This window comes from Microbacterium sp. C7(2022), assembly GCF_028823665.1.
Lineage (GTDB): Bacteria > Actinomycetota > Actinomycetes > Actinomycetales > Microbacteriaceae > Microbacterium.
The window spans coordinates 1-55397 of sequence record NZ_JAPEHV010000008.1; the positions used below are offsets into that span (position 1 = coordinate 1).

Consider the following 55397-nt stretch of genomic DNA (forward strand, 5'->3'; position numbering starts at 1 on the left):
CCTCGGAGGCAACCCCCCGATCAGCCGACTGCAACCAACGTCCTGACCCCGTACATCTAGGCGCGCCCCATCCTCCTCACGCTCCCAGCTGACCGCCCCAAATGCCTAACCGTGACGGAACTCCACCGGATTGCGTCAGACCTCAGTCGCGAACAGCCAGCCGGTGAACGGTCCTTCGAACATGCACCGACCAGCTTCGACGAGCGTGCCCAGAAGACTGCGGAGATCGGAGTCGCTCACAAGGGTTCCTTCGAACTCACCCGCGATCCAAGACTGTTCGCTGTCGCCTCTACCGACCAATCCGGGATAGTCCCGCTCGATCCTGCTGATTTGAGTTGAGTTAGGGACGACCTTAATGTGCATGGGACGCGGCTGATTCAGCGGCGCAACGGAGGCATGAATCTGAACCTTCAGACCGCCCTGACGAGGCATGAGGTAAACGGTCACGACCTTTTGTGCCACTGCGGTTGCCTTGTGCGCGAGGCCGTCTGCTACCTCCCAATTCGTCTTGCCATTGCCTTGTGGCACTGCTCGTGCGTTTAGGAAGTATCCACGCATGGAGAAGTCTTGCCTAGCCGAATCAAACTCGTAGAAGACAACATCCGTCCATGGCGAGTCGCCTCTGCGGAACCGAACCCGCACGTCGCCATCTTTGTCGAAGTTCCAGCTAAGTCCCATGCGGTCGAGCGCCGAGCCGATCTCATCGGCGGTGGCGCTATTCAGATCCATGGCACTATTTTCATACGATTTCCCCAGTTGGGTTGCCTGTGACGCGCAGTGTCGTCGCGCGGGATTGATTCACTGTCGTGATACCTAGGCCGTGCTCTCATCTGTGCGCTGCCGGTGACGGGCAGCTGCTCGATACACGCCGCTCCGAGAGGTACGGAATGTCTCCGCGATCTGCGCGACGGACTTGTCGCCGGCTTCGAGCTGCGCGACTATCTCTGCGTCGGTCGCGGGCTTCAACGATGGTTGGCGTCCACGCAGCTTCGCGCGTACCGCCGGGCGTGCCATCGCTTCCTTAGTTCGGTGGCTGATCCAGCCACCCTCTGCCTCGGCGACTGCCGCGAGAATCGTCATCACCATCTTCGACATCGGGTCGTGAGGGTCGTACACCTGGGAACCGTTCTGGAAGACCACGCCACGATCGGTGAGCTGCCTCATCACGTCAAGGGCACCCTCGACGTTGCGTGCGAGACGATCCAGACGAGGCACGATGAACCGGTCACCCTCGCGAACTGCGGCGAGTGCCTGGTCGAGCCCGTGCCTCGTCATGGTCTTCCCACTGAACCCCCGGTCACTGTAGATCCGGTCTTCGGGCACACCGAGTTCGAGCAGCGCGCGGCGCTGCGTCTCGACATCCTGTTCGGCTGTCGAGACCCGCGCGTACCCGACGATCACGTGCCGGCACTCCGCCGCGCTGCGGAGTTTGCGTCCAGCTGACGCTCGATGTCATCGATGATGGCGCGGAGCCGGGAGGCGAGGCCTCTCATCCGCTCCCCCTCCTCAGAGGGCGTCGGGCGACCCTCGAACCGTTCCGCGGCGTCTTCGTTATCCGCATCGTGGTCAAGCTCACCGGCGTAATTGTGGAGAGCTGCCAGAACCAACCCGTAGTCCTCGTGGTCTGCGAGATCCAGGAGCACCGGATCGAAACCCGCGCTCACGTCGCAGGCCATTCGTAGAGCGCGTCGACGTCGTGCTCAGTCATGTCATGATCTCCGATCGGTGTTCCGCATAGGCATCCCCTAACGGGATTCCTCGTGAACACCCTAAACGGAACATCCGACATCGCGAGATTGTGAATTTGATCGCTCCGCGGCGGTGAATCTTCATCGCTATCTGGCGCCGTGGGGTGCCCGGTAGGGATCCTTCAGCGGGACTGCTCATGGAAAGATGAACGCTCCGATGGCGAAAGCGGCGAGTTGATCGGTGTGTTCGGGTTCGCCGCGCTGCCCGCGATCATCATGAACAAGGCGATGAGCCTGATCGTCGTGATCACCGCCATCCCCGCACGGCTGATCAGCGTGCCACTGGCCGAGCTCTCCCCGTACTTGTACATCGTCCTGAACCTGCTGGCCGGAAGCCTGATCGGCGCGTGGGTCGGCGCGCACTGGGCGACGAGACTTGGCTGGAAGGCCCTGTACCGGGTGATCGCGGTCCTACTGGTGCTGATCGCGATCCTGCTCTTCGTCACCCACTTCTTCGCCGTCGAACCCCTGAACCTGCCCCTGGTCCCCGGACGATCCTCGGCGTGATCGCCGGTAGCCTTATCGGCGTTTTCGCGGCACTGATGGGCGTTGCCGGTGGGGAATTGCTGATCCCCACGATCGTGCTTTTCTACGGCACCGACATCAAGATCGCCGGAAGCCTCTCTCTGCTGGTCTCGCTGCCGACCATGCTGGTCGCTTTCGCCCGCTACAGGTGCTCGGTCAGAACAAGCGGTTCCTGATCGCGATGACGGCGGGATCGATCGCCGGCACAATCGCCGGCGGCTTCCTCCTCGATGTGATCCCCAGCCTGATCCTCATCCCACTGCTCGTCCTGCTCCTGTTGCTGTCCTCGATCAAGGTCTGGAACCACCAGTAGGCACGCCTTCCACCGACCTCAGGAGACCTATCCCCGGTACGACCCGCGGAGGATCCCTTACCGGGCGGCCGTCACGCGAGCGTGGTCAGGTGATTGTAGTTATCCGCTTCCGGCGTGTTTCGCCGCGGCCCGGGGCCAGCATGCGTAGGCCGTTGAGGATGATCAGTGCGGCGCTGCCTTCGTTCAGCAGGAGACCGGTGGTCAGCGACATCCAGCCTGCGAGGGCTGCGACGATCAGAACCGCCACAATAGCAAGGCTGAGCGCGATGTTGATCTTGATGTTGTTCCGGGCGCGGCGCGAGAGGCGGATCGCGGCGGGGAGCCGGTCGAGCTCGTCGGCCATGAGGGCGACGTCGGCGGTCTCCAGTGCGACGTCGGTGGCGGCGGCGCCCATTGCGATGGCCAGATCGGCGTTGGCCAGTGCGGGGGCGTCGTTGACGCCGTCACCGACCATGGCGATCACGCCGTACGTTTCGCGCAGCTCGAGCACGGCGGCGGACTTGTCCTCGGGTAACAGTTCGGCGCGATAATCGTCGAGTCCCAGGTCTGTGGCGGTGGACTTGGCCACGGTGGTGTTGTCGCCGGTGAGCATCAGGATCCGTTTGATCCCCAGCGCACGCAGCTCGTCGATGGTGCTCTGCGCGTCGGGGCGCAGCTGGTCGGCCACTGCCACCACGGCCAACGGTCGACTGGCGTCGCGGAGCACGACTGCGGTACGGCCTTCCGCCTCGGCTTGAGAGACCGCACGCCCAACGTCGGGGTCGGTGCGGTCGGCGGCCGTGGGACGGCCGATGTGCAGGGCGCGGCCGTTGACCGTGGCCTCCATGCCGGCACCGGGCAGCGCGCGGGCGTTCCAGGCGGCGGGAATCGTGAGGTTGTGGGCGCGGGCGCCGGTGACGATCGCGCTGGCGATGGGGTGCTCGCTGCCGCCCTCGACCGCGGCCGCCAGGGCCAGGGCATCGTGCTCTGTCACGTCGCCGACGGGGGTGACGCCTGCCAGGGCAGGCCGGCCGCGGGTCAGGGTGCCGGTCTTGTCGAAAGCGACGACCTTGATGTCGGCCAGTCGTTCGAGGTAGATCCCGCCCTTGATGAGGATGCCATCGCGCGCGCCGCGGGCGATCGCGGTGACGACGCTGACCGGCACGGAGATGACCAGCGCGCACGAGCAGGAGACGACCAGGACGACGAGTGCCCGATAGATCGCCTCGCGCCACTCGAACCCGAGCAGCGGCAGCACCAGGGCCACGACGATGGCCAGGACGAACATCGCGGGCGTGTAGACGGCACTGAACCTGTCGGCGAACCGCTCGGCTCCGCCCCGCTTGGCTTGGGCTTCCTCGACTTGCTCGATCACTCGGGCGAGCACGGTGTCGTAGTGCTCTTTGGTGACCTGCACACGCAGCACCCCGTTGCCGTTCAGGCTCCCGCCGAAGACCTCGGTGCTGACAGTGGCCTCGACCGGCACCGACTCTCCAGTCACCGGGCTGGCGTCCACCCAGGAGACACCCTCGGCGACGACGCCATCAGTGGGCAGGCGTTCACCGGGGCGCACGAGCACCACGTCACCGGGATGCAGTTCCTCCACCGCAACGGTCTCGGTCTGGCTACCGTCGGTGACTCGGTTGGCGGTCGGGGGTGCCAGCTCCATGAGTGCGCTGATGGACCCGCGCGCACGGTCGGTGGCGTAGGCCTCCATCGCTTCACCCAGGCTGAAGATGACGACGAGCATCGCGGCCTCCTCGATGACGCCCAGCGCGATCGCCCCGATCGCGGCCACGACCAGCAACACGGATATCGTCAGGCGCTTGATGCGCACCGCCCGCACTGCGCTGCGGAGCGGATAGACACCGCCGACGATGATCGACGCCCAGAACAGCGCCAGCGCGACCGGCTCGGAGTGGATCGTCCACTCCACGATCAAGCCCACGGCCAGCAGCACTGCCGCCACCGCGAGGGTCACCGTTTCGGGTTTCCGCCACCATGTGCGGCGAACCAGCCGCGGGGCTGCTGGTTCGGCCACCTGTGACGGCGTGCTCGCGTCAGTACTCATCCTGGTCTTTCCTCTTTCAGCTCGTGGGGAGGTAGCAGCAGGTCAGGCGCGAACCGGGCGAGCCGGCCCCGTCGCCGATAGGGCCAAGCCGGCCTTCCTTGCTGCTTCGATCACGGCGGCTTCAGTGACGGTGCCGTCGTGGGTGACCAGGACGACACCGGAAACCAGGGCATCGACCTTCTGCACGCCGGGGAGTGCCTCAACTGCGACGAGGTCACCGGAGCAACTCACGCATCCGCCCCCGAGGGCGCGGTACTTGGAACGGACGAGGTCGGCGGGTGCATTCAAGGGATCTCTCCTTCGATCGACATGACTTCGATCATCTTCGAAGTCCGATTCCATGCTACTCAGACTTCGATACTTGTCAAAGTGTCGAAGTCTGAGAGGATGGAGACATGTCGACGTCCCTCTTGGTGCTTCCCGTGGATAGTGCATTGGGTTACTGCACGCCGCTGTCCCGCGAGCCGATCACACCCGCGCAGGCGGAACCGCTCTCCCGGATGCTCAAGGCTCTGGCAGACCCCGTTCGGTTGCGCCTGATGTCCATGGTGCTCTCGCACGGGAACGGCGAGGCGTGCGCGATGTGCGACCTCACCGAGGGCTTTGACCTCTCACAATCGACCCTCAGCCACCACCTGAAGATGCTGCACGACGCCGGACTCGTCGACAGGGAAAAGCGCGGCGTCTGGGTCTACTACAAGGCACGCCCCGAGGCGATGGACGCACTGCGCACCGTCTTCAGCGTCGACTTCTGAGCGAAGCAACCTTGTTCGCCGCCCGTGAGGAGGTACGGCCTGTCGAAGAAAAAACGCGACGCAATGCTCCCGTCGTCTGACGAAAGGCGAGCAAGATTGCGTTACCTGCATCATGAGGCGTCGTCTTGGTTAAGAACAGTTTTTCGAGACACGGCCCAGGCCCGAAGAGTCGCGGTTGATTCGGGCGCAATCTCGTGGGTCCTTCTGTCTTGATAATTCGTCTCGTCGCGTTTTGTCTCGCATGCGTTTGCAGAGGGGTTTTCTGAGTCATACTGAGCGTATGAGGCTTCTGGGGTACACGCGAGTGAGTACGACGAGCCAGGATGCGCAGCTTCAACTCGACGCGCTCGTGGCGGCGGGAGTGCAGAAGCGGGATGTCTTCAGGGACGTGACCTCCGGGAGTCGGAAGGCGAGCGAGCGCCCCGGCATGAGGAAGCTGTTCGAGCACGCGGCCGAGGGCGACACCGTCGTCGTCTGGCGGGTCGACCGCCTCGGGCGATCGCTCATCGATGTGCTGAACACGGTCAACCTGCTGCGCGAGCGAGGCGTGCACGTTCGGTCCATCTCGGATGGCATCGACCCGACGACCTCAACGGGCAGGCTGATGCTGAACATGCTGGCCACTTTGGCGGAGTACGAACGCGAACTGATAGTCGAGCGGGTCAACGCCGGCATCGCGGCCGCACGTCAAAACGGAACCCGGTTCGGTCGACCCCTGTCCGACCCGGTCGTGATCGCGGAGAAGTTGCAGCTTGTGGCTGAGGCTCGGTCTAGGGGCCGCACCGCGGAAGAGGCGGCTCGTCTCGTGGGGTGGAGCCGCGCGACGCTGTACCGGCATCAGCAAGCGCACGCGTCACGTACCTCGACGATGTAGCGATCTTGGATGGGGATGAGCGGTGGCGGATCCTTCGGCTGCATGTCGAAGACCAGATCCCGCTCGCCGTCCTCGCCCGGGATTGCGGGATCAGCGCAAGAACGCTTCAACGCTGGCACCAGCTGTACCGCGACGGCGGCCCCGCCGCGCTCGACTCTCATCCCCGCAGTGACCAGGGGGTGCGACGCACACGGCCCGAGACCGTGGCGTTCATCGAACGCCTGGCTCTAACCAAACCTCGCCCCGCCCTCGCTACCCTCCATCGCCTCGCCGCCGCCGATGCGACGCAACGAGAGCTCCCCGCGCCGAGCTACTCGACGGTCAGAGAGATCGTGATGGAACTTGACCCGGCCCTGGTCACGCTTGCGTTGGAGGGGCCGGCGTCGTACCGGAACAAGCACGAACTCGTGTTTCGTCGCCGCGCCGAGCACCCGAACCAGACGTGGCAGTCCGATCACACCGAACTCGATATCCTCATCGTCGATGCCGACGGGAAACCCGATCGGCCCTGGTTGACGACCGTGCTGGATGATCACTCCCGCGCGATCTGCGGCTACATGGTGTTCACGGGTGCACCCTCCGCGATGAACACCGCCCTCGCACTCCGGCAGGCGATCTGGCGCAAGACCGACCCTGCCTGGGCGATGTGCGGGATTCCCGACGTTCTCCATGTCGATCACGGCTCCGACTTCACCAGCCGCCACCTGGAACGCACCGCCATCGCGCTGCACGTGCGGATCATCCATTCCACGGTCGGCCGGCCACAGGGGCGCGGGAAGGTCGAGCGATTCTTCCGCACCGTCAACTCCGAGCTTCTAGCAACTTTGCCCGGGCATATGAGCCGCGGGAACAGGAACCCGAAGCCAGTCATCGATCTCACAGAGCTTGATCGTGCCATCAGCGCCTTCATCGCGACCTACAACGACCGCACCCATAGCGAACTCGGAATTTCTCCGAAAGAAGCATGGATCGCGGACGGTTGGCTTCCCCGCATGCCTGACAGCCTCGAGGAACTCGACGGGCTCCTTCTCACGGTCCCGAAGAATCGTGTCGTCCAACGAGACGGTATCCACTTCCAAGGCCAGCGGTACCTCGCCCCAACCCTGGCACCCTTCGTCGGACACACGATCACCATCCGCTACGACCCCCGCGACATCTCCGAGATTCGCGTCTACGACCGAGACACGTTCATCTGCACCGCCATCGATGAAGCCCACCCGAACCTCCGCCTCAGCCTCCGCGACATCGAAACCGCACGCCGAGCACGGCGCCGGGAACTACGTCGCACGATCAATGACCGCATCCCCAGGGTCGCTCACCGCGAGGAAACCCGCACACCTGACTCCGCACCGAGGCGGCCCCGGTTGCGCACCTACGAGGAGGACGAATGATGAGCCACGCGTTTATCGTCACAAAGGAGCACCGACGCTTCACCGAGTTCGCCAACGCCGTCCGAAAGGACAAAACGATCGGGATCTGCCACGGTCCAGCTGGCGTCGGGAAAACCAACTCCGCGCGCCGGTACGCGAATTGGGACATCCTCGAGCCCTATATCGACGAGTGGGGCCCCCGCGGAGACCACGACGCCAAACACTATGCACTCGCGAACCGATCTCGCACCGTCTTCTACACACCCGAAGTCCTCTGCCGCCCGAAAGACCTCATGAGCGACATCGACCACTGGCAGATGAAAGTCGGCATCTGCGCCGACGAGCACCTCAGGTCGCTCAGCACAGACGCCGCCTCGTCCAGGCAGAACGACGTCAAGCGCCTCATTGAGCTGCTTATCATCGACGAAGCCGAACGACTCACGCCGAGCGCCCTCGAGCTGCTTCGTGACCAACACGACCGCACCCACCTCGCGATCATCCTGATCGGAATGCCGGGCATCGACGAGCGCTTCCGTCACTACCCGCAACTCTTCAGCAGACTTGGATTCTCACACCAGTACCGGACCCTGGGCCGCGAGGAACTGCTCTTCGTCTTGGACCGCCACTGGAAACGGTTAGGTAAGGTCCTTGACCTTGACGACTTCACCGACGCGCAGGCCGTCGCCGCGATCGAACGAATCACCCGCGGCAACTTCCGCCTCCTCGAACGACTTTTCCCCCAGATCACCCGGGTACTAAAGATCAACCAGCTCGACACGATCACCGACGACGTCGTTGAAGCCGCGGCCAGCATCCTCGTCATCGGAAACTAGCGACGCAAAGCCATCACAGAACGCCGCCAAAGAGCGACGAACTCCACATCGCGAGATCTCGCGTGCCAGGTCGGAGCCTGACCCGGTTTCCCGGACACCTGAGTTGAGGCGATGATCGTCTCGGAAGGAGTCCGTGAGATGCCTGCTGCACACCCGCCGGAGTTCCGGCGTCGAGCCCTGGATCTTGTCGCCCAGGGAAACCCTGTCGGTCAGACTGCGCGTGATCTTGGGATCAGTGAGTCGTGTTTGCGGAACTGGATGAACCGTGACGCGGTCGACTCCGGCCGCAAGGCCGGTGTCACGACCGATGAGCACAAGGAGCTCGTCGAGTTGCGCCGCCGGAACCGGGTGCTGGAGATGGAGATCGAGATCCTCAAGCGCGCCAGCGCTTACTTCGCCAGGGAGAACGTGCTCCCAAAATAGGGTTCCGGCTGGTCCAGGAGCTCGCCGCCGACGGTATTCCCGTCGCGGTGGCCTGCCGGTTCCTGAACGTCTCAAAGTCCGGCTTCTACGAGTGGCTCGGCCGGCCACCATCGCGGCGTGCGGTCTCGGATGCGGAGCTGACGACCACGATCCGACGGATCCACGCCGATTCCCGTGAGACCTACGGGGCACCGCGGGTGCTCGCGGAGCTGCGCCTCGGTCTCGGCGTTCACGTTGGACGCAAACGTGTCGCTCGGTTGATGCGGATCGACGGGCTCGTGGGCGTCTCGCATCGCCGCAAGCGACGCGGGTGGAAGCCTGCCACCGCAACCCACGAGGATCTCGTGAAGCGGCAGTTCCGGGCGGACGCGCCGAACCGGCTGTGGTTCTGCGACATCACGCAGCACCGCGCGAGAGACGGCTGGGTCTACTGCGCCGCTGTGATCGACGCGTACTCGCGGCGGATCGTGGGCTGGTCGATTAGCGACCGGATCACTGCGGAGATCGTCGTCGACGCGCTCGAGATGGCCCGCTGGCGACGCCGACCCGAGCCCGGGGCCGTGGTTCACGCGGACCGAGGAGCGCAATACACCTCATGGCTCTTCGGCCACCGGCTCCGGCAAGCCGGACTGCTCGGATCGATGGGCAGAGTCGCTTCCAGCGTCGATAACGCGCTCATCGAGAGCTTCTGGTCAACGATGCAACGCGAGCTCCTCGACCGCACCAACTGGACCTCGAAGACGCAGCTCGCGTCCGCGATGTTCGAGTGGATCGAAGCGTTCTACAACCCCACCCGCCGGCACACCGCGCTCGGCAACCTCAGCCCCGTGGAGTTCGAACGACTTCACATCCCCGCCGCAACCGCGGCATGATCAACAAAGAGAAACCGTCCGGGAAACCGGGTCAGGCTCCGTCCGGCACTGTGCAGTGTCCGTTTGTCGATCCCCTTGCGGTCACATATGGCAGCCCTTCCCGAACTCACGTTCGACTCACCGAAAACGTCCGATGAGGGCTTCGGCCAGTGGCCGTTACGGCGGGGGGTTTCGGCGGTTCCATCGCCGGCGTGTTGAGTGCTGATCCACGTCGGCGGCGGCCGTGCCGTAAACCATCGTTTTCGGCGGTCTCGCAACTAAGGGTTAGTACCTGGCAGGTTGCGAGACATAGTTGTGAGACTCGCACGCCCGGGGACTCAGTCGGCCGGCTGTTAGTCCGATGAGACGCCTCGTATCCGTAGGGTTTTGAGACAGTTTGCGGCGTCGGGTTGAGTATCGGTGGCGTCGAACTTGCCGCGAGGGAGATTAGCGGGTGGATTAGTGGGTGGATACCGTCGAACGCCTCAAGGCGGTGCGCCTCGCGCCACGTCGCGACGGGGACGCCCGCAATCGCATCCGCGTCGTTGGCTGTCGCATCGCGAATCCGCACCGGGATGACCATGGCACAGTACCCAGCAAATAGCTTGGCTTCGTCTATCGCCATGAGCCCGCCAGAATAATGGTTATGACGCGAGTGATCTTGGTGGCTGCGTTTGGTCGGAATCGGGTGATCGGCAACGGGCAGGACATTCCATGGCGACTGCGAGGTGAGCAGCAGCGCTTCAAGCGACTCACGATGGGTCAGACTTTGGTCATGGGCCGCAAGACCTATGAATCGATTGGCCTCACTCTTCCCGGACGAACCACGGTGGTGATAACCCGACAACGGGGGTGGACCGCCGATGGTGTCGTCGTGGTGCATTCCTTCGAGGAAGCGTTGGCCGTATGCCGGACCGATGAAGTATTCATTGCCGGAGGGGAGCAGGTGTACCGTCAAGCTCTCGAGATTGCTGACCAGCTCGAGTTGACCGAAGTCCATCAGGAACCCGCCGGCGATGTCTTCTTTCCTGAGGTTGACCCGACGGTGTGGCGTGAGACGGCAAGAACCCCACACGAGGGCTATACCTTCGTCTCCTACGACCGGAAGCAACCAATCCGTTGACGTCGTAGAGCGCCGCGAAGGCAGCGCTGTTGTACATCTGGTCTTTGTCGAAGGCCGGCAATCCATATTCGGTGAGATTTACAAACAGTCGACTGGCGCCCCAGCTCAGCCAGCAACTCGCTGCTCGCGTAGTGGGATCGGGGCCCGCTTCCTCTGGCGATATGCCTAGCGGCAGGCTGTCTCGTAACCTCACCTGTCTCGAAACCCATGCGTTTCGAGACGTTCAGTTCTCAGCAGGTTCGGTCGAACGAGTCGTTCGCGAGGATCTCGGACACGACAGATGATTTCGCTCTGGTGTACTCGCCCCATCCATCCGCCAACGCTGCCGCCGCACGTTTGACGGCGAGGTATTTCTCCCGGCTTCTCTTATTCGTCAGCAGGATGTCGCGGAAGCGCAGCCGCTTGTTCCACTCCTCACCTTGAAACTCGAAGATGTGGATGACGAACACCCGAGCGGAGCGATCCGGATAGCTGAGCCACGCGTGGTCGGCTCGCTTGCCCTCAAGGTCGAACCCGAGCCGCGCTAGCTCGCGACCAGCAAGCACGATCTCACCCGCAGCCATGCCGACCGCTAGATCGACGACCGGCTTCGCCGGTAGCCCTGGAACAGACGTGGATCCAATGTGTTCGATCTTGGCGTTAGGTAGGTGCTCTAAGATTTCGACCGCCATCTCAGCGGCCTTTCGCGCCCACGCTTCGTGCTCACTGGCGACGAGAGTTACGCGCTCGTCGGATGCCATCCGACGAGTTTCGCAGAAATCAACTGACTGTCTCGTAACCTCGGTGTCTCCTAACCCATGGGTTGCGCGACACGACCTCTCAATCTGCCGGAAACCCTTGCCGTTTGATGGTTGTGACGACCGTTTGCGGCAGGCGTTCCGAGCCTTCGCGTTGGCTCGCGCCGTAAACGATCGTTTGCGGCGGGCAAGTGCGGCACCGTACGATGGATACGTGCATTTGTTTTTCCTTTGAAGGCTGAGTAAGGCCCACCGCGCTCGTTGATTTTGTCCGAGCTTGTGGCGGCCGCTCGTTCCTGACCCTCGTGGGTCGCCGTCATCTGCGTACCTTTGCGCTCCGGTATGGAGTGCTCGGTGCGTCGTCTCGAAGGATTCGAATGCTCACCCTGACCAAACATCTACCGGCGCGCCAGCGCGCCCAACTCATCGCCTCCGACGTCTCAGTGATGCGCGGAGCGACCACCGTCCTGAACCACGTCGACCTCACCGTCACTCCTGCGTCGCGGATAGCGATCGTCGGCGAGAACGGCCGCGGAAAGTCAACCCTGCTTCACGTCCTCGAAGGCACCCTGCTCCCTGATTTCGGAACCGTGCAGCGCACCGGAACTCTGGGCGTCGCCGAACAGGAAATGTCTGCGGACGACGACCGAACCGTGGGCCAGGCCGTCGCCGACGCGATCGCCGACGCGATCGCCGCTATGGCTTCCCTCGATGAGGCGGCCCGTGCCATGTCGGCCGGGGATGTCGGCGCGGATGAGCGATACGCGGCCGCGTTGGAGCACGCCGAATTGCTCGATGCGTGGGATGCCGAACGTCGGGTGCAGATCGCACTCGAAGCGCTCGTCGCGGAGACCGACCCGACCCGGCTGCTCAGTGACCTCTCCGTAGGACAGCGGTATCGAGTGCGCCTGGCGTGCTTGCTCGGTGCTGACGACGATTTCCTGCTGCTCGACGAGCCGACAAACCACCTCGACCGGTCCGGTCTCGAGTTCTTGAGCGCGCAGCTCCGCTCCCGTGCCGGCGGCGTTGTCGTCGTCACGCACGATCGGGCGCTGCTCTCGGACGTCGCCGACACCATCGTCGACCTGGACCCGACGCCGGATGATCGAGTGCGGGTATATGGCAACGGGTACGCCGGGTATCGCGAGGGCCGGCAGGCCGAACGGGAACGCTGGGAACAGGAGTATGACCGGCAGCAAGCGGAGCATGCCCGTCTGCAGGACAGCCTGAGCTCCGCGCAGAATCGGTTGGTCTCGGGGTGGCGGCCTGAGAAAGGGACCAACAAGCACGGCCGTGCGACCCGTGCCGGCGGGCTGGTCCAGAGCGTGCATCGACGTCAGGACCAACTCGAAGCGCACGCGGTGACGGTCCCTGAGCCACCACTGCAGTTCCGATTCCCGGAGCTGTCCACGAGGACCGGCGCAGTACTGCTGAGCGCGGAGCAGGTGAGCGTGGCCGGACGCCTGGCGGCCCCCGTATCGTTCTCGCTGTCGCATCGCGGACGCCTGGTGGTGACGGGCCCGAACGGTGCGGGCAAGTCGACCCTGCTGGGAGTGGTCGCGGGCGAGCTGCACCCTGACACCGGTTCGGTCCGGATGCCGCAGAACGCCCGTCTCGGGTTCCTTCGTCAGGAGACCAATTTGCCATTGGACCGCCGGGCGAGCGAGGTCTACGCCGCGCATGTTGACGCACTGGTATCTGCCGGGACCCTCGTCGCATCGGAAACGGTCGGGCTGTCGCAGCTCGGTCTCCTGCGAGCTCGGCAATCGAGCAAGCGCATCGGTGAGCTGTCGATGGGCCAACAACGCCGACTCGACCTGGCACTGGTGCTCGCGGCCAAGCCTCACGTGCTTCTGCTCGACGAGCCGACCAACCACCTCTCCATCGCGCTCGTCGACGAACTCACCGACGCGCTCGACGCCACACAAGCCGCCGTGGTTCTCTCCAGCCACGATCGTCAACTCCTGCGCGACGTCGCCGACTGGCCACAGCTGCATCTGAACTCGACGACGGAAAGTGAGGCGCTGGCATGAGCAAGAAGAACCCCAACGCGCTGCGCGCTCTGCTCCCGCTCGCCACTCGCGACTACCGGCTGCTGTTCGCGGCGGTCGGGATCGAGGTCTTCGGCACCGGCATGTGGACGATCGTCATGGTGTTCCAGGTGCTGGCACTCAACGACAGCCCCCTGGCTCTCTCCGCCGTCGCAACAGGCATGAGCCTCGGACTCTTCGCCTTCGCGATCCTCGGAGGGGTCGTCGCCGACCGGTTTTCCAAACGTCGCATCATCATCACGGTCCAGGGCTGCACCGCACTAGTCATGGCAGCTGTCGCCACGTTGTCACTCACCGGCACGATCGAGCTATGGCATGTCGGCGTCGCCTCGTTCGCCATGGGCGCCGGCAGCGCGTTCTTCTACCCCGCGTACAGCGCGTATCTGCCTCAGGTACTTCCGCCTGAACAGCTGCTTGCCGCCAACGGCCTCGAGGGCGCGCTGCGCCCCTCGATGGGCCAGGGGCTCGGTCCTGCTCTCGGCGGGATCATCGTGGGTGCTTTCTTCCCCGCGATCGGTGCCGTGATCGTTGCCGCGTCCTACGGGATCGCTTTCCTCATCGTTCTGTTCCTCAGCCGGCAGGAGGAGACGAACGAGGCAGCGGCAACCGACCAGGCGAACGTGTGGGATGACCTCAAAGCGGGCATCCGATATGTCGCGGGCACCCGCTGGTTGCTCTGGACATTGATCTTCGGCTCCTCGCTCGCGCTCATCATCCAGGGGCCGATCGAAGTCCTGCTGCCGTTCCTGACGCGCGACCGTTTCGAGGATGCGGAAGCTACCTTCGGGATTCTTCTGGCGGCGTTCGGGATCGGTGGAGCTGTCGGGTCACTCGTGGTGTCGTCGTTGAAGCTGCCGCGCCGGTATCTGACGTTCATGATCCTCTGCTGGGGCGGCGGAACGTTACCCCTCGTTCTGCTTGGCACGGCCGATAGCCTCCCGCTCATGCTGGCGTCGCTGTTCGTCGTCGGCGCCGCAACCGGCGCGGGGGTCGTGATTTGGGGAACTCTCCTGCAGCGACTCGTCCCGCTCGACATGATCGGTCGAGTCGCAAGCCTCGACTTCTTCGTCTCAATCGCGTTCATGCCCGTCTCGATCGCAATCGCCGGCCCGCTCTCGCTGCTCGTGCCCGTGGAAAGCATCTTCATCGTCGCTGGGATCATTCCGCCCGCTCTCGCTCTCCTCGCCCTCGCGGCAGGACGCATGCGGATCGTCGAGCTTCAGCACCCGCTCGATACGTAGAACAGTGGCTGAGCCTGGCATCCTGCCGACCAGGCTCAGCCACTATCACCCGCCACACCGCCGCAATCGTCTGCCGGAACTCTCTTCCGGCAGATGTTTCTGGCACACCTCGCAGACAGAGGAAGACGGTCCCGCCAGAAACGATCGTTATCGGCCGCCAAGACACCCGATGACTGCACCCTGGCACTGTCCGTCGTTCTTGCTCGATTCAGCTTCTGTCCGGGGTGCGGCGCATAATGGATTCTCGAATAAAGTTTCGAATGATTGGGGTTTGGCGCATGCGTGCTCTGCTGCCGCGAGCGATCGCGGCCGACCTCTCCCCCGCTGTGCTCGCGGCCGCGCCTGTGGCGGTGGCCTGTGGCTTCCCGTCACCGGCTCAGGACTACTACGACGGGCCGCTGGATCTTACGGACATGCTCATCGCCGATGCCGCGGCAACGTTCGTTGTGCGGGCATCTGGCGACTCGATGACGGCCGCCGGCATCAGTGACGGCGACGAGCTGCTAGTAGATCGCTCGCTGCGGCCACGCAGCGGCGATGTGGTCGTGGCCGTGCTCGATGGCGAGCTGACCTTGAAGCGGCTCGAAGTCACGCCGCACGGCGTGATCCTGCGCGCGGAGAACGCCGAGCACCCGGACATTGCGGTGGCCGAGCTGTCAGAGCTGGCGATCTGGGGCGTGGCCACGTACTGCCTGCACCATCTGAGGTGATCGCTGATGCTTGCGCACGTCGACGTGAACAGCGCCTATGCGAGCTTCGAGCGCGTGTTCAATCCCGCTTTGGAGGGCCGGCCTCTCGTGGTGCTCAGCAACAACGACGGCATGGTGGTGGCTGCGAGCAAGGAGGCGAAGGCGCTGGGGCTCGACCTCGGCAAGCCTTGGTTCGAGCTGCGCCCGCACGCGGCCCGTTATTGGTAGTGCGCGTTATTTGATTTGGCGCTATTTGGCGGACGGGGGATTCTGCACGACTTTCCGTTCTCGTCGCTTGGGAGAGCCGAGAGGATTTTCCCTGAGCTACAGGTACCGGCAGACCTGGTCCGCGCTGCACGAGTCGGGGTCGGGCTGCGCGGCGTCGTGCCTGAGCTCGGCGATGGTGTCTCGGAGCGCTGTGAGCTGGGCGATCTGCTGCTCGATCTCGGCGAGGCGCGCGTCGAGGAGATCGCGCACGTGCTCGCAGGGAGCAGCGCCGCCGTCGCGGATGTCGAGGATCTGGCGGATCTGGGCGAGGGTGAGGCCCGCGGCCTGGCCGCGGTGGACGAAGTCGATCCGGGCGGCCGTCTCGGGCGCGTAGTCGCGGTATCCGGACGGCGTGCGCTCGGCCGGGGGCAGCAGGCCCTGCTCCTCGTAGAACCGCAGCGTCTTCGCCGTCGTTCCCGCCCGCTCGGCGAGTTCCCCGATGCGCATCGCAGGCCCCCTTTTCTTTCGGCAGAAGCCTTCTTGACCTTCCCCTGCACTGGAAGGTCCAGTATGGCCGAGAAAGAAGAGAAACCCAAGTGACGGGAGCTGCGATGCCCACGAAGTACGACCTCGCCATCATCGGATCGGGCGGTGGTGCGTTCGCCGCCGCGATCCGCGCGACCACGCTCGGCAAGTCGGTGGTGATGATCGAGCGCGGGACGCTCGGTGGCACCTGCGTGAACACCGGCTGCGTGCCGTCGAAGGCCCTGATCGCCGCGGCCGACGCACGGCACTCCGCGGCCGACGCCGCCGACCGGTTCCCGGGGATCGCGACGACGGCGGGGCCAGTGGACATGCCCGCCCTGATCGCCGGGAAGCAGGCGCTGGTCGAGTCGCTGCGGGGCGAGAAGTACGCCGACGTCGCCGACTCCTACGGTTGGGCCGTCCGCCGCGGCGACGCCGCGTTCGCCGGCACCCCCGACGCACCGGTCCTCCAGGTCGCCGGGGACGACGGGAGCACCGAGACGATCGAGGCCGGGCACTACCTGGTCGCGACCGGCTCTCGGCCGTGGGCCCCGCCGATCGACGGCCTGGACCAGACCGGGTACCTGACCTCGACCACGGCGATGGAGCTGACCGAACTCCCTGAGTCCCTGCTCGTGCTCGGCGGCGGCTACGTCGCCCTGGAGCAGGCGCAGCTGTTCGCCCGGCTCGGCTCCCAGGTCACCGTGCTGGTCCGGTCCCGGCTCGCGTCGAAGGAGGAGCCGGAGGTGTCCAGGACGCTGCAGGAGGTGTTCGCCGACGAGGGCATCCGGGTGGTCCGCCGCGCGCTGCCGACGCGGGTGTCCCGCGACGCCGCGACCGGGCAGGCCGTCGTCACCGCGGACGTCGCCGGCGGCCGGGAGGAGTTCCGCGCCGACCAGGTGCTCGTCGCCCTCGGACGACGACCGGCCACCGATGGGCTCGGCCTCGACAGGGTCGGGGTCAAGACCGGGGACCTCGGCGAGGTGGTCGTCTCCGACCGGATGCAGTCCTCCCACCCGCGGATCTGGGCCGCGGGCGACGTGACCGGCCACCCCGAGTTCGTCTACGTCGCCGCCCACCACGGCACCCTCGTCGCCGAGAACGCGTTCGCCGACGCCGATCGGGCCGTGGACTACGCCCGACTGCCGAGGGTGACGTTCACCGGCCCGGCGATCGGCGCGGTCGGGATGACCGAGAAGGACGTCGTCGCCGCCGGGATCCGCTGCGACTGCCGCGTCCTGCCCCTGCACCACGTGCCCCGCGCACTGGTCAACCGCGACACCCGCGGCTTCGTCAAGATCGTCGTGGACGCCGACACCGGGAAGATCCTCGGCATCACCGCCGTCGCCAAGGACGCCGGCGAGCTCGCCGCCGCCGGGGTCCACGTGCTCGGCAAGACGGTCGCCGAGGTCGCCGACGCCTGGGCCCCCTACCTGACCATGGCCGAGGGCATCCGGATCGCCGCCAAGGCCTTCACCACCGACCCGTCGCTCCTGTCGTGCTGCGCGTGAACGAACTGGAGGAACCCACGATGTCTGACCTCAGCATGCAACTGCCCGAGCGGCTCAGCCGACTGGGAGAGACCGGCCTGCTCATCCCGCTGCTGCGGCTGCTCGCCGACGGTGACCCCGTCACCGTCCAACAGCTGTCCGTGGCTGCGGGCCGCACGATCGACGAGGTACGGCTCGGACTGGCCGCGATGCAGGACACCGAGTACGACGACCCGGGCCGAATCGTCGGCCAGGGCCTCACGCTGCGCCCTACACCGCACCGGTTCACCGTCGACGGTGAGGAGCTCTACACCTGGTGCGCCCTGGACACCCTCATCTTCCCGGCCCTCCTCGATCGCCCAGCGCGCGTGGAGTCCGTCTCCCCGGCCAGCGGAGAGACGATCCGCGTCACCATCGATCCGGTTGCCGGTGTCACCGGCGTCACACCCCCGAGCGCCGTGGTGTCGCTGGTGAACCTGGAGCAGATCACCTCGATCCGCTCGGCCTTCTGCAACCAGGTGCACTATTTCGCCTCCGTCGACGACGCCACCGGGTGGCTCTCTGAGCATCCCGGTGCCGAGGTGGTGTCGGTGGCCGAGGCCTACCGGATCGGCAACGAGCTCACAACGAGCCTGCTCGACCTGCTTCAGGACGACACCCCGGTGGCCGACGACTGTCCCCGCTGCTGTTGACCCGCGACACAGAAGGATTCGAGAACGCTATGACCTCCAAACACGACGACCGAACGCGAGGCGGTGGCCTACTCCTGGGAGCCGGTGCCGTGCTCCTCATGACGATCTGCTGCGCGCTGCCCGTGCTCATCGCCGGCGGAATGCTTACTGGCATCGGCGGGCTCCTTCTCGGCAACCCGCGGGTGATCGGCGTGGGCATTGCGCTCCTCGCGATCGTGCTGCTCGTCGTCGTCCGCCGCCGAACCCGCCGCGGCCGTGTCGAACCTGACTGCTGCCCGCCCACCGAATCCGCTCACCGCACCGACCCGAAGGGCGAACAGAACCAATGATCAGCTCCCGCGCCCGTCGTTCGCTCGCCACCCTCCTGCTCGCAGGCTCGCTCATCCTGACCGCCTGCGGCACCGTTGATAAGGATCCCGTCTCTGCCGAGACTGCCACCGCCGCGACGGTGACCAGCATCGACGCTCAGCGGATCAGCCTGCCCGCCGCCGGGAAGCCCACCGCGGTGTTCTTCTTCTCCGTCGGCTGCGGCGAATGCGTCGGCGGAGTCCGATCCCTCGGTCAGGCGGCAGCCGCGGCCGAGGAGGCCGGCATCGATGCCCAGTTCCTCGCCGTCGACATGGATCCGCGCGAACCTACCGAGACCATTCAGAGGTTCATGGAGTACGTCGACGCCGTGCATGTCCCCGCCGCCATCGACGAGGGCGCGGCGCTGTCCCAGCGCTTCGGGGTCGCCGCGCTGTCTACACTGATCATCGTCGACAGTGACGGACAGGTGACCTTCCGCGCCACCGACCCCGACGCCGATACGATCGTCTCCGCGCTCCACAAGGCCGGGGCCTGAGCGATGGGCGGACTCCTCGCCCTTGCCTTCGCCGCCGGGATGATCGCCCCCGTCAATCCCTGCGGCTTCGCGCTGCTCCCGGCCTGGATCACCCATGCGCTGGGCGACGCCGCCTCTTCCTCAGCCCCGGTGCGCCTGCTGCGCGCCCTACGGGCTGGCCTCGCGCTGACGATCGGGTTTGCGGGCACGCTCGCCTTGGCTGGCGTCGCGGTAAGCGCCGGCGCACGGGGCCTGATCCAGGCCGCCCCAGCCCTCGGCCTCGCCGTCGGGATCCTGTTGGTGCTGCTCGGCGGGGCGATGCTAGCCGGACGCTCTATGTCCCTCCGGCTTCCCGGCATACCCGGCCGCGCAATCGAACGGCTGCCCAGCGCCGTGCGCATGGTCGTCTTCGGCGTCGGCTACGCCGCGGCCTCGCTGTCGTGCACCTTCGGCGTACTCCTCGCGGTCATCGCCCAGGCCCAGGCGACAGCCAGTTTCGTCGGGCTGCTCCTCGTCTTCGCCATCTATGCCGCCGGCTCCGCCACCGTCCTGCTGCTTGTCGCCGTGGTCGCCGCCGTAGCCGGTTCTGTGCTGTCCAGGCGGATCGCCGCACTGACACGATTCGTTCCCAAGGTCACCGCCGCCGTCCTGATCCTCACCGGCGTCTACCTGGCTTGGTACTGGTTTCCAGTTGTCGTCGGCGATGCCCCTTCCGCAGGGCGCACCGACGTCGCCGCTGTCTCGGCGACGATATCGAACTGGCTCCAAAGCAACACCGGCGTCATCGCCGGCCTGTCTACCACCGTGGTGCTCATCGTGCTACTAAGCGGATTCCTTCATCAACGCCGTCGGAACTCCGGACGGAGGACCGAGGAGGACTGCTGCGACCCTCAGTCGACGCACTCTCCCGGGGACCGGCCGAGCGTGCCGACCGAGCGGCATTGAGCGGCTCCTGCACGTCAAGGTCATACGACGTGGTTGACCGGAACGACGAACTCGGACACCAGACGCCCTCCCACCCGACGCCGATCATCGGACACGGCGTGGGTGTTGTTCGTGGCCTATGTCGAAGGAGAGCGCGGCCACGATCAGGACGAGTTGACCGCCGAGCAGAATCGGTGCCGCCCGATTCTCACGACGTGACATCCCTGGAAACGTCATCGTCAGATTTCAGTGCAGGACGACTGGGAGGGGCATGCCGACGCGCTCGACGACCGCGGCGGCGTAGGCGGTGCTGTTCGCGCCGATCGCGTTGGACCAGGCGATCGCGGAGGAGATGTCCAGGCCAGTCAGCCGGCTGAGAACGACGGGTGGGAGTTCCTGCGCGAGCGCTATCAGCGCGCCGGTGCGGGCAAGTCGCGGCGGGATGCCGGCAGCGCGGAGCCGGGTATTCAGCGTGTCGGGGGCCATGTGATGCCCGGCCCGGGTTCCGGGATAGACCCACTCCTGTTCGATGCTCTCCACGAACATGCGAGGCGCGGTGCGGTTGCTGGCGGCTCCCGCGGCCGCCGGCGCGAGCTCGGCGGGGAGCACGAGAGGTTCCTGGCCGAGGCGGACGACCACGGCCTGGTCCGTGACGGTGACGTCTTCCGCGCGCAACTGGACGATCTTCGCCGCCCGGACGCCGAACATGAGCATCAGCCCCGCGGCGAGCTTCGTGTGCGGGTTGATGGACGGGTCGGAGGTGACATCGGCGAGCAGCCGCCAGCGTTCCTCGTCGCTCATGGCTTGCGGGCTCAAGGCTCCTGATGGCGGGCGTGGAGCGGTGAGCGGTCGGGATGCGCCGGCCCGTGCGGTCCAGGTCAGGAAGTGGTGCAGGAACGGGCGTCGGCCGCCGGTGAGCCATTCATCGACATCCGCCTGGGTGAGGGACACGAGAGAACCTCCGCGGGTATGGATCCATTCCAGCAGTTCGATGATCCCCGCGATCTCGAGCCGCCGCCAGGACAGCTGGCCTGATCGGGACGGCATCGTGTTGCGGCGCAGTGCGCGCAGGTGTCGCCATCGCGCGTATTGGGTGACGGTGCGCTGTTCACCCGGGTCGGGGATCTCGGCAAGTGCGCTGTCGAGCCAGAGCTCGAACCGGGCGAGCAGCTCGTCCCGCGGTGGGAGCAGCCCGTGGTCGATGAGCACGGACCGAACCGCTCGGGTCTGATACTCCGAGCCGGCCTGGTCGAGGTAGGCGTGAGTGCGCAGGGATGGGGCGGTGAGCACTCGGGTGATCAGCGTGCAGGCGACGGTGCCGCGTTCGAAGGCGTAGACGATCTTCGACGGAGCACCCTGGAACCACCGCTCTCGCAGATGCGCGATGCGTGCATCGGAGGCGGCGAGCTCGTCGGGCACCATCTCCCGGATCATCTGATCGGCTCGGCAACGGGGGCAGAGCTTCGCGATCAGCCGTGTGATGGTCCCGCAGCTGGTGCAGGGGCGGAACGACTCCGGTTGGCGGGGATAGCAGAGCGGGCAGAACGGCCGGCCCTCGATCCGGCCGTTCACTATCCGAGCGTCTCCGCAGCTTGTGCAGGTCTCGATGATCGGCGGAACGCAGGCCCAGCAGAGATAGCCGGAGCCGTCTTCGGTGCGCTTGTGGCGCAGCCGGACCTCCCCGCAGCTCACGCAGGGCTGGCGAGGGTTGGAGCACTGCTCGCAGGCGGCGCGCGCGGTTCCCGGCCAGCGGCATTGCCGCTCGTTCCCGCAGATCGTGCAGGTGTCGACGCTGGCCTTGTCGGAGCAGGGTTTGCAGATCGCTTTCTCGCTGCCGTGGAACAAACAGGGCGCAAGCTCCCCGCAGTCCGTGCAGGTGTCCAGCCGGGAGGAGCTCCGACACGTTGAACACAGCGGGCCCTCCGGGCTGCGGTAGGCGATCAGTCGATGGTTGCCGCAGCTCACGCAGACGGCGTTCTCGTCGGGGAGCTTGTTCGTGCAGCGTTGGCAGAGTCGCCGCCCGTCGGAGAGCACCCGCTCCAGGTTGGTGACGTCGTCGCAGCCATCGCAGGGGGCATGGCGCGCGATCCGGTAGCAGCGTCGGCAGCTCACTCGTCCCTCGACGCGTTCGGTGAGCGTGCGCGTGGTGCCGCAGCCTCCGCAGCGTCGTTCGGGCAGACGCGCGCCGTCCGCGTGGAGAAGGTCGTAGAACGTGCCGAACAGCACAGAGCCCGCGGCCGGGTCGGAGAACCACTCCGCGCCGTGGGCCTGCAGCTCGAGCATCAGCCGCACTCGGCGGTCCCTCCCGTCCGCCGCCATCTGCTCCACCGCTCGAAGGATGGTCGCGGTCGCGACACGGCGATGGCGGCGGACTTGCTCGACGATGCGCTCGGCCGCTTCGGGTTTCATGTCGACCCAGCATCGTTTGCAGTACGCGCTCTCACCGGGCCCTGTCTGCACGCGGCGGGTGTGCCCGCAACGATCACAGAGTCCGCTCCTGGAAGCGAGACGGCGACCGCATGGAGCGCAGATCCGCCCGGTCGGCGTGCGCTGCAGCAGCTTCCGCAGCCCGCCGCAGTGTGCGCAACGCGGCGGTCGGACAGTCCGCGCTCCAGCCTCGTGGAGGCGAAGCAACAGACTTGCCAGAGCCGGCGTGGTCTGCGGATCCGCCGCGGTGAGCAGCCCGGGTGCCTGCGTGACCAGGTCGAGCGTCCGGCGGGCAACCGGCAGCTGCCGGAACGAGCCGTTCACGATCTCGGCGATCCGCTCACGCGGAAGAGCCTGCTCGACGGCGGCGATCTGCGTGGTCAGCGCGGCGAAGACCGGGTCAAGCATCCGGCGGGAGAATCTGCGCCCTACGCGGCTTCAGGCCCGACTCCCGGAGTCGGTTCGTCGCCGAATCGCCCCGCTCCGGCCCAGGATCGGTCGTCCCGGTCGCTGCGACCGCGCTGCCGAGGACCACCCGCGGCGCGAGCTCCTCGAACGTGCAATCGAAGATGTCCAGCAGCGCGACCAGCGCCTGCATGTTCATCCGCTCCGGCTTCTCCGCGGCGAGCCGATATACCTGGCTCGTCGACAAGTAGACGCCCCGCTCTTCCAGCAGCGGGACCAGCTTCGTCGTGGAGAACATTCCCGCCGCCGCCATCACCTCCCGAAGCCGCCACTCAAACCCGATCAGTCTCATCGCCCGCTCTCTTCCTCATCGCGCGGCCTGTGCCGCGTCTTCTCGATCGCCTGACTCATCATCGTGTTGGCTCTGTTGCAAAAATCGTGAAGCTTGAGCATGCTTGGCGGAGATTGGACGGACGGAACGATGACGGATTTCAAGTGGCGCCATTTCCAGGGTGATGTGATCCTGTGGGCGGTGCGCTGGTATTGTCGCTATCCGATCAGCTATCGCGACCTTGAGGAAATGCTGGCGGAACGCGGCATTTCGGTCGACCATACGACGATCTATCGCTGGGTCCAGTGCTACGCCCCGGAGATGGAGAAGCGGCTGCGCTGGTTCTGGCGGCGTGGCTTTGATCCGAGCTGGCGCCTGGATGAAACCTACGTCAAGGTGCGGGGCAAGTGGACCTACCTGTACCGGGCAGTCGACAAGCGGGGCGACACGATCGATTTCTACCTGTCGCCGACCCGCAGCGCCAAGGCAGCGAAGCGGTTCCTGGGCAAGGCCCTGCGAGGCCTGAAGCACTGGGAAAAGCCTGCCACGCTCAATACCGACAAAGCGCCGAGCTATGGTGCAGCGATCACCGAATTGAAGCGCGAAGGAAAGCTGGACCGGGAGACGGCCCACCGGCAGGTGAAGTATCTCAATAACGTGATCGAGGCCGATCACGGAAAGCTCAAGATACTGATCAAGCCGGTGCGCGGTTTCAAATCGATCCCCACGGCCTATGCCACGATCAAGGGATTCGAAGTCATGCGAGCCCTGCGCAAAGGACAGGCTCGCCCCTGGTGCCTGCAGCCCGGCATCAGGGGCGAGGTGCGCCTTGTGGAGAGAGCTTTTGGCATTGGGCCCTCGGCGCTGACGGAGGCCATGGGCATGCTCAACCACCATTTCGCAGCAGCCGCCTGATCGGCGCAGAGCGACAGCCTACCTCTGACTGCCGCCAATCTTTGCAACAGAGCCGCCAGGAATGCCCGGCGCGCGGATACTTCCGCTCAAGGGCGTCGGGAAGCGCAACGCCGCTGCGGCCCTCGGCCTGGTCCTTCAGCCACCATGCCCGTGCACGCGACAGCTGCTCGCGCAGGCTGGGTGCCAAGCTCTCGGGTAACATCAAGGCCCGATCCTTGGAGCCCTTGCCCTCCCGCACGATGATCGTGCCGTGATCGAAATCCAGATCCTTGACCCGCAGTTGCAAACCCTCACTGATCCGCATGCCCGTTCCATACAGAAGCTGGGCGAACAAACGATGCTCGCCTTCCAGAAAACCGAGGATGCGAACCACTTCATCCGGGGTCAGCACCACCGGCAAGCGCCGCGACGGCCGAGGTCTTCCGATCTCCTGAAGCCAGGGCAGATCCGTGCACAGCACCTTGCCGTAGAAGAACAGCAAGGCCGCCAATGCCTGACGATGCGTGGAGACCGAAACCTTGCGCTCGTTCGCCAGCCAGGACAGAAATGCCTCGACTTCGCTGCTGCCCAAGGTTGCCGGGTGACGCACACCGTGGAAACGGATGAAGGCACGAACCCAGTGGACATAAGCCTGTTCGGTTCGTAAGCTGTAATGCAAGTAGCGTATGCGCTCACGCAACTGGTCCAGAACCTTGACCGAACGCAGCGGTGGTAACGGCGCAGTGGCGGTTTTCATGGCTTGTTATGACTGTTTTTTTGTACAGTCTATGCCTCGGGCATCCAAGCAGCAAGCGCGTTACGCCGTGGGTCGATGTTTGATGTTATGGAGCAGCAACGATGTTACGCAGCAGGGCAGTCGCCCTAAAACAAAGTTAGGCCGCATGGACACAACGCAGGTCACATTGATACACAAAATTCTAGCTGCGGCAGATGAGCGAAATCTGCCGCTCTGGATCGGTGGGGGCTGGGCGATCGATGCACGGCTAGGGCGTGTAACACGCAAGCACGATGATATTGATCTGACGTTTCCCGGCGAGAGGCGCGGCGAGCTCGAGGCAATAGTTGAAATGCTCGGCGGGCGCGTCATGGAGGAGTTGGACTATGGATTCTTAGCGGAGATCGGGGATGAGTTACTTGACTGCGAACCTGCTTGGTGGGCAGACGAAGCGTATGAAATCGCGGAGGCTCCGCAGGGCTCGTGCCCAGAGGCGGCTGAGGGCGTCATCGCCGGGCGGCCAGTCCGTTGTAACAGCTGGGAGGCGATCATCTGGGATTACTTTTACTATGCCGATGAAGTACCACCAGTGGACTGGCCTACAAAGCACAAAGAGTCCTACAGGCTCGCATGCACCTCACTCGGGGCGGAAAAGGTTGAGGTCTTGCGTGCCGCTTTCAGGTCGCGATATGCGGCCTAACAATTCGTCCAAGCCGACGCCGCTTCGCGGCGCGGCTTAACTCAGGTGTTAGGCATCATGGGTGAATTTTTCCCTGCACAAGTTTTCAAGCAGCTGTCCCACGCTCGCGCGGTGATCGAGCGCCATCTGGCTGCGACACTGGACACAATCCACCTGTTCGGATCTGCGATCGATGGAGGGCTGAAGCCGGACAGCGACATAGACTTGCTCGTGACCGTCAGCGCCGCACCTAACGATTCGCTCCGGCAGGCGCTAATGCTCGATTTGCTGAAAGTCTCATCACCGCCAGGCGATGGCGGAACATGGCGACCGCTGGAGCTAACTGTTGTCGCTCGAAGCGAAGTAGTGCCTTGGCGCTATCCGGCGCGGCGTGAGCTTCAGTTCGGTGAGTGGCTCCGCCACGACATCCTTTCCGGAACGTTCGAGCCTGCCGTTCTGGATCACGATCTTGCGATTTTGCTGACCAAGGCGAGGCAACACAGCCTTGCGCTTCTAGGCCCATCCGCAGCCACGTTTTTCGAGCCGGTGCCGAAGGAGCATTTCTCCAAGGCGCTTTTCGACACTATTGCCCAGTGGAATGCAGAGTCGGATTGGAAGGGTGACGAGCGGAACGTCGTTCTTGCTCTTGCTCGCATTTGGTACAGCGCTTCAACTGGTCTCATTGCTCCTAAGGACGTTGCTGCCGCATGGGTATCGGAGCGTTTGCCTGCCGAGCATCGGCCCCTCATCTGCAAGGCACGCGCGGCGTACCTGGGTAGCGAGGACGACGACCTAGCAATGCGCGTCGAAGAGACGGCCGCGTTCGTTCGATATGCCAAAGCAACGATTGAGAGAATCTTGCGTTGAGCGGCATGTGCGAAAAGTGCATCGACCCGCGCCGAGGGCATCTGATGCCTAACTCGGCGTTCAAGCGGACGGGCTGCGCCCGCCGCTCAACTATGCGTTAGATGCACTAAGCACATAATTGCTCACAGCCAAACTATCAGGTCAAGTCTGCTTTTATTATTTTTAAGCGTGCATAATAAGCCCTACACAAATTGGGAGATATATCATGAAAGGCTGGCTTTTTCTTGTTATCGCAATAGTTGGCGAAGTAATCGCAACATCCGCATTAAAATCTAGCGAGGGCTTTACTAAGCTTGCCCCTTCCGCCGTTGTCATAATCGGTTATGGCATCGCATTTTATTTTCTTTCTCTGGTTCTGAAATCCATCCCTGTCGGTGTTGCTTATGCAGTCTGGTCGGGACTCGGCGTCGTCATAATTACAGCCATTGCCTGGTTGCTTCATGGGCAAAAGCTTGATGCGTGGGGCTTTGTAGGTATGGGGCTCATAATTGCTGCCTTTTTGCTCGCCCGATCCCCATCGTGGAAGTCGCTGCGGAGGCCGACGCCATGGTGACGGTGTTCGGCATTCTGAATCTCACCGAGGACTCCTTCTTCGATGAGAGCCGGCGGCTAGACCCCGCCGGCGCTGTCACCGCGGCGATCGAAATGCTGCGAGTCGGATCAGACGTCGTGGATGTCGGACCGGCCGCCAGCCATCCGGACGCGAGGCCTGTATCGCCGGCCGATGAGATCAGACGTATTGCGCCGCTCTTAGACGCCCTGTCCGATCAGATGCACCGTGTTTCAATCGACAGCTTCCAACCGGAAACCCAGCGCTATGCGCTCAAGCGCGGCGTGGGCTACCTGAACGATATCCAAGGATTTCCTGACCCTGCGCTCTATCCCGATATTGCTGAGGCGGACTGCAGGCTGGTGGTTATGCACTCAGCGCAGCGGGATGGCATCGCCACCCGCACCGGTCACCTTCGACCCGAAGACGCGCTCGACGAGATTGTGCGGTTCTTCGAGGCGCGGGTTTCCGCCTTGCGACGGAGCGGGGTCGCTGCCGACCGGCTCATCCTCGATCCGGGGATGGGATTTTTCTTGAGCCCCGCACCGGAAACATCGCTGCACGTGCTGTCGAACCTTCAAAAGCTGAAGTCGGCGTTGGGGCTTCCGCTATTGGTCTCGGTGTCGCGGAAATCCTTCTTGGGCGCCACCGTTGGCCTTCCTGTAAAGGATCTGGGTCCAGCGAGCCTTGCGGCGGAACTTCACGCGATCGGCAATGGCGCTGACTACGTCCGCACCCACGCGCCTGGAGATCTGCGAAGCGCAATCACCTTCTCGGAAACCCTCGCGAAATTTCGCAGTCGCGACGCCAGAGACCGAGGGTTAGATCATGCCTAGCTGTATGAGGCCAGGACGTTGTTGACGCGTAATGGTGTCGCGGATGCGGGCGGCTTCCCGTCATGCACACCGTGGGGCCGGTGGTAGTTGTAGTGCAGGTTCCAGGTTTCCAGCGCTTTCTCGCGCTGGTCTTCTGAGTTCCAGGTCCTTGCGTACAGGAACTCTTCAGCGAGGATGCGGTTGTAGCGTTCGACTTTCCCGTTGTGCTTGGGCGTGTAGGGCTTCGTACGGCGGTGCTCCGCGCCATTCAGAGCGGCGGCGAATGCCGCGGAGCGGTAGCAAGCGCCATTGTCGGTGATGATTCGCTCGATCCGGGTGATGCCGTGAGCGGCGAACCACACCCGGGCGCGGTTCAGGAACGAGACGGCGGTGGTGGCCCGTTCGTTCTCGAGCGATTCAGTGTATGCCAGGCGGGTGTGCCCGTCGATTGCGGAATGGAGGTAGGCGTACCCGGCGCGTGCCCCGCGGGTTCTCGCTCGGGCGGCGGCACGAGCCTCAGGGCTGCCTTTGCCATGAGCCCGCCAACCACCGCCGTTGGGGATGCGTCCGACTTTCTTGACGTCGAGATGCACCATGTGCCCGGGATGCTTTGCCGTGATCGTCTGCACTTGCCGGTTCGTCTCGCCGTTTGGGTCGATGAATCGACGGCGGTTCAGGCCGAGCTCGGCTAGGTGCCGAGTGACGGTGCGCCGACTGATCGCAACGCCATCTCCATGCAGTTCGAAGGTGATGCGGGATGCTGACCACTTGTGCTCGCGCCGTAGTTCCTCGATTCGCGCTAGCGTCTCGCCAGGTGTCGCGCTTGGCTGCCGGATTGGAGCAGATGAGCGGTCAAGCAGGCCGAGTTGACCGAACTTGCGGTACCGGGTTACCCACTTCGATGCGGTTGCGCGGGAGATGCCCATCTCTGCGGCGACATGCGCGAGGGGTCGAGAGCGGCAGCGCTCAATGAGTCGGCGACGGCCTTCGACTGTCAAGGGCGAGTTAGCGTGCGTCACTTGACCACTTCGCTCTCGGCGGGCGCGATCAGCCGGAGAAGGGGAATGGTGAGCAGCAATGCCGCTGCGGTCGTGGTGACGGCCACCCAAACGGGCCCGAGCGCACCGGGTATCACGCCGAGCGCGGCAGCGGCAAGTATGGGACCGACTGCTGCGCCGACGTTGAGTGCCGCGGTCGCGTACGAACCCGCCATGGTGGGTGCACCCGCCGCCGCATAGAGCACTCGCGTAATCAGCGTGCTGCCGACAGCGAACCCCAACACACCCTGAGCGAAAACGAGCCCGAGCAGGGCAACGGGGTTCGTCGCGAAGAGCGCCAAGGCGACCCAGCCGAGTACAAGGACGCTTCCACCGCCCATGATGACGACGCGAGGTCGGGCGTCAGCGAGCCGTCCCGCAACGGTGACGCCGATGAAGGAACCGACGCCGAAGAGCACAAGCGCCACCGACACCCACCACTGGCTCAGGTCGGCGGTTCCCGTAACGATCGGCGCAAGGAAGGTCAGCGTTGCGAAGGTGCCGGCATTCACCAGGGCAGCCAGCATCATCGTCAGAACGAGGCGCGGAGAGGCAAGCTGCGCCAACTCCATCCGCAGCGAGGACGAATCCTTCTCGGACGTGTCGCCAGCTTGAGTGGTGAAGCCCGCGGCAATGCCGATCGCAGCGGGGACGCAGAGGAGAGCGATCGCCCAGAACGTCGACTGCCAGCCAAGGGCCGTACCAAGTACGGCACCCGCGGGGACGCCGGCGACGGTTGCGACGGTGGTGCCCGCCAGCAGAATCGATACGGCCCGACCTTTGGCGTTGGGTGCCACGAGTTTCGTCGCCGCGCCCAGTGCGACCGCCAAGAAGCCTGCGTTGACAATCGCGGCGATCACGCGCGTGATGAACAGAACAGTGAAGTCGGGCGTCAGCGCCCCGACGACATGAGCCGCCGCGAATACAGTCACGCAACCCAAGAGTGTCGATTTCACGGGGAGGCGACGAGTGAGGGCGGCCATCGCAGGTGCGCCGATCACCATGCCCGCGGCGAATGCCGATGTCAGGAGACCAGCTGTCCCCACGGGAACGCCGAAGTATGTGGAAATGTCGGGCACGAGGCCGGCGAGCATGAACTCGGAAGTACCCATGGCGAAGACCACCAGGGCAAGAAGATAGAGAGCGAAAGGCATCGAGGTAGCTCCGAAGCGAGAGTGCGAACAAGAGAACGTCTCGTCACTACGGTCAGCGCCCAGAGGACACCCGAATGTCGTGCTGCACACAGCACAGGGCAGCAGAGAGCTGAGGGCTCAGCGAAGGTGAGGGGCTGACGGCGTGACCGAAAGCCCCTGAGTGTCCGATTCAGGGCTCGACATGCGTCCCAATCTACCCGTCTGTGCCGCTACCCCCAAGAAACGTCAACAACCTCATGGCCAGCAACAGCTAGTATTCCTCGCATGAGTTGGCAGCAGCGATTTCTACACCCCCGGCCGGGTAACGGCCGCGGGGTTCTCGACGTGCGTCACTAGCTCACCGGGTCTCCGCAGGCGCGGCCGGGGGATGTTCTCATCTTTCACCAGCCCGCAACCCTATTGGAGACTCTCCTATGGCTCATGCCGCATATCTGACACCTGATCAACTCTGCCGCGCTCTCGCTCTGCGCGATCTCACTGACCCTGCCCAGGGTGAGCACGCGATGCAAGCGCTCTTGAGCGCCGTGGTCGCTCCGCTCGAACGCACGTGGGGTAGCACGGTTCGTTATGTGCGCAGCTCTCCTATCGTCTCGGTCGCCGCGAACTACGATCGCCTCGGTTACGACCCAGATGACGTGACCCGCGCCCGCCGGTACACCCGATACATCAGCCCGACGGTCATGCTGCGCAGCCACATGAGCGCGGAGCTGCCGACCGCGCTGGAGGCGTATGGCGGGCGCGCCGGCATCGACGAGCTGATCGTGGCACCAGGGCTGGTGTACCGGCGCGACGTCGTCGATCGCAGCCACGTTGGAGAACCGCACCAGGTTGACCTGTGGCGCATCCGCAGTACGGCCGACACCCGCGACGAGGACATGCTCAACATGATCGAGGAACTAGTCGAGGCAGTCCTCCCGTGTGCGGAGTGGAGGATCACCGAGGCCGAACACCCCTACACCGTCGGAGGAAGGCAGATCGACGTTCGACACGAAGGTGAGTGGCTCGAGCTCGCCGAGTGCGGGCGCATCCATCCCGAGGTACTACGCGGCTGCGGTCTCGATCCCGAGCAGTGGTCGGGACTGGCGCTCGGCATGGGCCTCGAACGCGCGCTCATGCTGCGCAAGGCGATTCCGGACATCCGCTACCTGCGCGCCCGCGACCCGAGGATCGCCGCTCAGATGCTCACCCTGGAACCCTGGCGGCACGTGTCTCCGCTCCCACCGGCCAGACGCGACATCTCCGTGGTCGTCGCGACCGAAGAGGACGAGGAGACCCTCGGCGACCGTGTTCGCACGGTTCTCGGCGACGACGCAGAGATGATCGAAACGGTCGAGGTGCTGGGTCGCACCGCGCATGAGGAGCTGCCCGAGGCCGCGCGATCACGCCTGAGGACTCGGCCGGGCCAGGTCAATCTGCTGCTGCGGATCATCCTCCGTCCGATCGACCAGACGCTCACCGCAGACCAGGCGAACGCGATACGAAACACAATCTATCGGGCTCTTCATGACGGTCCGGTGATGGAACTGATCTGAATACGATAAGCCCATGCTGTGGTGGCTCTGCGTCGCCGTAGCAGGGGCTTATCAGATGTGCTTGGCGTGTCACTGGATGCTTCGAGGTGCCCGTCAGCGAATCTTGATCTATTGCATCCTTCAGGGGGCTGTACCGTGCGCCAGCCGCGCGCCAAGGCACGCGTGAGCGTATGGCTGGAGCTGCATCGCGGAAGTTGCCCGAGGGAAGGAGCAGTTCGCCTGGCCCGACCTACCCAGAGGATCTTGCGTTCCTTGTGACGAGGATCGCACAAGGAATGTAGAGCGCAGCGGCGCAGAACCATAGAGTGCCATCGGCGTCTATCTGACTCAGGGCGAAGATCGTCGTGAAGGCAATAGGCCCGAGGATTGATGTGAGGCTGTTGAGGCTAGCGAGGTGGCCTTGCAGCCGGCCTTGGTGCTGCTCGGGAGTACGTTGGGAGAGCAGTGTCTGCAGGGCCGGGACCGTGATACTTCCGACTCCGAGTGCTGCGAGGATGGGCATCATCGCCCAGGAGCCGGTGACGAATGCGAGACCTATGAGACCCGACGCGTCGGCGACAATGCCGAGATAGATCGTTCTAGTTTCGCCGAGTCGCGTCACGACCCGTCCGGTGAGGACGGCCTGAACAAGCACCTGCACCAGACCGAAGAGGGACAAGGAAATCCCGACTTCGACGGGGCTCCAGTCGAGACGTTGTTGCGTGAACAGAACCCACGTCGAGCCGGGGGCCTGGCCGATGAGCTGTACGAGGCCGAAAGCCGCAATGAGGGGCACCACCCCCTGGATAGCTTGGAGTCGAAAAGGCGCAGACGTCGATGCTGACTCCTGTGACTTGATTGGGAGATCTGGTCTTGTCTCGTGCAGCATGCTCAAGCTGAGAGTGAGATTCACCGCCGTCAGGAGAGCAGCTACGAGGAACGGCAAATGGGGTGAGAAGCCACCGAAGAGACCGCCGATTACGGGGCCGGCGATCATTCCTCCGCCGTAGCACGCCCCGAGCCATCCGTATCGCTTGGCCCGCTCTGCGGGTGGGGTGACGTCGGCGATCACGGTGGCGGTCACGGCATTTGTTGCCCCGGTGATGCCCGCGACAGCCCGTGCTACGTAGAAGACCCAGAGGGTCGAAGTCAAGGCCAGAATGAGATAGTCGACAGTCGCGCCGGCCAAGGAAGCCAACAGTACTCGACGGCGGCCGAAGCGATCGGACAGTCTGCCCAGTACCGGAGCGCAAAGGAACTGCATTACCGCGTAGAGCGCGGTAAGCAATCCGACATGCATGGGGATAGTGCTTGCGGCCGAGCCGACCTGACCCAGTAGTGCGGGCAGGATCGGGAGAACCAGGCCTAGCCCCATGGCGTCGAGGCTGGCGGTAGTGAGCACCATGGCGACGGTTCCGCTGTGTGGGTGACGAGGTTGCACTTTATCAACGATAAAGTTATCGATGATAAAGTTCAAGTATGACTCAGGCGCGGACACGGCTGGACCGAACGGCAGTTCTCTGCGGTGCTCGCGAGGTTCTCGACAGAACTGGGCTTGACGGCTTCACGACCCGCGTATTGGCGGCCCACCTGCAGGTGCGGCAGCCGGGGCTCTACTGGCATTTCCCCACGAAGGCTGATTTGTTGTCTGCGCTGGCTGCGGACATTCTCGAGCGTGAACACCATGCTTCGTTGCCAGAGCTAGGTGAAGGGTGGGAAGCGTTTCTGATGCGCAACGCACGAAGCTTCCGCACAGCGCTTCACGCCGTGCGTGACGGTGCGCGATTGCACGCGGGGTACCATCGGAGGCTCTGCAGTGAGTCGAGCAACCTCTCTGAGGCGCCCAGTCAACAGATTAGGCTACTCGTGAATCAAGGCTTCGAAGAGCACTCCGCTATCAGCGCGCTGATAGCAATCAGTCGATACACGGTCGGTGTTGTATTGGAAGAACAGGCCGGAGTACGCGACGACATCGGCAAGACCGATAACGACGACACTTTTGAATTTGGGCTCACTGCTCTGGTCGATGGACTGGCCGCAGGTCTTGAAAAACCTTTGTGACTCATCTCATCGTGGCGTCCCGGATCTCCTTGAGGCTGCAGGCGCAGAGCAAGGCTATTGACCCATCTGAAACTCACTTTGTCGAGATGCTGAGCTGCGCCCGACGCCGCATCATGGCTATCAGCGCCCGTCCGTCCCGCTTCACTTCTTCTCCGAGGCCCCTAGAGCAGTAGCAGCCGACCGCGCCTGTATTTGATCGTCGGATCACAGTGCGACACTATTGCAGCCCGACCTCTTCGGCGGAGATGAGGAGTATTTCCCGAGAGGCGCAGTCCGCCCCTGAGCCCCGGCTGCTCGTATCGGACCTCTGCGTCATGACGGAGCTTGCGCCTGCGTCGAGTAGTTCTGATATTCCTTCCTCGCCCCGCCCCGGAGGAGCGGACGAGCTCGTTCCTGGCCACCTCCTCAGCCTGTGGAAGAGATCGCTAGGTGTGATGTCCAGGGACGTTGTTGAGTCGGTCGAAGGGTGCGCCGCCAATCGCAGAGTGGTGTCGGTGGTGGTTGTAGAAGTGGAGCCAGCCGGGCAGCGCCAGGCGTCGTTCGGCCTCTGAACCGTAAAACCTGGCATAGGCCCATCCGTCCCCGAGCGTGCGGTGGAATCGCTCGATCTTCCCGTTCGTCTGCGGCCGGTAGGGGCGTGTCCGCTTGTGTCGGATGCCGAGCCGAGCGCAGAAGTCCCTCCATGCGTGGGATCTGTAGGCCGACCCGTTGTCGGATAGGACTCGCTCGACGGTCACGCCTCGTTCGGCGAACCAGTCCACGGCGCGTTCGAGAACTCCCACCGCTGTTCTCGCCTGCTCATCCGACCAGATTTCTGCGTATGCGACGCGGGAGTGGTCGTCGATGACTGTGTGAACGAACGCCGTTCCGGTGCGCGGCTTGTGGTCTTTTCCTCGTGGTAATCCCGGAGTCGCGAGCTTGTTCCGTGCGCCTTGCTTCCGACCTACGTAACGATGTCCACCGCCGTCGGGGATGTTGCCGAACTTCGTAACATCGACATGAATCAACGATCCCGGATGAGGATGCTCATATCGCCGCAATGGCTCGCCAGTGACACGATCGATATGCGAGAGGCGGTTCACGCGGCAACGGACGAGGACCGCGTGAACAGTCGACGTCGAGAGACCAAGTCGTGCAGCGATCTGGGCTGGCCCCAGTCGAAGCCGCCAGCGCAGGTTGATGATCTTCTTCTTGACATGCTCGGGCGTCCTGTCTGGGATCCGGTGCGGCTTGCTGGAGCGATCCTGCATCCCAAACTCGCCCTCTTCCCGGTAGCGGCCGGCCCATTTCCGGGCAGTGATCGGGGAAACCATGAACATCTTTGCGGCGATCGTGGCCGGATAGCCGTCTTCGACAATCAGTCGGGCTAACCGGAGACGGGCACGAGGAGTGAGAAGAGCGTTCGGATGGGTCATCAATTGGCCTCCGCCGCGGTCTTCGTGAGCGCGCGTCCGGTGAGAAGCATGATGGCGAGAGCGATCGCTGTCAGCACCGAGGCGACCCAAACCGGCGCGAGCAGCCCCAGCCCGGTCGCGAGCCCGAACGCACCAAGCACAGGCCCCGCGGCAGCTCCGATATTCAATGCTGCGGTTGCGTACGAACCGCCCATCGTTGGCGCACCCGATGCTGCATACAGCACACGCGTGATCAGAGTACTGCCGACGCCGAACGACAGGAAGCCCTGAACGAGGACGAGGACGATAAGCGCAACGGGATGAGATGCGACCACTGCCAACACGATCCAGCCCGTCAGCAACAGCGGTCCGCCGACTGCGAGCACGAGGCCAGGTCGTTGATCTGATAGTCGTCCTGCGATCGTGACGCCAAGGAACGATCCGATGCCGAACATCACCAGCGCGACGGACACCCACGCTTCGGCCAAGCCCGCGGTCTCGGTCACGACGGGTGCCAGGAAGGTGAATGCCGCAAAGGTCCCTCCGTTGATCAGCGCTCCGAGTGCCATGGCCAGGATGAGCCGCGGCATCGCCAACTGGCTGAGCTCGGCACGGAGCCTTGGTGAGGTCGCGCTAGTCGCGCTCCGACCAACATTGTTCGTGACGCCCCGAATGACTCCAACGGCCGCGGGAATACAGAGGATGGCGATCGCCCAGAACGTCGTTCGCCAGCCCAGCGCTGTGCCGAGCAGTGCCCCGGCGGGGACGCCCACGACGGTTGCGATCGTCGTGCCGGAGAGCAGGATCGACAGTGCACGCCCCTTCTGGTTCGCTGGCACGAGGGTAGTGGCCGTGCTCAGTGCTACGGCGAGGAATCCTGCGTTTGCGAGAGCGCTGAGCACCCGGGTGATGAGCAGGAGAGAGAACACTGGTGTCATCGCTCCGATGACGTGGCTTCCCGCGAACACGAGAAGGCAAACGATCAATGTGAGCCGCGGTGGCCAACTGCGAGCGAATGCCGCCATCACTGGCGCGCCGACGACCATACCGACCGCGAATGCGGAGGTCAGCAGGCCTGCAGTGCCGACCGAGACGTCAAGTTCGGTCGCGATCGCGGGGAGCAATCCCGCGAGCATGAATTCTGAAGTGCCCATGACGAAGACCGCCAGGGCAAGCATGTAGAGAGCAAAAGGCATCGAGTACTCCGAGGTGTGAGATCAAGAAATGGTTCTTCTTGTCACCACGGCCAGTGCCCCGGGTACGCCAGAAATACGCCCACACAGATCGTGGGCGTCGTAACTAGTGGTTCAAGGGGCTGGCGGTGTGACCGACAACCCCTGACCTGTCTGATTCGGGACTCGACATGCCCCAAACTCTACATGCCTTCAATGGTGAGCGGTCTGGACAGATGCTTCTTGAATCAGCACGGTGTCATTGCGCGCGGGGGCAGAACAACGTCCCTGGACATCACATCTAGACGCGCGGTCGGACCACAACTGGCTCGCGGTATATGGTCTGGACGTTGTTTCCCATCTGAGTAGCGACCGTTGGGTGTATCCCGGGCCCCTCCCCTCGCGGATCTAACGCACCTCTGCACCGAACCGTACGACGCGGGTGCCCGCGGTGTTCTCGCCTTCGATGGTGCCGTCTTCCGCGGAGTAGCGGATGAGCGGCATGTCGACGGAGCCTGACCCGATTCCCCGGACGGTTCGGGTAGATCGCACTCGAGGCTCTGCCGCTATCTTGCGGCCGGCGGCTTCCACATCGACAACTACCTCGCGGCGGGGCTTCTGCACCAGGTGGATGCCGTCACCTCGTGGCTCGCCATCGGCGGAGTGCAGGCGGCCATCGGTCTGGTGTTAGTCGTCACAGCCCTGTGCCGTGGCAAGCGCATTCTGAGCAGCGAAAGCTAATCGAACGCTTTCAAGAGAGGCGCGGCTTGTAACAGTGGGAGCGACAAACAGCGCCGCGGAAATGCGGCCTCTTAACACCGCGATTCACACGCGTGCCAGGTCCGGCACTGTGCAGTGTCCGTTTGTCGATCCCCAAACGAACGCCAGGTCCTTAGATTGCTTCGTGCACCAGCTGACCGTCGCCGCTGACCGTCACGCTCGTGAGGTCCACCTTCGCGTCGTCGCCGATCGTGACACCCGTGAGGTCCACCTTCCCGCCGTCGCCGATCGTCGCAGCCCCGAAGTCCACCCTCCCGGCGTCGCTGATCGTGACACCCGTGAGGTCCACCTTCCCGCCGTCGCTAATCGTTGCACCCTTAAGGTTCACCTCCCCGCCGGTGACAGTCGTCCACATGAGGTCCACCAGCCCGCCATCGATCGTCGCGCCCTCAAGGATCACCTGCGCGTCGTTCATCGTCGTGACCGTGAGGTTCACCTGCCCGTCGTCGATGATCGTTGCACCCTCAAGGTTCACCTCCCCGCCGGTGACAGTCGTCCACATGAGGTCCACCTTCCCGCCGTCGCTGATCGTCGCATCCTTAAGGTTCACCCACCCGCGGTTGATCGTTGCAACCCCAAGGTCTACGCGCCCGCTGTCGCTGATCGTTGCACCCTCAAGGTCCACCCGTCCGCCCGGTCCGACCGTCGCGCCCGCGAGCTGCATACGCCCGGAGCCGCTGACCGTCGCACCCTGGAGGCCAATACGGAAATCGATGTGCGCATCTGAGAGGTCGATGCGTCGGTCATGCCAGTGCGGCGCTGCCTGTCCGGCGAGGTGGTTTCTGATGACGGTATAGCCGGCTTGCTTGACGGAGATCTCCTGCGCGGTGGTGCGTTGCGCGGCGTGACGTTCTTCACGCGAAAGCGTGTCCAACTGTTCTTGAGTGAGGGGAACGAGCATGTCGTCGGTGCGCGGGGCGCGGAGGTATCCGGTGAGGACTTCGATGCACACCTGTACCTCCTCGGGCTTCTCGAAGGCGTGCCAGTCGTCTGCGAGGGCGCCGAGGGCGAAGAGGGCTGCTTGCCGGTTGACGGGTGCGGGATCGCTGAGGAGCTTCACGGTGGTCACGAACCGTTCCCGCAGCGCCCGCTCGGTATCGATGCGCCTTTGGACGTCGACCTCAACTTGACGTGCGCGTTCGCGCGCCTGGTCGTCGACGAGGCGCTGACGGTCCCGTTCTGCTGCTTCGAGCTCTTGACGGTGACGGGACAGGCTGAGGCCGACACCGACGACCGCGATCGTCCCGCCAAGCCCGAAGAGCACAACGTTCGCGGCGGGCCCCAGAAACGCTGCACGCGCGCTCTCATCCAGCGTGGGGAACCAGTGCGCTAGGAGTCGATCGGGAACTTTCACGAGCAGGATCGCGCCGCCGATGATGTAAAGGACGACGCCGACGGTCACCCATACGCCGAACCGACGCCACAACGGCGGCCGCGACGGCGGGGCTGCCTCGATCTCAGCCGGGGTTTGCGGGTCCTGTGCGTCGGGTTGTGCGTCCACAGCCCGATTGTGGGGCATCCCGGCTCGGGTGCGCGAGCGTGATTACGGACGCGCCTGCAGGGCGCGTGTGCGGCGGGCGAGGCGTTGCCGGCAGACGGGTGAGCACGTGCGACGTGGACGCCCGTTCGCAGCTTGCTCGATGGGTGCTCCGAGGATCCCCTTGCGGTCACATATGGCAGCCCTTCCCGAACTCACGTTCGACCCACCCGATGAGGGCTTCGGCCAGTGGCCGTTACGGGGGGGTTCGGCGGTTCCATCGCCCGGCGTATTGAGTGCTGATCCACGTCGGCGCCGGCCGTGCCGTAAACGATCGTTTCCGGGCGAGGATGCGTGTCGATCGGCGCGACCGTCGATGCAGAAGGCCCGATCTCCACCTCCCGGATGAGACGGCCCCGCCTTCGGACGGAGGCTCGCGCCACCTCACTTCGTTAGCGTGGACCTTATGAACGATCTGCCGCTCTTCTTGCTGCTGCTTATGCCAGGCCTCATCGGAACTGTCACCGCTGCGGTGCTTGCACCGAAGTTGAACCGGCAGTGGCGAGAGCGCCGAGAGGCCGCGGCGAGCCGGAACACCTGATCCGCCGTCCGGCTATGCCGCGAACGACGTTCTGCTCACGATTGTTCGCGGTGGGCGCTGCCGAGTCAATCAAGCGTGCCATAAACGATCGTTTTCGGCGGGCGGCCTCGACGTCATGCATTGCGACGTCGTCAGTCATCAACGCTTGCACGCAGATGGATTCCATCGCCCGAGCGAGAAGCTGAGGGTGTCGCGACTAGGTGTGCAACGTCTATACGTTGGCTTCGTGAAGATGACATACCGCACGGCGCTCACCATCAGTGCTGAGGTGGAGGGTCAGGCCTCTGGCGACCGTGTCGAGGGTGATCCTCGGGGAATACTCGCCGCGCTCGAGCGCATCTGGGAGGTGATCGATGGGGCGCGAAGAGCGCAGAAGCCACGCGGTGGCGAGCTAGCAGACGATGCTCCGTTTGAGGTCGCAATCGAACCTGCGGATCTGCCCTTCATCCTCCAGAGATTGGAGGAGGGCAACGCCGTTGAGCTCGAGATATTGGCTGAGGAGAACCTCCACCCGCAAACGCGGCGCGAGCAGGAAGAGAGTCTGGATCTGGGGCGGTCAGCGGTCGCGGAAGTCCGCCGGCTCATCGCCGAAGCAAAAATGGATGGGTGAGGCGACCTCCAGATGCGGCGGCTGTGCCGGCTCGTTGAGGCCTAGGCAGTGCGAGCGCAGCAGCTCGGCCCGCGATGTGGTGTAGGAGCGCCGCGCGTTTCCTCGGATTACCCCCCGGTGCGTTCTCCGCGCGCGTGTCGGCCCCGCCGTGTGACTGTTGCAGGCATGTGGCGGCATTCTTGCTGAGATACGTGGCGGCAAGGGCCGTCCATCCAGGAACGACACTGTCCGCAAGCTGGGGCCAGCAACGGCGTCGGCCGTTAACACCTCTTGGCAGACCTGGATAGGGAACAATGGGAAGGCATCCAAAGCAAGCGTGCTCAACAAGCGGACGGCCGTTCTGAAGCAGTATCCACCGCGTTGTTAGGACGGAGAGCCAGATGAGAAGCTCCGAGATTTCTTTGATGGAGAGCCTCCGATACGAAGGGCGCACCATCATTGAAGGACACTCCACTAAGAAGTATGCATGGGGTTCGCTCCATTGGCCCGAGCTGAAGGCTGACGAATGGGGAACGCTCCCTGACGGCCGCGAAGTCTGGGACGTGTTGGACGAGGGAGAGTTACGCACACTTCAGACAACATGGATCAAGGTCGAGAACACGGGGGTCTATGGAGACATGCTCTGGTCCGGGTCGATGATGACAGCGTTCGTGTCGAGCCGGTTCGCGTCGGTAATCCAGAACGCCGGGTTCAGGGGATTCCAACTTCTTCCATTGGAAGTACAGCCGAAGCGCGGTGAGCGCTTCACTGGATACTCGCTACTACTCCCGGACAACAACAATCCAGATGCAGCCATCCGCTCGTTTCCATACCCGTATCGCCCGACGGCGGCCCTCGACGTTTCTGCTGAGGTAATGAATGCACTCACCGAAGCTGGGGCGACCGACTTTCATGCAGAGCCTGCATCCAACCGAGCGCAAGCGCAGATCGAATCGGCGCGCGAAGAATTGGCGTAGCAGTTGAGGCTGCGGAGGTCCTCGAAGAGTCGCAGGCAAATCGATTGGACTCTACGAAGGCCTCTTGAGTTCTTGGCACATTCAGCATCTTCCAGACACTCGCGGGAAGGTTCCTTTTCGCAATTGTGTTGGGCAGCAGCATCTGACCTGGATCGTGTCAGATTAGTGGCTCTTCGGAATCAAGAGTGTAGGTGAGGTCTGAAGCCGCCGGCTTCGAGCAGCGATCTCGCGATGTAGTGGGCGAGGTTGCGGAAGCCGAGTGCGGAGCCGCGGAGGTGTTCGAGGCGGCCGTTGATCGCTTCGGTCGGCCCGTTGCTGGTGCCGGGTCGGTCGAAGAACGCGAGGACGTCCGCAGCGCGCTGCTTCAACGTCCGCCCGAGTCGGCGAATCTCGGTGAGAGCGGCGGGGACGCCGCTGCTGACGGCGTCGATCACTGCGCGCATCATCTCCTTCGCCTTGGTCTTGTCGGGTTCGCGGTAGGCGGCGACGATGCGCTGGTAGATGCCCCAGGTCGCTTCGACTTCGATGTGTTCCTCGACGGCGAATACCGCGTCGAGTCGGGCGTGGCGGAGAGCTTTGCACTACCGGTTGAGGCAGTGAGCCGGAGACCCGAAGTTTCGTGCGCCTCAGGTGCGCCCCGACGGATCCAGAAATAACCTCCAACCGGGCGTAATGTGGCCTCTTGACCTGCTTTGCAAGCAGGATGTCAGGAGTTCGAATCTCCTAGGCTCCACAAAGAAGCCCGGTAAAACGGGCTTTTTTCGTACCCGCTAGGCTTCGGCTGAGATATCCGCCACCGTCGCATCGAATGCCGCGATCAGCGCGTCGGCGTCGACGAAGAGACTGTAGCCGTGCGCTCCGGCGCCCATGGCGATTCTTTTGCCGACGATCGAGTCGTCAGCGTAGACCGGCCACGCGTGGGTGCTCCCGATGGGAACGATCGTTCCTCGCTCATAGCCGGTGGCAGCATGGGCGCGCTGGGGATCAGGCAACTGAAGCTTGTTCACCCCGACCACGGCGCGCAATTTGGGCCACGAGATCGACCGATCGCCGGGAATCAGCGCGAAGAGGTAAGTGTCGTCGCTGCGCTTGACGACAAGCGTTTTGACGATGTCTGCGGGCGTGAGCCCGAGAAGAGCGGCAGCCTCGGCCAAACTGTTCGCCGCCGGTCGCTCCCGGATCTCGATGTCGAGTCCGAGGGCGCCGGCGGCGTCAGTGACACGGTCGAGTCCTGATTCAGCGCCAGGGACCGTCATGTTGTCGTGCTCAGGCGTCGGGTGCGCGCAGCGGGTCGTCCGCGACCCACAACTCGTCGTCGGCGCGGAGGGTCTGCCATGCGGCGTACAGAACGCCGAGGGCGGCGGCCGCACCGAGAATGATCGCGATCACTCCCCCGGCGCCGATGCCACTCTTCTGGGGTTCAAGGGCCAACTTCGCCGAGAGGCGCTTCGTGGCATCCTTCGAGTACTTCTCCGCCTTCTTCGCGTAGGCGGCGGAGTCCACTCCACCGAAGCCCTTGCCCTCTGCGAGGCGCACGCGCGTATCGTTGGCGGCGTCCCACACGGAAAGCGCAGAGCCGACCACGGCGCCAGCGGCGGGCACGACCCGGTCGCTGAGCAGGCGCTTAGAATACTCGACGCTCTTCTCATAGCCGGCCTGCACTTGCGGGGCGACTTCCTCGCGGCCGTAGTTGCTGAGCTGACGGCTTGCCTGCCGAGCAATCTCGGCGGCCTCACCGACCAATACCTGCTGTGACTCCCACAGGTTGTTCGCCTGTGACTGAAGCTTGCGGAGTTCCTTCTTGCGCTTGCGGCTGAGGCTCACGTTGCCCTCCCGGTTCTGGGGATGTCGGTCTCACCATCTTGCCAGACGTAGCGCGCAACGGCAGGGCGCCTTGCGAACTCTGAGAGAATGTGCGTATGACGATTCACACTGCGGTCGCAACGTTCCACACCAATCACGGCGACATCGTCGTCAATCTCTTCGGCGATCACGCTCCTCGCACCGTCCAGAACTTCATCGGTCTCGCTGACGGCACCGGGGAATGGACCGACCCGGCAACCGGCAAGCCCGGCGAAGGACCCCTCTACAACGGTGTCATCTTCCACCGCATTATTTCGGGATTCATGATCCAGGGAGGCGACCCGCTGGGTCAGGGCGTCGGTGGCCCCGGCTACACGTTCAACGACGAAATCCACGGCGAGCTCACCTTCACCGAGCCGTACAAGCTGGCGATGGCGAACGCCGGTCTGCGTCGCAACGCGATCACCGGTCAGGCTGAGGGTACGAACGGCTCGCAGTTCTTCATCACGGTTCCGGGCCAGGGTGGTCGCGGTCCCGAGTGGCTGCAGGGCAAGCACTCGATCTTCGGTGAGGTTGCCGACGACGACTCGAAGGCCGTCGTCGACAAGATCGCCGACGTTCCCACGGCGGCAGGCGACCGTCCCGTCGAGCCGGTCATCATCGAGTCGATCGACATCGTCGCGGTCTGACACCCGATCACGTGAGCACCGACGCATTCCAACGCAACCGCGACAACTTCTGTTACCGGCATCCTGATCGTCAGAGCTTCGTGCTCTGCCAGCGATGCTTGCGAACGATCTGTCCCGAGTGTCAGACGCCTGCCGCGGTCGGCGTGGTGTGCCCGGAATGCTTGCGTGAACAGCAGAAGGCGCAGACACCGGCGCAGCGCACCGCGCAGCGCCGGTGGTCTCGCGCCCGGGTGATCGGTCGGTCGGATTCGCGGCCCCTGGCGACATACTCGATCATCGGCATCACGCTCTTCACCTACTTGTTGCAAATGATTCCCGGGATCGGACAGGCCGTGGAGCGCGCGCTGTGGTTCTGGGCGCCCCTCCTCTACCCAGGAATCAGCGGTTCGTTCGAGCCATGGCGCCTGTTCACCGCCGCTCTCGTGCACTCGAGTTTGTGGCACGTCGGGCTCAACATGCTGGCGCTGTTCATGATCGGGCGCATGCTCGAGCCCATGCTGGGCCGGGTGAGGTTCATCGTGCTGTACCTGCTCAGCGCACTCGGTGGCTCGGTCGCCGTCGCGCTGCTATCGTTCGGTACGCCGGTGGTCGGAGCCTCGGGCGCGATCTTCGGTCTCTTCGGGGCCCTGTTGATCATCGGGCGTCACCTGGGCGGCAACGTGATGGGAATCGCGATCGTCTTGGGCATCAACCTGGTGATCGGCTTCATTCCGGGTTACAACATCTCGTGGGAAGCCCACGTCGGCGGCCTCATCGTCGGGGTGCTGGTGGCGTACATCTACACGCGCACACGCAATGTCACCCAACGCGCGCAGCAGATCTGGCTGGTCAGCGCGGTCGGAGTCGGCTGTCTGCTGCTCCTGCTCATCCCCGCCGCGATCTACGTGTGATTCCGGGCCTACGCACGAGGTTTCCACAGAGTTATCCACAGCCTGGGGATGAATGACACTGGTGTAATTCACAGTTCCCACAGGTGCCTGTGGAAACACGAAAGAGCTGTTCCGCCGGGGCGGAACAGCTCTTTGTGAAGTCGGATGCTAAGGCTAGCGCCAGCGCGTCGTCATCAAGAAACCGATGAAGGCGATGCCGAAGCCGACGACGAGGTTCCAGCCTTCGATGCCGGGGATCGGGTACTGCATGCCGCTCAGATAGAACACGAGTACCCACACGAGACCCAGGAGCATCAGACCGATCATGATCGGCTTGAACCACACCGGGTTGGGTGCTGCTTCGCCTTCTGCGCGCTCGATCAACGAGTCGTCGTCTTTGCCGGGTCGTGCCATGGCGCAAGTCTACGGTACTGCCGGGTGTGACTCAGCGTCGCCCCTTAGAATCTCTGTGTGAGCGAGCCCACACCCGATCAGCCCTCTGGCGACACGCGCGTGCGTAGTCGTACGCGGCCGCGGCGTCAGCGGGCATCCTTCCTTGGTGTGATGGGCGAGATCCTGATCACGGTGGGTGCTGTCACTTTGCTCTTCGTGGTGTGGCAATTGTGGATCGGCGACCTGATCTACGGGGCCGAGCGCAATGCCACGGGGTCGGAGCTTTCCGAGCAGTGGGCCCAGGAGTACACACCCTCGCCCGCGGCGACACCGCTGCCGACGGACGATGCCGAGCCGACGGACGTCACCGCCGATCCCGTGATCCTCCCCGAACCCGCCGATGCCGAGGTCTTCGGTGTCATGCGGGTTCCTCGATTCGGCGACGACTATTTCGTGGAAATGGCGGGGGGCGTCACGCGCGCACGAACCCTCGATCCGATCGGCATCGGACACTATCCCGGAACCAAGATGCCCGGCGAGGAAGGTAACTTCGCCGTCGCCGCGCACCGCACCACGTGGGGCAAGCCCTTCAACCAGATCGCCGAACTGCACGTCGGGGATGCGATCGTCGTCGAGACACGGGACGGCTGGTACACCTACCGCTTCCGCACACTTGAGTACGTGACTCCGAACGAAGTTGAGGTGCTGCTCCCGGTTCCGCAGCAGGTCGATGTCGCCGCCAACGAGGCGTACATCACCATGACCAGTTGCAGCCCGATGTATTCGCTCGCCGAACGCATCGTCGCGTACGGAGTGTTCGAATCCTTCACCCCGCGCGATGCCGGCGAGCCCGCATCGCTGACGGACGGAGTCTGATGTACGCGGCACTGTGGAGAATCCTGCCCGGGCCGTGGTGGGTGCGCCTCGTGATCCTGCTCGCCCTGCTGGCCGCCGTGATTTACGGGTTGTTTTTCTACGTCTTCCCCGTCGTGAGTTCGGTGCTCGTGCCGCAGGAAGTCACTGTTGAGTAGATCCCCTCTTGCGCCGGCCGCGCGGGTTCTGGTCGTCGATAACCACGACAGCTTCGTCCACACTCTGGTCGGGTATCTCGGCGAGCTCGGCGCGACATGCGACATGGTCGAAGCCGATGCGATCGACAACCCGTCGCGTTTACTCGACGACTACATCGGCGTACTGATATCGCCCGGCCCGGGCGCACCGGCCGATGCGGGAGCATCCATTCCCGTCGTCGTCGCTGCGGCCGAAAACGACATTCCCCTCCTGGGCGTGTGCCTGGGGCACCAGGCCATCGCCGAGGCATTCGGCGCGAGCGTCGCGCGAGCACCCGAGCTGATGCACGGAATGACGTCTTCGGTCAGCCACGACGGAACCGGAATCTACGACGGGCTCCCCGACCCGTTCGTCGCCACGCGCTACCACTCCCTGGCGGTGGTTCCGGCATCCCTCCCCGATGACCTGATCCTTACCAGCCGCACCGAAAGCGGGACGATCATGGGTTTACGCCACCGCCGTGCCCGCATCGAAGGCGTGCAGTTCCACCCCGAAAGCGTCCTCACCGAGGGCGGGTATCGGTTGCTCGGCAATTGGCTGAGCTCGATCGGGTATTCGGATGCCGCCACCCGCGGCGCGGGATTGCATCCGCACCGCTGAGGTGGGCGAACACCGACGTGCGTCAGCTGCCGGTGCAGTAGACCAGCGTGATCTCGGAGTGGATCGGCACGTCACCGGGGGCGAGCGACTGAGAGACGACCGTAGGGTCCCCAGCCGAGGCGGGACAGTCCGGGTCCTCCTGCGGTGTCACGCTGAGTTCGAGGTTCTCGAGCCCGCGCGTGGCCGCATCGAGGGTGTAACCGGTGACATCGGTGATGGTGACACGGCCCGACGCCACGGTGAGGTTGACCGACGAACCGGCCGGGACCTCGGAGCCCGCCGGTTGGTCTGCTGAGATCACGGTTCCTTCAGCGAGAGCGGGGTCGTTGCTCGGCGTGACGATGCCGAGGGTGAGGCCCGCGTCCTCGAGTGCGTGAGATGCGGCATCCTGTCCCAAACCTTCCAGAGTCGGGACGGTCGACATCTCTTGGCCCTCCGAGACGAAGACGCGCACGTCGCTCCCCGGCTCGAGAGTCTCACCCGCGGCGGGATCGGTGCGGATGACATTGCCTTCGGCGACATCCGGGTTCTCTTCGTCGACGCGGTACGCGCCCAACTCGGCCGCGTCGAGTTCTTCGTTCGCGCGGTCGTAGGTCATGCCGGTGACATCGGGCACGATGCTCGAACTCGTGGGCGGCGCGGCATCCGGTCGAATGGAGAAGACCCAGAACGCGATGGAGATGAGGAGCACCGCGAGGATTCCGACGCCGGTCCAAATCCATGCCACCGGCGGACCCGCCTGAGTGCGCGTCATCGTGGCGTCGGTGCTCAACTGGCGCAGCGAGCGCGCCGTTTCGGCGGCGTGGCGCGGGTTCGGTCCGTACAGTTCGCTGGTGAGCGCCCCCACCTGGCGCTTCGAGGGAGAACGGCCGTCGACCGTCGCGTCAATCGCGTCACGGAAGGCCGCGGCATCCTGGTAGCGCTGATACGGGTCCTTCGCCAGGGCGCGCAGAGCCACCGCATCGAGCGAGCGCGGCACGGTGTCGTTGACCTCGGAGGGGGCGACGGGTGCTTCGCTGACGTGCTGGTAGGCGACTGCCACCGGAGATTCGCCGCGGAACGGCGGACGACCCGTAAGCAATTCGTAGAGCACGACGCCCGTCGAATACACGTCGGCGCGCGCGTCGACCGGTTCGCCCTTGGCCTGCTCGGGCGAGAAGTACGACGCTGTGCCGATGATCGCTGTGGTCTCGGCGACGGTTGATGAGCCGTCCGACACCGCGCGCGCGATACCGAAGTCCATCACCTTGACCTGGCCAGCCTCGGTGATCATGACGTTGCCCGGCTTGATGTCGCGATGGATGACGCCTGCGCGGTGCGAGTACTCGAGGGCTTCGAGGATGCCGTCGACGTACCGCACGGTGTCGGCTACCGGCACGGGGCCGGCGGCGATGATGTCTTTGAGTAGCTTGCCGGTGACCAGTTCCATCACGATGTACGGAACGGGGCGGGTCACCCCGTCGTCACCGGTGACCGCGTCCTCGCCCGCGTCGAAAACACGAACGATTGTCGGGTGCGCCATGCGTGATGCCGCCTGTGCTTCCAGGCGGAACCGTGTGCGGAAGGCGTTGTCGCCCGCCAGCTCGCGATCGAGGACCTTGATCGCCACTTGGCGGCCGAGGGTGAGGTCTTCTCCGCGGTACACCGTGGCCATGCCGCCGCGCCCGATCGGCTCGTCGATTCGATAGCGCGCCGAAAGCACGCGTGGCTCAGCGGTCACGATTGCTTCCTCAGGGGGTCGGTGCGGGAGTGGCGGCCGCCGTGATCGTCGCCTGCGCCTGCGGCGACTCGTCCGAATCGCGGGCATCCGATCCCGTGCACGTCACCGTGTAGGTGATGAACAGCGACTGGCCCGCGGCGTCGCTCACCACGACATCGACGGGTCGCTGCGTCGGGCCGAACGATGCCTGGGCGTTACCGGTCTCGGTGAACGTGCCGTTCACGGCCGTCAGGTTGTACGAGCTGACCGAGCCGGTGCCGGACGGGCACGTGAAGGCCGACCAGTTGACCTGAACGGTCGAACCCGCCTCGACGCTGCTCGCGGAAGCACCGCCGACCTCGATCACAGCGGCGCCCGGGGCCCCGATGTCAGTCAGCGGGCCGTAGTGCGTCAGAACCAATTCGCGATCCTTCGGGACGTTGCCCTGCGGCTCGAACGCGTACACCGTGTCGACTTCGCTATCGGTGCTCGCGGCGTTGCCGGCCTGACAGGTGACGGTCTCCATTCCGGCATCCAAAGCTTCGGCGCGCGCGTCGTCGCAGTTCATTCCCTGGAGGCCGAGCGCGTTCACATCGACCGTCGTCGCCGTCGGCGTCGTGCTCGGGGTCGGAGTCTTCGACTGCGTCGGGGTGGCCGTCGATGTGCTCACCGAGGGGGTGGGCTCGGGGCCTCCCTGGCCGGCCAGCAATGCCCAGATCGTGCCACCCAGAACGAGGAGCAGCAGCACGATCAGCGCGATCAGAGGCCACGTCCACGGGCTGCGCTTCTTCTTTTCAGGTTCGACGGGTGCTGCGACCGCGTCTTCGGTGGTCAGCAGTTGCGTAGCGGCGGCGGTGTCGGCGCTCGCTGTGAGCAACTTCGTCGCGTCGTCCATCCCGGCGGCGATCATCGGGACGGCGGCGGCGGCCGCGGCCATGTCGCCGCGGCGAAGAGCCGTGGCGGCGCGGGCAACAGCCGCAGAGGATGCCGGACGATCTTCCGGCTTCTTGGCGATCATCGCCATCACGAGGTTCTGGACGGGCTCTGCGACCGTCGGGGGCAACGGTGGCGGCTGCTCGTTGATCTGCGCCATCGCGATGGCGACCTGTGACTCGCCGGTGAAGGGGCGACGTCCCGCAAGGACCTCGTACGCGACGATGCCCAGGGAGTACGTGTCGGTGGCGGGTGATGCCGGGTGGCCCGACGCCTGCTCGGGCGACAGGTACTGAACCGTGCCCATGACCTGGCCGGTCGCGGTGAGCGGAACCTGGTCGGCGATGCGTGCAATACCGAAGTCGGTGATCTTCACCCGGCCGTCGGGGGTGATCAGCAGGTTCCCCGGCTTGATGTCGCGGTGCACGAGTCCGGCGGCGTGAGCGGCCTGGAGAGCCGCGGCGGTCTGCGCGGTGATGTCGAGGGTCTTGTCGGTCGACAGCGAACCCTCGCGCTCGAGGATTGTCGAGAGGGCTTCGCCGGGGACGAGCTCCATGACGAGGAACGCGCTGCCGTTCTCCTCGCCGTAGTCGAAGACACTCGCGATGCCTTCGTGGTTGACGAGGGCAGCATGACGGGCCTCGGCGCGGAAGCGCTCGAGGAAGCCCGGGTCGCCCATGTACTCGTCTTTGAGAATCTTGATGGCGACCGTGCGGCCGATGACGTGGTCTGTGGCTTCCCACACCTCGCCCATGCCGCCGATCGCGATACGCGAATCCAGCTCGTAGCGGCCACCGAAGGTCACACCTTGCGTTGGTCTCATTTGCTCAGCACCGCCTCCATGACCTTCTTTGCAATCGGCGCCGCGAGCGTGTTGCCGCTCCCCGATTGCCCTTGCCCGCCACCGTCTTCCACGACGACAGCTACCGCGACCTCTGGATTCTCCGCGGGCGCGAACCCCGTGAACCACAGCGTGTACGGATTGCTGTCGCCGTTCTCCGCGGTTCCAGTCTTCCCCGCCACGTCGACGCCCTCTATTCTTGCACCCGACGCGGCGCCGTCACTGACATTGGCCACCATCATCGCGCCCATCTCGGCCGCAATGTCGGGTTCGAGTGCTCGAGAGTACTCGGTGCTCTCGATCGTCTGCTGCACCGTGAGATCCGGCGCGATAACGCGTGAGACCATCCGGGGGTTCATGACGATGCCGTCATTCGCGATCCCGGCCGAGACCATAGCCATCTGCAACGGGGTCGCGGTGACCTGCCCCTGGCCGAACCCACTCAGCGCCGTCTGCGCATCGTCCAGGGCTCGCGGGTAGATCGACGGCGTCGAGACGAGAGGGATTTCGAACGAGCTGTTGAATCCGTACTTCTCGGCTTCTTCGCGAATCGCTTCATCGCCGAGTTCGACGGCGAGCTCCGCGAACGGAATGTTGCAGCTCAGGCGCAGGGCGTCGGCGATCGTCACTTCGTCGCCTGACCCACACGTGCCGCCGCTGGCGTTGCTCACGACGCTCGAGGACTGCGGCAACTGATAGCGCGCCGGGTTCGGCAGTTCCGATTCCGGCGTGTAGTCGCCAGAGGCGAGAGCAGCGGATGCCACGACCAACTTGAACGTCGATCCGGGCGGGTTCAGGTTGCCGGCGATCGCGCGATTGAACAGTGGGTTGGCCGGGTCATCGATCAACGAGTCGTAGTAGGCGTTCGTGCTGTCGGCATTATGCGCTGCCAACTCGTTGGTGTCGAAGGACGGGCTGGTGACCATGGCGAGCACCTCGCCGGTCTGGGGGTCGAGGGCGATCACCGCACCCTGGAGGTCGCCGAGGGCTTCGTAGGCGGCGCGCTGCACATCGGCATCCAGAGTCAGCACAACGTTCGACCCTCGTGGGGGCTGGCCGGTGAAGATCCGCTCGACGCGGGTGAAGAACTGCGACCCGGCGGTGCCGCTGAGGACCTGGTTCATGGACTGCTCGATACCCGGGTTAGACGACCCCAGCACGGGGTTCACCCAGCCGGTGACGCTCGCCCACATCTCTGCATCCGGGTATACCCGCTGCCACGAGTAGACATCGCCGGAGCTTACGGAGGACGCGATCGCCGAACCGCTGGCGATGATGGACCCGCGCTGCACTTCGTACGAGTCGTAGAGGGCGCGCTTGTTTTCGGGATTCTCGGCGAGAGCATCCGAGTGAATCACTTGAATCCAACTCGTCGAGGCGAACAGCGCGATCACCATGGCGAGCAGAACGAAGCTCAGGCGGCGAAGCTCTTTGGTCATCCGATCACCACCCGCGGTCGCGAGCGCACCGAGTCCGAGATGCGCAGCAGAATCGCGACGATGATCCAGTTCGCCACGAGGGACGAACCTCCCGCGGCGAGGAACGGGGTGGTGAGCCCCGTGAGGGGAATGACGCGCGTCACACCGCCGACCATGATGAACACCTGCAGGCCGATCGTGAACGACAGACCCGTTGCCAGGAGCTTTCCGAAGTCGTCCTGACCGGTGAGGCCGATGCGGATGCCGCGGCTGGTGAACACGATGTACAGGCACAGGATGGCGAACGCGCCGATGAGGCCGAGTTCTTCACCGAGGCTCGGGAAGATGTAGTCGCTCTCGGCGACGGGGGTGAGGTACGGGCGACCCTGACCGAGGCCGGTGCCGAGCAGTCCACCGTGCGCCATGCCGAAAATCCCCTGCACGAGCTGGTAGCTGCCGCCCGGGGCCTCGATGACGGCGGGATCGAAGGCGTGGATCCAGTTCTCGAAGCGACCGCGCACGTACGGCAGCACCTGCACGGCAACGGCGGCGCCGGCCGCGACGAGGACCAGGCCCATCAGCACCCAGCTGGTCTTGCCGGTGGCGACGTAGAGCATCGCGACGAACATTCCGAAGATGAGGACGCCGGTGCCCAGGTCTCGCTGCAGCACGATGATGCCCAAGGAGATCAGCCAGACGACCAGCAGCGGGCCGAGTTCTCGGGCGCGTGGCCAGGTGAGTCCCATGAAGCGGGTTCCCACCGAGGCAAGCGACTCACGGGTACGCACGAGATAGCCCGCGAAGAAGATCGCCAGGGCGATCTTGGCCAGTTCGCCCGGTTGGAACGAGAAGATGCCCACCGAGATCCACACGTTGGCATTGGCATCCGTGCTGAGGAAGGGAATGAACGGCAGGAGGAGCAGGCCGATACCGACGAAGCCCGCGATATAGGTGTAACGGAAGAGGACACGGTAGTTGCGCAGCACGAGCGCGACGAGGATCGCGCACGCCAGTGCGATCGCGGCCCACGCGAGCTGGCGCGTGGAGTAGGCGTCCCACCCCTGACGTTCCCAGTGGATGTCGAGGCGGTAGATCTCGGCGAGTCCGAGGCCGGTCAGCAGCGTTGCGATCGGGACGACGAACGGATCGGCGTCTCGTGCGCGAAGGCGCAGCAGTACGTGCAGCGCGAGGACCAGGACCGGGAGCACGCATGAGGCGAGGAGGAAGGTCCACTCGATCGCGCCGATCGCTCCCAGCTGCACCAGAGCGATGGCGCTGGCGTTGATCACGAAGACGAAAATGAGCAGCGCCAATTCGCGGTTGCGCTGAGTCTGCGGGATGCGGATCTTGCGCAGGGCACGGACGACCGCGGTGTCGGTCGACAGGGCGTCTTGCGTTGCGGTGTCGCTCACGAGCCTCCTCCCGCCAGTTCATCGATCGATGCGACGATACGGCGCGCGTCTGAGAGAGAACTCGCTGAGATGGTCTGCTCGACGGTGGCGCGCGCGAAGTCCGACAGCGACGCCAGCGGAATCTCGGTGTCTTCGTAGGGGGTGGATAGCGAGATCGGGCCGATGCTCTGCTGCACGCCCTGGTAGATCACGACGCTGTCTTCATCTGCGCCCACGAAGTAGCGGGTCTGCGTGTACTCGTACCCCGCCCACAGCGCTGCCCCGATGAGTGCGAGCACCAGGACGAAGCCGACCGACCAGCCGATGCGGCGTCGGCGTGCGCGACGCTTGTCTTCTTCGATGAGCTCCTCGAGGAACTCGGGCGCTGGTTCGAAGTGCGTGGGTTCATTCGCCGCTTGACGCCCCGGGTGCAGCCAGCTCGTTCGTCCGGGCCGTGCCGCCGGTACTTCGATGCCGGTCGGGTTCGATGCCGAGCCGACGATCGTGGGGGTTCCCGAGAAGATCGGATGCTGCCCCCCGACATCGACGAGGACGATCGTCACGTTGTCGGGAGCGCCGCCATCGAGCGCCTGCTTCAGCAGGCTGTCGGCGGTGCGGCCCGGTGCTTGCCCCAGGGCGAGAGCCTTGCGCGTGTGCGCGTCGTCGACGACGCCCGACAGTCCGTCCGAGCACAGCAACCAGCGGTCGCCGGGCTGCGTGGGCATGATGAAGGTGTCGAGCTCGGGATCGGGGTCCATGTCGCCGAGAACGCGCATGAGAACCGAACGCCGTGGGTGGTACCGCGCCTCTTCGGGCGTGATCCTGCCGGAATCCACCAACTTCTGCACGAACGTGTGGTCGGTCGTGATCTGGGTGAGAGTGTCATCCCGATACAGGTAGATGCGCGAGTCGCCGATGTGCGCGATCACGGCGTACTCGTCCACCATGATCAGCGCGCTCACCGTGGTGCCCATCCCGGCCAACTCGGGCCGGGTGTGCACGGTGTCGATGAGGTCCGTCGCGGTGTCGGCGATCGCATCCTGCAGCGCGCGCTCGGCGGCGACGGTCGATTCGTAGGGCTCGTCCAGGTTGCGCAGGCGGTTCACTGCGATGCTCGAGGCGACGTCCCCTCCGGCGTGGCCGCCCATGCCGTCGGCGACGACGAACAGGTTCGATCCGGCGTAACCGGAGTCCTGATTGTTGGAGCGCACCTTGCCGGTGTGCGAGATCGCGACGCTCGAGCCCTGAAAGACCATGAAGAAGGAGCCGCCCGCTACTTCCGCAGCTCGAAGGTCGTGGCGCCGACCTTGATCGGCGCGCCTTCGAGCACGGGTACGGGTGTGGCCACCCGCGTGCCGTTGTGCCACGTCCCGTTGGTGGAGTCGAGATCCTGGAGCATCCATTGTTCGCCCCACAACACCAGGCGCGCGTGGTGGCTGGAGGTGTAGTCATCGCGGATGACCAGACCCGATTCGCTTGAGCGGCCGATCGTGAGCGGCTCTGAGCCCAGCGGCAGTTCGAGCCCGGACTTCGGCCCGCTCGTGATGACGATGCGCGATACCGACGATGTCGTGGCGGGGGCGCCCTTACGAGCGGCCGGCGTCACGGGAGGTGCTACGGGTGCGGTGGCGTTCTTCGGCGGAGCCGATGCCGCGGGTGAAGGGCTCGCAGCCGGCGCCGCGGCGGGCTCCGGCATCCGGCGCACCTTCACGCCGAACAGATCGGCGCGCAGCGAGTAGATGACGGCGAACACGAAAGCCCACAACAGCACCAGGAATCCGATGCGCAGCAGAAGCAGGGTCAGTTCACTCATGCGAGCGGGCCTTGATCGTCGAAGGAGTATGCCCGGGTGGCGTCGTCAGCCGACATCGTGGGCTTGGGAGGAGCGGACTGCGCGACCACACGGAAGACGATATCGGTTCGCCCGATGCGTACCGTCGAGTCGGGGGCGAGCGCGGCTTCTGTCACCTTGGTGCCGTTGAGTTGGGTGCCGTTGGTTGAGCCGAGATCGCGGACCATTGCGCGCTCGCCGTCCCACAGGATTTCGACGTGTTTGCGCGAGGTTCCGGCATCCGAAATGGTGATGTCGGCATCGCTGCCGCGACCGATCACGGTGCGCGACTTCGACAGGGTGTGCCGCTTGCCTTCGACATCGACGACACCGCGCCACGCGACCTTGCCGCCCTGTGCGGTGGAGGAGGTCACGGCCAGAGTGCCCGCGGAGCGGTTATCGTCGCGCACGAGAGAGATCGACACGTTCCCGGCGAACGAGTAGCCCTGGGCATTCGCGTGGGAGCGCACCAGGGTGTGCAGTTCGTCGATGAGTGCGCTGCCGAGCGAGGCCATGCGCTCCTCGTCAGCGGGTGAGAGCTGCACGACGAAGGTGTTCGGCGCGAGGATGCGGTCGCGAGAGACCACGGCGGCCTTCTTGTCGAGTTCGCTGCGCAGGGCAGAGGCGATTTCGACGGGCTGGATGCCGCTGCGGAAGGTCTTCGCGAAGGCGCTGTTCACAGCGCGTTCGAGACCTTTCTCGAAACTGTCAAGTAGTCCCACGGAGCTCCTCGGAGGGGGTTGCCGGTTGGTACATGCTAGTTGCAGAGTCTGGATCGGCGCGGAAAGGGTCCACACCCACATTCGTGAGGGCGGCCCCGTTCGAGGGTAGTGCAGAAGGCGTGATATCCTCGGGAAGTTGAGTTGATGGAAACAGATGCTCGGCACGCGCGAGTGGCGGAATAGGTAGACGCGCTGGCTTCAGGTGCCAGTGCCCGCAAGGGCGTGGGGGTTCAAGTCCCCCCTCGCGCACGCGAATGAAATGGCCCCTGACCTGGGATTTTATCTCTCGGGTTGGGGGTCTTTCGCGTCGGAGGTGCGAGAAAAAGCGCTAAGCCTTCGGAGGGTGGCCGCGGTCGCCGCTTGTGTGCGTGGGAAATGGGGCATGTGCTCACCTCTCCCGCCCGGCCCAGTTCATGGGTGAAGCAGCGACCCTAAA

60 protein-coding genes, 2 tRNA genes and 3 pseudogenes (1 of these 65 running past the window's edge) are annotated in these 55397 nt (G+C 64.5%); 37 read left to right on the plus strand and 28 right to left on the minus strand.

All coding sequences use genetic code 11. The features are described 5' to 3' along the window. Positions 1-135: 135 nt before the first annotated feature. From ON062_RS12710 to ON062_RS12720, 3 genes are all read right to left on the minus strand, one after another. Entirely contained in the window at positions 136-729 is a 594-nt protein-coding gene (locus ON062_RS12710) for a hypothetical protein (protein ID WP_274647528.1), read from the minus strand. Between the two features lie 84 nt (positions 730-813). Continuing rightward, positions 814-1401 (minus strand): recombinase family protein, encoded by a 588-nt coding sequence (locus ON062_RS13955; protein ID WP_274647529.1) that lies wholly within the window; start codon positions 1399-1401, stop codon positions 814-816. Then, a complete protein-coding gene (locus tag ON062_RS12720) occupies positions 1398-1664 on the minus strand; it encodes a hypothetical protein (RefSeq protein ID WP_239281894.1) in 267 nt (88 codons plus the stop codon). Before ON062_RS12720 ends, ON062_RS13955 begins: the two co-directional genes overlap by 4 nt. Before the next feature lie 258 nt (positions 1665-1922). Here ON062_RS12720 and ON062_RS12725 point away from each other — a divergent pair, with 258 nt between their 5' ends. The 3 genes from ON062_RS12725 to ON062_RS12735 are packed head-to-tail and all read left to right on the plus strand — an operon-like array spanning position 1923 to position 2586. Then, positions 1923-2255, plus strand: coding sequence for a hypothetical protein (locus ON062_RS12725; protein ID WP_274647530.1), 333 nt, complete (start codon positions 1923-1925; stop codon positions 2253-2255). Next, positions 2252-2449, plus strand: a complete 198-nt coding sequence (locus tag ON062_RS12730; RefSeq protein ID WP_274647531.1) for a TSUP family transporter — start codon at positions 2252-2254, stop codon at positions 2447-2449. The genes ON062_RS12725 and ON062_RS12730 overlap by 4 nt, the downstream gene beginning before the upstream one ends. A gap of 5 nt (positions 2450-2454) precedes the next feature. After that, complete coding sequence (locus ON062_RS12735; RefSeq protein WP_274647532.1) at positions 2455-2586, plus strand: hypothetical protein; 132 nt, start codon at positions 2455-2457, stop codon at positions 2584-2586. A gap of 85 nt (positions 2587-2671) precedes the next feature. On the opposite strand, the gene ON062_RS12740 is transcribed toward ON062_RS12735, so the two are convergent. Continuing rightward, complete coding sequence (locus ON062_RS12740; RefSeq protein ID WP_274647533.1) at positions 2672-4636, minus strand: cation-translocating P-type ATPase; 1965 nt, start codon at positions 4634-4636, stop codon at positions 2672-2674. A gap of 42 nt (positions 4637-4678) precedes the next feature. Continuing rightward, positions 4679-4924, minus strand: a complete 246-nt coding sequence (locus tag ON062_RS12745; RefSeq protein ID WP_274647534.1) for a hypothetical protein — start codon at positions 4922-4924, stop codon at positions 4679-4681. Positions 4925-5031: 107 nt separating this feature from the next. Here ON062_RS12745 and ON062_RS12750 point away from each other — a divergent pair, with 107 nt between their 5' ends. The 7 genes from ON062_RS12750 (at position 5032) to ON062_RS12780 (ending at position 10865) form a co-directional block, all read left to right on the plus strand. Beyond that, entirely contained in the window at positions 5032-5391 is a 360-nt protein-coding gene (locus ON062_RS12750; protein ID WP_274647535.1) for a helix-turn-helix transcriptional regulator, read from the plus strand. Between the two features lie 280 nt (positions 5392-5671). Beyond that, positions 5672-6265, plus strand: a complete 594-nt coding sequence (locus ON062_RS12755) for a recombinase family protein (protein WP_274647536.1) — start codon at positions 5672-5674, stop codon at positions 6263-6265. A 5-nt stretch (positions 6266-6270) separates the two neighbouring features. Next, positions 6271-7656: a Mu transposase C-terminal domain-containing protein gene (locus ON062_RS12760; protein ID WP_274647582.1), complete on the plus strand. Its 1386-nt coding sequence runs from the start codon at positions 6271-6273 to the stop codon at positions 7654-7656. Beyond that, positions 7656-8468, plus strand: coding sequence for an AAA family ATPase (locus tag ON062_RS12765; RefSeq protein ID WP_274647537.1), 813 nt, complete (start codon positions 7656-7658; stop codon positions 8466-8468). Before ON062_RS12760 ends, ON062_RS12765 begins: the two co-directional genes overlap by 1 nt. Positions 8469-8606: 138 nt before the next feature. Continuing rightward, on the plus strand, positions 8607-8891 hold the full coding sequence (locus ON062_RS12770) for a transposase (protein ID WP_055990899.1): 285 nt from the start codon (positions 8607-8609) through the stop codon (positions 8889-8891). Between the two features lie 8 nt (positions 8892-8899). Then, the gene (locus tag ON062_RS12775) at positions 8900-9763 is read left to right on the plus strand and encodes an IS3 family transposase (RefSeq protein WP_274647583.1); all 864 of its coding nucleotides are present in this window, start codon (positions 8900-8902) and stop codon (positions 9761-9763) included. Between the two features lie 625 nt (positions 9764-10388). Further along, positions 10389-10865, plus strand: coding sequence for a dihydrofolate reductase (locus ON062_RS12780; protein ID WP_274647538.1), 477 nt, complete (start codon positions 10389-10391; stop codon positions 10863-10865). A gap of 230 nt (positions 10866-11095) precedes the next feature. Here the strand turns inward: ON062_RS12780 and ON062_RS12785 are convergent, their stop codons facing one another. Then, positions 11096-11605 (minus strand): GrpB family protein, encoded by a 510-nt coding sequence (locus ON062_RS12785; RefSeq protein ID WP_274647539.1) that lies wholly within the window; start codon positions 11603-11605, stop codon positions 11096-11098. Positions 11606-11979: 374 nt separating this feature from the next. On the opposite strand from ON062_RS12785, the gene ON062_RS12790 reads away from it, so the two are divergent. From ON062_RS12790 to ON062_RS12805, 4 genes and pseudogenes are all read left to right on the plus strand, one after another. Next, a complete protein-coding gene (locus tag ON062_RS12790; RefSeq protein ID WP_274647540.1) occupies positions 11980-13635 on the plus strand; it encodes an ABC-F family ATP-binding cassette domain-containing protein in 1656 nt (551 codons plus the stop codon). Beyond that, entirely contained in the window at positions 13632-14894 is a 1263-nt protein-coding gene (locus tag ON062_RS12795) for an MFS transporter (protein WP_274647541.1), read from the plus strand. The genes ON062_RS12790 and ON062_RS12795 overlap by 4 nt, the downstream gene beginning before the upstream one ends. Before the next feature lie 278 nt (positions 14895-15172). Further along, positions 15173-15604, plus strand: coding sequence for a LexA family transcriptional regulator (locus ON062_RS12800; RefSeq protein WP_274647542.1), 432 nt, complete (start codon positions 15173-15175; stop codon positions 15602-15604). Positions 15605-15610: 6 nt separating this feature from the next. Further along, positions 15611-15796 (plus strand): annotated as a pseudogene (locus ON062_RS12805) (DNA polymerase V subunit UmuC); the annotation flags it as partial. Between the two features lie 111 nt (positions 15797-15907). Here ON062_RS12805 and ON062_RS12810 read toward each other — a convergent pair. Next, positions 15908-16297, minus strand: a complete 390-nt coding sequence (locus ON062_RS12810; RefSeq protein ID WP_010155367.1) for a heavy metal-responsive transcriptional regulator — start codon at positions 16295-16297, stop codon at positions 15908-15910. Between the two features lie 104 nt (positions 16298-16401). Here ON062_RS12810 and merA point away from each other — a divergent pair, with 104 nt between their 5' ends. Genes merA through ON062_RS12835 form a run of 5 tightly spaced genes read left to right on the plus strand, consistent with a single transcriptional unit; the run spans position 16402 to position 20265 of the window. After that, entirely contained in the window at positions 16402-17826 is a 1425-nt protein-coding gene (merA, locus tag ON062_RS12815) for a mercury(II) reductase (protein ID WP_010155368.1), read from the plus strand. 20 nt (positions 17827-17846) lie between these two features. Next, positions 17847-18497 (plus strand): organomercurial lyase MerB, encoded by a 651-nt coding sequence (merB, locus tag ON062_RS12820; protein ID WP_274647543.1) that lies wholly within the window; start codon positions 17847-17849, stop codon positions 18495-18497. Between the two features lie 29 nt (positions 18498-18526). Then, the gene (locus tag ON062_RS12825; protein ID WP_274647544.1) at positions 18527-18826 is read left to right on the plus strand and encodes a hypothetical protein; all 300 of its coding nucleotides are present in this window, start codon (positions 18527-18529) and stop codon (positions 18824-18826) included. Then, the gene (locus ON062_RS12830) at positions 18823-19341 is read left to right on the plus strand and encodes a redoxin family protein (protein ID WP_006947551.1); all 519 of its coding nucleotides are present in this window, start codon (positions 18823-18825) and stop codon (positions 19339-19341) included. The genes ON062_RS12825 and ON062_RS12830 overlap by 4 nt, the downstream gene beginning before the upstream one ends. A 3-nt stretch (positions 19342-19344) precedes the next feature. Next, positions 19345-20265 (plus strand): cytochrome c biogenesis CcdA family protein, encoded by a 921-nt coding sequence (locus ON062_RS12835; RefSeq protein WP_006947554.1) that lies wholly within the window; start codon positions 19345-19347, stop codon positions 20263-20265. A 225-nt stretch (positions 20266-20490) separates the two neighbouring features. Here ON062_RS12835 and ON062_RS12840 read toward each other — a convergent pair whose 3' ends face one another. Next, positions 20491-23079 carry a hypothetical protein gene (locus tag ON062_RS12840; RefSeq protein ID WP_274647545.1) on the minus strand — a complete coding sequence of 863 codons (2589 nt, stop codon included), beginning with the start codon at positions 23077-23079 and terminating at the stop codon, positions 20491-20493. Continuing rightward, a complete protein-coding gene (locus tag ON062_RS12845) occupies positions 23072-23428 on the minus strand; it encodes a helix-turn-helix transcriptional regulator (protein WP_010155374.1) in 357 nt (118 codons plus the stop codon). The genes ON062_RS12840 and ON062_RS12845 overlap by 8 nt, the downstream gene beginning before the upstream one ends. Positions 23429-23557: 129 nt before the next feature. Between ON062_RS12845 and ON062_RS12850 the strand changes: the two genes are divergently transcribed. After that, complete coding sequence (locus tag ON062_RS12850) at positions 23558-24322, plus strand: IS6-like element IS6100 family transposase (RefSeq protein ID WP_001389365.1); 765 nt, start codon at positions 23558-23560, stop codon at positions 24320-24322. A gap of 55 nt (positions 24323-24377) precedes the next feature. Here ON062_RS12850 and intI1 read toward each other — a convergent pair. Then, positions 24378-25058: pseudogene (gene intI1, locus ON062_RS12855) on the minus strand (class 1 integron integrase IntI1); the annotation flags it as partial. A gap of 145 nt (positions 25059-25203) precedes the next feature. Between intI1 and aadB the strand changes: the two are divergent. The 4 genes from aadB to sul1 all read left to right on the plus strand — a co-directional run bounded on the left by aadB (position 25204) and on the right by sul1 (position 27969). Next, on the plus strand, positions 25204-25737 hold the full coding sequence (gene aadB, locus ON062_RS12860) for an aminoglycoside nucleotidyltransferase ANT(2'')-Ia (RefSeq protein ID WP_274647546.1): 534 nt from the start codon (positions 25204-25206) through the stop codon (positions 25735-25737). A 57-nt stretch (positions 25738-25794) separates the two neighbouring features. Then, entirely contained in the window at positions 25795-26583 is a 789-nt protein-coding gene (locus ON062_RS12865; RefSeq protein ID WP_000503573.1) for an ANT(3'')-Ia family aminoglycoside nucleotidyltransferase AadA5, read from the plus strand. 205 nt (positions 26584-26788) lie between these two features. Beyond that, positions 26789-27136 (plus strand): quaternary ammonium compound efflux SMR transporter QacE delta 1, encoded by a 348-nt coding sequence (locus tag ON062_RS12870; protein WP_000679427.1) that lies wholly within the window; start codon positions 26789-26791, stop codon positions 27134-27136. Then, a complete protein-coding gene (gene sul1 / locus ON062_RS12875; protein WP_000259031.1) occupies positions 27130-27969 on the plus strand; it encodes a sulfonamide-resistant dihydropteroate synthase Sul1 in 840 nt (279 codons plus the stop codon). The genes ON062_RS12870 and sul1 overlap by 7 nt, the downstream gene beginning before the upstream one ends. Here the strand turns inward: sul1 and ON062_RS12880 are convergent. Then, positions 27966-28967 (minus strand): IS481 family transposase, encoded by a 1002-nt coding sequence (locus ON062_RS12880; protein ID WP_091699468.1) that lies wholly within the window; start codon positions 28965-28967, stop codon positions 27966-27968. The genes sul1 and ON062_RS12880 overlap by 4 nt on opposite strands. Beyond that, complete coding sequence (locus ON062_RS12885; RefSeq protein WP_005882743.1) at positions 28964-30139, minus strand: Cmx/CmrA family chloramphenicol efflux MFS transporter; 1176 nt, start codon at positions 30137-30139, stop codon at positions 28964-28966. Before ON062_RS12885 ends, ON062_RS12880 begins: the two co-directional genes overlap by 4 nt. Positions 30140-30552: 413 nt before the next feature. On the opposite strand from ON062_RS12885, the gene ON062_RS12890 reads away from it, so the two are divergent. Beyond that, positions 30553-31671, plus strand: coding sequence for a hypothetical protein (locus ON062_RS12890; protein WP_274647547.1), 1119 nt, complete (start codon positions 30553-30555; stop codon positions 31669-31671). 229 nt (positions 31672-31900) lie between these two features. On the opposite strand, the gene tet(65) is transcribed toward ON062_RS12890, so the two are convergent. After that, on the minus strand, positions 31901-33052 hold the full coding sequence (gene tet(65) / locus ON062_RS12895; protein ID WP_274647584.1) for a tetracycline efflux MFS transporter Tet(65): 1152 nt from the start codon (positions 33050-33052) through the stop codon (positions 31901-31903). Positions 33053-33129: 77 nt separating this feature from the next. On the opposite strand from tet(65), the gene ON062_RS12900 reads away from it, so the two are divergent. Further along, positions 33130-33711, plus strand: coding sequence for a TetR/AcrR family transcriptional regulator C-terminal domain-containing protein (locus tag ON062_RS12900; RefSeq protein ID WP_274647548.1), 582 nt, complete (start codon positions 33130-33132; stop codon positions 33709-33711). Between the two features lie 425 nt (positions 33712-34136). On the opposite strand, the gene ON062_RS12905 is transcribed toward ON062_RS12900, so the two are convergent. The 4 genes from ON062_RS12905 to ON062_RS12915 form a co-directional block, all read right to left on the minus strand. Beyond that, positions 34137-35126, minus strand: coding sequence for an IS481-like element IS5564 family transposase (locus ON062_RS12905; protein WP_071643371.1), 990 nt, complete (start codon positions 35124-35126; stop codon positions 34137-34139). Then, positions 35126-36301 (minus strand): chloramphenicol efflux MFS transporter Cmx, encoded by a 1176-nt coding sequence (gene cmx / locus ON062_RS12910; RefSeq protein WP_071643369.1) that lies wholly within the window; start codon positions 36299-36301, stop codon positions 35126-35128. Before cmx ends, ON062_RS12905 begins: the two co-directional genes overlap by 1 nt. A gap of 21 nt (positions 36302-36322) precedes the next feature. After that, the gene (locus ON062_RS13985) at positions 36323-36388 is read right to left on the minus strand and encodes a chloramphenicol resistance leader peptide (RefSeq protein WP_114118930.1); all 66 of its coding nucleotides are present in this window, start codon (positions 36386-36388) and stop codon (positions 36323-36325) included. Positions 36389-37169: 781 nt separating this feature from the next. Then, on the minus strand, positions 37170-38558 hold the full coding sequence (locus ON062_RS12915) for a hypothetical protein (RefSeq protein ID WP_274647549.1): 1389 nt from the start codon (positions 38556-38558) through the stop codon (positions 37170-37172). A 442-nt stretch (positions 38559-39000) separates the two neighbouring features. On the opposite strand from ON062_RS12915, the gene ON062_RS12920 reads away from it, so the two are divergent. The 3 genes from ON062_RS12920 (at position 39001) to ON062_RS12930 (ending at position 40701) form a co-directional block, all read left to right on the plus strand. After that, entirely contained in the window at positions 39001-39135 is a 135-nt protein-coding gene (locus ON062_RS12920) for a hypothetical protein (RefSeq protein ID WP_274647550.1), read from the plus strand. A gap of 226 nt (positions 39136-39361) precedes the next feature. Continuing rightward, positions 39362-39745, plus strand: a complete 384-nt coding sequence (locus ON062_RS12925) for a hypothetical protein (protein WP_274647551.1) — start codon at positions 39362-39364, stop codon at positions 39743-39745. A gap of 380 nt (positions 39746-40125) precedes the next feature. Beyond that, positions 40126-40701 (plus strand): hypothetical protein, encoded by a 576-nt coding sequence (locus ON062_RS12930; protein ID WP_274647552.1) that lies wholly within the window; start codon positions 40126-40128, stop codon positions 40699-40701. A 179-nt stretch (positions 40702-40880) separates the two neighbouring features. Here ON062_RS12930 and ON062_RS12935 read toward each other — a convergent pair. Further along, positions 40881-41261 (minus strand): annotated as a pseudogene (locus ON062_RS12935) (transposase); the annotation flags it as partial. Between the two features lie 105 nt (positions 41262-41366). Between ON062_RS12935 and ON062_RS12940 the strand changes: the two are divergent. Further along, a tRNA-Ser gene (locus tag ON062_RS12940) sits at positions 41367-41434 on the plus strand. A gap of 37 nt (positions 41435-41471) precedes the next feature. On the opposite strand, the gene ON062_RS12945 is transcribed toward ON062_RS12940, so the two are convergent. Both ON062_RS12945 and ON062_RS12950 read right to left on the minus strand, forming a co-directional pair. After that, entirely contained in the window at positions 41472-41957 is a 486-nt protein-coding gene (locus ON062_RS12945; RefSeq protein WP_274647553.1) for an aminoacyl-tRNA deacylase, read from the minus strand. A gap of 10 nt (positions 41958-41967) precedes the next feature. Next, a complete protein-coding gene (locus tag ON062_RS12950; protein ID WP_274647554.1) occupies positions 41968-42525 on the minus strand; it encodes a DNA helicase in 558 nt (185 codons plus the stop codon). Between the two features lie 95 nt (positions 42526-42620). Between ON062_RS12950 and ON062_RS12955 the strand changes: the two genes are divergently transcribed. Together ON062_RS12955 and ON062_RS12960 are read left to right on the plus strand one after the other, a co-directional pair. Then, on the plus strand, positions 42621-43193 hold the full coding sequence (locus ON062_RS12955) for a peptidylprolyl isomerase (RefSeq protein WP_274647555.1): 573 nt from the start codon (positions 42621-42623) through the stop codon (positions 43191-43193). An 11-nt stretch (positions 43194-43204) separates the two neighbouring features. Beyond that, positions 43205-44083, plus strand: a complete 879-nt coding sequence (locus ON062_RS12960) for a rhomboid family intramembrane serine protease (RefSeq protein WP_274647556.1) — start codon at positions 43205-43207, stop codon at positions 44081-44083. A gap of 153 nt (positions 44084-44236) precedes the next feature. Here the strand turns inward: ON062_RS12960 and ON062_RS12965 are convergent, their stop codons facing one another. Then, positions 44237-44476 (minus strand): cell division protein CrgA, encoded by a 240-nt coding sequence (locus ON062_RS12965; RefSeq protein ID WP_274647557.1) that lies wholly within the window; start codon positions 44474-44476, stop codon positions 44237-44239. 57 nt (positions 44477-44533) lie between these two features. Here ON062_RS12965 and ON062_RS12970 point away from each other — a divergent pair, with 57 nt between their 5' ends. Genes ON062_RS12970 through ON062_RS12980 form a run of 3 tightly spaced genes read left to right on the plus strand, consistent with a single transcriptional unit; the run spans position 44534 to position 46126 of the window. Further along, positions 44534-45331 (plus strand): class E sortase, encoded by a 798-nt coding sequence (locus tag ON062_RS12970; RefSeq protein WP_308209624.1) that lies wholly within the window; start codon positions 44534-44536, stop codon positions 45329-45331. Further along, positions 45331-45486 (plus strand): hypothetical protein, encoded by a 156-nt coding sequence (locus ON062_RS12975; protein WP_274647558.1) that lies wholly within the window; start codon positions 45331-45333, stop codon positions 45484-45486. Before ON062_RS12970 ends, ON062_RS12975 begins: the two co-directional genes overlap by 1 nt. Continuing rightward, complete coding sequence (locus tag ON062_RS12980; RefSeq protein WP_274647559.1) at positions 45479-46126, plus strand: gamma-glutamyl-gamma-aminobutyrate hydrolase family protein; 648 nt, start codon at positions 45479-45481, stop codon at positions 46124-46126. The genes ON062_RS12975 and ON062_RS12980 overlap by 8 nt, the downstream gene beginning before the upstream one ends. Positions 46127-46148: 22 nt before the next feature. On the opposite strand, the gene pknB is transcribed toward ON062_RS12980, so the two are convergent. The 7 genes from pknB to ON062_RS13015 are packed head-to-tail and all read right to left on the minus strand — an operon-like array spanning position 46149 to position 54961. Then, the gene (gene pknB, locus ON062_RS12985; RefSeq protein ID WP_274647560.1) at positions 46149-47846 is read right to left on the minus strand and encodes a Stk1 family PASTA domain-containing Ser/Thr kinase; all 1698 of its coding nucleotides are present in this window, start codon (positions 47844-47846) and stop codon (positions 46149-46151) included. A gap of 10 nt (positions 47847-47856) precedes the next feature. Next, entirely contained in the window at positions 47857-49581 is a 1725-nt protein-coding gene (locus ON062_RS12990; RefSeq protein ID WP_274647561.1) for a serine/threonine-protein kinase, read from the minus strand. Next, positions 49578-51038, minus strand: a complete 1461-nt coding sequence (locus tag ON062_RS12995; protein WP_274647562.1) for a penicillin-binding protein 2 — start codon at positions 51036-51038, stop codon at positions 49578-49580. Before ON062_RS12995 ends, ON062_RS12990 begins: the two co-directional genes overlap by 4 nt. Next, entirely contained in the window at positions 51035-52429 is a 1395-nt protein-coding gene (locus tag ON062_RS13000) for an FtsW/RodA/SpoVE family cell cycle protein (RefSeq protein ID WP_274647563.1), read from the minus strand. The genes ON062_RS12995 and ON062_RS13000 overlap by 4 nt, the downstream gene beginning before the upstream one ends. Next, positions 52426-53664 carry a PP2C family serine/threonine-protein phosphatase gene (locus tag ON062_RS13005; RefSeq protein ID WP_274647564.1) on the minus strand — a complete coding sequence of 413 codons (1239 nt, stop codon included), beginning with the start codon at positions 53662-53664 and terminating at the stop codon, positions 52426-52428. Before ON062_RS13005 ends, ON062_RS13000 begins: the two co-directional genes overlap by 4 nt. A gap of 17 nt (positions 53665-53681) precedes the next feature. Continuing rightward, the gene (locus ON062_RS13010; protein ID WP_274647565.1) at positions 53682-54221 is read right to left on the minus strand and encodes an FHA domain-containing protein; all 540 of its coding nucleotides are present in this window, start codon (positions 54219-54221) and stop codon (positions 53682-53684) included. Next, entirely contained in the window at positions 54218-54961 is a 744-nt protein-coding gene (locus ON062_RS13015) for a DUF3662 and FHA domain-containing protein (protein WP_274647566.1), read from the minus strand. Before ON062_RS13015 ends, ON062_RS13010 begins: the two co-directional genes overlap by 4 nt. 165 nt (positions 54962-55126) lie before the next feature. Here ON062_RS13015 and ON062_RS13020 point away from each other — a divergent pair. Both ON062_RS13020 and ON062_RS13025 read left to right on the plus strand, forming a co-directional pair. Then, a tRNA-Leu gene (locus ON062_RS13020) sits at positions 55127-55210 on the plus strand. A 164-nt stretch (positions 55211-55374) separates the two neighbouring features. Beyond that, a protein-coding gene (locus tag ON062_RS13025) for a CPBP family intramembrane glutamic endopeptidase (RefSeq protein WP_274647567.1) crosses the window boundary here: on the plus strand, positions 55375-55397 show its 5' portion. Its footprint extends 772 nt past the window's final position; 23 of the gene's 795 nt are visible here — the first part of the coding sequence; the start codon lies at positions 55375-55377; its stop codon lies off the right edge, out of view.

Bases quoted from the DNA above. Each gene is read 5' to 3' on its own strand.
- ON062_RS12710 (WP_274647528.1), bottom strand. From the start codon at position 729: ATGGATCTGAATAGCGCCACCGCCGATGAGATCGGCTCGGCGCTCGAC.
- ON062_RS12735 (WP_274647532.1), top strand. From the start codon at position 2,455: ATGACGGCGGGATCGATCGCCGGCACAATCGCCGGCGGCTTCCTCCTC.
- ON062_RS12740 (WP_274647533.1), bottom strand. From the start codon at position 4,636: ATGAGTACTGACGCGAGCACGCCGTCACAGGTGGCCGAACCAGCAGCC.
- ON062_RS12750 (WP_274647535.1), top strand. From the start codon at position 5,032: ATGTCGACGTCCCTCTTGGTGCTTCCCGTGGATAGTGCATTGGGTTAC.
- ON062_RS12755 (WP_274647536.1), top strand. From the start codon at position 5,672: ATGAGGCTTCTGGGGTACACGCGAGTGAGTACGACGAGCCAGGATGCG.
- ON062_RS12765 (WP_274647537.1), top strand. From the start codon at position 7,656: ATGAGCCACGCGTTTATCGTCACAAAGGAGCACCGACGCTTCACCGAG.
- ON062_RS12770 (WP_055990899.1), top strand. From the start codon at position 8,607: ATGCCTGCTGCACACCCGCCGGAGTTCCGGCGTCGAGCCCTGGATCTT.
- ON062_RS12780 (WP_274647538.1), top strand. From the start codon at position 10,389: ATGACGCGAGTGATCTTGGTGGCTGCGTTTGGTCGGAATCGGGTGATC.
- ON062_RS12785 (WP_274647539.1), bottom strand. From the start codon at position 11,605: ATGGCATCCGACGAGCGCGTAACTCTCGTCGCCAGTGAGCACGAAGCG.
- ON062_RS12790 (WP_274647540.1), top strand. From the start codon at position 11,980: ATGCTCACCCTGACCAAACATCTACCGGCGCGCCAGCGCGCCCAACTC.
- ON062_RS12795 (WP_274647541.1), top strand. From the start codon at position 13,632: ATGAGCAAGAAGAACCCCAACGCGCTGCGCGCTCTGCTCCCGCTCGCC.
- ON062_RS12800 (WP_274647542.1), top strand. From the start codon at position 15,173: ATGCGTGCTCTGCTGCCGCGAGCGATCGCGGCCGACCTCTCCCCCGCT.
- ON062_RS12810 (WP_010155367.1), bottom strand. From the start codon at position 16,297: ATGCGCATCGGGGAACTCGCCGAGCGGGCGGGAACGACGGCGAAGACG.
- merA (WP_010155368.1), top strand. From the start codon at position 16,402: ATGCCCACGAAGTACGACCTCGCCATCATCGGATCGGGCGGTGGTGCG.
- merB (WP_274647543.1), top strand. From the start codon at position 17,847: ATGTCTGACCTCAGCATGCAACTGCCCGAGCGGCTCAGCCGACTGGGA.
- ON062_RS12825 (WP_274647544.1), top strand. From the start codon at position 18,527: ATGACCTCCAAACACGACGACCGAACGCGAGGCGGTGGCCTACTCCTG.
- ON062_RS12830 (WP_006947551.1), top strand. From the start codon at position 18,823: ATGATCAGCTCCCGCGCCCGTCGTTCGCTCGCCACCCTCCTGCTCGCA.
- ON062_RS12835 (WP_006947554.1), top strand. From the start codon at position 19,345: ATGGGCGGACTCCTCGCCCTTGCCTTCGCCGCCGGGATGATCGCCCCC.
- ON062_RS12840 (WP_274647545.1), bottom strand. From the start codon at position 23,079: ATGCTTGACCCGGTCTTCGCCGCGCTGACCACGCAGATCGCCGCCGTC.
- ON062_RS12845 (WP_010155374.1), bottom strand. From the start codon at position 23,428: ATGAGACTGATCGGGTTTGAGTGGCGGCTTCGGGAGGTGATGGCGGCG.
- ON062_RS12850 (WP_001389365.1), top strand. From the start codon at position 23,558: ATGACGGATTTCAAGTGGCGCCATTTCCAGGGTGATGTGATCCTGTGG.
- aadB (WP_274647546.1), top strand. From the start codon at position 25,204: ATGGACACAACGCAGGTCACATTGATACACAAAATTCTAGCTGCGGCA.
- ON062_RS12865 (WP_000503573.1), top strand. From the start codon at position 25,795: ATGGGTGAATTTTTCCCTGCACAAGTTTTCAAGCAGCTGTCCCACGCT.
- ON062_RS12870 (WP_000679427.1), top strand. From the start codon at position 26,789: ATGAAAGGCTGGCTTTTTCTTGTTATCGCAATAGTTGGCGAAGTAATC.
- sul1 (WP_000259031.1), top strand. From the start codon at position 27,130: ATGGTGACGGTGTTCGGCATTCTGAATCTCACCGAGGACTCCTTCTTC.
- ON062_RS12885 (WP_005882743.1), bottom strand. From the start codon at position 30,139: ATGCCTTTCGCTCTCTATCTTCTTGCCCTGGTGGTCTTCGCCATGGGT.
- ON062_RS12890 (WP_274647547.1), top strand. From the start codon at position 30,553: ATGGCTCATGCCGCATATCTGACACCTGATCAACTCTGCCGCGCTCTC.
- ON062_RS12900 (WP_274647548.1), top strand. From the start codon at position 33,130: ATGACTCAGGCGCGGACACGGCTGGACCGAACGGCAGTTCTCTGCGGT.
- ON062_RS12905 (WP_071643371.1), bottom strand. From the start codon at position 35,126: ATGACCCATCCGAACGCTCTTCTCACTCCTCGTGCCCGTCTCCGGTTA.
- cmx (WP_071643369.1), bottom strand. From the start codon at position 36,301: ATGCCTTTTGCTCTCTACATGCTTGCCCTGGCGGTCTTCGTCATGGGC.
- ON062_RS12920 (WP_274647550.1), top strand. From the start codon at position 39,001: ATGAACGATCTGCCGCTCTTCTTGCTGCTGCTTATGCCAGGCCTCATC.
- ON062_RS12930 (WP_274647552.1), top strand. From the start codon at position 40,126: ATGAGAAGCTCCGAGATTTCTTTGATGGAGAGCCTCCGATACGAAGGG.
- ON062_RS12945 (WP_274647553.1), bottom strand. From the start codon at position 41,957: ATGACGGTCCCTGGCGCTGAATCAGGACTCGACCGTGTCACTGACGCC.
- ON062_RS12955 (WP_274647555.1), top strand. From the start codon at position 42,621: ATGACGATTCACACTGCGGTCGCAACGTTCCACACCAATCACGGCGAC.
- ON062_RS12965 (WP_274647557.1), bottom strand. From the start codon at position 44,476: ATGGCACGACCCGGCAAAGACGACGACTCGTTGATCGAGCGCGCAGAA.
- ON062_RS12975 (WP_274647558.1), top strand. From the start codon at position 45,331: ATGTACGCGGCACTGTGGAGAATCCTGCCCGGGCCGTGGTGGGTGCGC.
- ON062_RS12990 (WP_274647561.1), bottom strand. From the start codon at position 49,581: ATGAGACCAACGCAAGGTGTGACCTTCGGTGGCCGCTACGAGCTGGAT.
- ON062_RS12995 (WP_274647562.1), bottom strand. From the start codon at position 51,038: ATGACCAAAGAGCTTCGCCGCCTGAGCTTCGTTCTGCTCGCCATGGTG.
- ON062_RS13005 (WP_274647564.1), bottom strand. From the start codon at position 53,664: ATGGTCTTTCAGGGCTCGAGCGTCGCGATCTCGCACACCGGCAAGGTG.
- ON062_RS13010 (WP_274647565.1), bottom strand. From the start codon at position 54,221: ATGAGTGAACTGACCCTGCTTCTGCTGCGCATCGGATTCCTGGTGCTG.